At 61.2% G+C, this 57,671-nt stretch carries 42 protein-coding genes and 2 pseudogenes (2 of these 44 cut by a window edge); 15 read left to right on the top strand and 29 right to left on the bottom strand.

What is annotated here, in order from left to right; genetic code table 11:
- The 4 genes from IPM84_17355 to IPM84_17340 form a co-directional block, all read left to right on the top strand.
- Nucleotides 1–918, top strand: partial view of an ABC transporter substrate-binding protein gene (locus IPM84_17355; protein MBK9094494.1) — the 3' portion only. Its footprint begins 18 nt before the window's first position; 918 of the gene's 936 nt are visible here — the last part of the coding sequence; its start codon lies beyond the left edge, outside the window; it ends in the stop codon at nt 916–918.
- A 103-nt stretch (nt 919–1,021) separates the two neighbouring features.
- A complete protein-coding gene (locus IPM84_17350) occupies nt 1,022–2,227 on the top strand; it encodes a glycosyltransferase family 4 protein (GenBank protein ID MBK9094493.1) in 1,206 nt (401 codons plus the stop codon).
- A 15-nt stretch (nt 2,228–2,242) separates the two neighbouring features.
- Complete coding sequence (locus tag IPM84_17345; protein ID MBK9094492.1) at nt 2,243–3,001, top strand: ParA family protein; 759 nt, start codon at nt 2,243–2,245, stop codon at nt 2,999–3,001.
- Between the two features lie 52 nt (nt 3,002–3,053).
- Nucleotides 3,054–3,836, top strand: coding sequence for a ParA family protein (locus IPM84_17340; GenBank protein MBK9094491.1), 783 nt, complete (start codon nt 3,054–3,056; stop codon nt 3,834–3,836).
- Between the two features lie 52 nt (nt 3,837–3,888).
- Here the strand turns inward: IPM84_17340 and IPM84_17335 are convergent, their stop codons facing one another.
- The 4 genes from IPM84_17335 to IPM84_17320 form a co-directional block, all read right to left on the bottom strand.
- On the bottom strand, nt 3,889–5,202 hold the full coding sequence (locus IPM84_17335) for a thymidine phosphorylase (GenBank protein ID MBK9094490.1): 1,314 nt from the start codon (nt 5,200–5,202) through the stop codon (nt 3,889–3,891).
- Nucleotides 5,203–5,629: 427 nt separating this feature from the next.
- Nucleotides 5,630–6,841 (bottom strand): DUF262 domain-containing protein, encoded by a 1,212-nt coding sequence (locus IPM84_17330; protein MBK9094489.1) that lies wholly within the window; start codon nt 6,839–6,841, stop codon nt 5,630–5,632.
- An 80-nt stretch (nt 6,842–6,921) separates the two neighbouring features.
- Nucleotides 6,922–7,527, bottom strand: a complete 606-nt coding sequence (locus tag IPM84_17325; GenBank protein MBK9094488.1) for a DUF262 domain-containing protein — start codon at nt 7,525–7,527, stop codon at nt 6,922–6,924.
- A gap of 321 nt (nt 7,528–7,848) precedes the next feature.
- Nucleotides 7,849–8,775 (bottom strand): LLM class F420-dependent oxidoreductase, encoded by a 927-nt coding sequence (locus tag IPM84_17320; GenBank protein MBK9094487.1) that lies wholly within the window; start codon nt 8,773–8,775, stop codon nt 7,849–7,851.
- 422 nt (nt 8,776–9,197) lie between these two features.
- On the opposite strand from IPM84_17320, the gene IPM84_17315 reads away from it, so the two are divergent.
- The 3 genes from IPM84_17315 to IPM84_17305 all read left to right on the top strand — a co-directional run bounded on the left by IPM84_17315 (nt 9,198) and on the right by IPM84_17305 (nt 12,725).
- Entirely contained in the window at nt 9,198–9,392 is a 195-nt protein-coding gene (locus IPM84_17315) for a DUF2442 domain-containing protein (GenBank protein MBK9094486.1), read from the top strand.
- Nucleotides 9,310–10,749 (top strand): methylenetetrahydrofolate--tRNA-(uracil(54)-C(5))-methyltransferase (FADH(2)-oxidizing) TrmFO, encoded by a 1,440-nt coding sequence (trmFO, locus tag IPM84_17310; GenBank protein MBK9094485.1) that lies wholly within the window; start codon nt 9,310–9,312, stop codon nt 10,747–10,749. The genes IPM84_17315 and trmFO overlap by 83 nt, the downstream gene beginning before the upstream one ends.
- A 257-nt stretch (nt 10,750–11,006) precedes the next feature.
- Nucleotides 11,007–12,725 carry a LysM peptidoglycan-binding domain-containing protein gene (locus IPM84_17305; GenBank protein ID MBK9094484.1) on the top strand — a complete coding sequence of 573 codons (1,719 nt, stop codon included), beginning with the start codon at nt 11,007–11,009 and terminating at the stop codon, nt 12,723–12,725.
- A 189-nt stretch (nt 12,726–12,914) separates the two neighbouring features.
- Here IPM84_17305 and IPM84_17300 read toward each other — a convergent pair.
- From IPM84_17300 to IPM84_17260, 9 genes and pseudogenes are all read right to left on the bottom strand, one after another.
- Nucleotides 12,915–13,019 (bottom strand): annotated as a pseudogene (locus tag IPM84_17300) (addiction module antidote protein, HigA family).
- 24 nt (nt 13,020–13,043) lie between these two features.
- Nucleotides 13,044–13,472: a hypothetical protein gene (locus tag IPM84_17295; protein ID MBK9094483.1), complete on the bottom strand. Its 429-nt coding sequence runs from the start codon at nt 13,470–13,472 to the stop codon at nt 13,044–13,046.
- A gap of 105 nt (nt 13,473–13,577) precedes the next feature.
- Nucleotides 13,578–13,880 carry a DUF2442 domain-containing protein gene (locus IPM84_17290; protein ID MBK9094482.1) on the bottom strand — a complete coding sequence of 101 codons (303 nt, stop codon included), beginning with the start codon at nt 13,878–13,880 and terminating at the stop codon, nt 13,578–13,580.
- A gap of 8 nt (nt 13,881–13,888) precedes the next feature.
- Complete coding sequence (locus tag IPM84_17285; protein ID MBK9094481.1) at nt 13,889–14,134, bottom strand: DUF4160 domain-containing protein; 246 nt, start codon at nt 14,132–14,134, stop codon at nt 13,889–13,891.
- A 365-nt stretch (nt 14,135–14,499) separates the two neighbouring features.
- Nucleotides 14,500–14,796, bottom strand: coding sequence for a BrnT family toxin (locus IPM84_17280; protein MBK9094480.1), 297 nt, complete (start codon nt 14,794–14,796; stop codon nt 14,500–14,502).
- A gap of 343 nt (nt 14,797–15,139) precedes the next feature.
- Nucleotides 15,140–16,033, bottom strand: a complete 894-nt coding sequence (locus IPM84_17275; protein MBK9094479.1) for a site-specific DNA-methyltransferase — start codon at nt 16,031–16,033, stop codon at nt 15,140–15,142.
- Nucleotides 16,026–16,802: a restriction endonuclease gene (locus IPM84_17270; protein ID MBK9094478.1), complete on the bottom strand. Its 777-nt coding sequence runs from the start codon at nt 16,800–16,802 to the stop codon at nt 16,026–16,028. The genes IPM84_17275 and IPM84_17270 overlap by 8 nt, the downstream gene beginning before the upstream one ends.
- 188 nt (nt 16,803–16,990) lie before the next feature.
- The gene (locus IPM84_17265) at nt 16,991–19,852 is read right to left on the bottom strand and encodes a DEAD/DEAH box helicase (GenBank protein MBK9094477.1); all 2,862 of its coding nucleotides are present in this window, start codon (nt 19,850–19,852) and stop codon (nt 16,991–16,993) included.
- 207 nt (nt 19,853–20,059) lie between these two features.
- Nucleotides 20,060–20,866, bottom strand: coding sequence for a hypothetical protein (locus tag IPM84_17260; GenBank protein ID MBK9094476.1), 807 nt, complete (start codon nt 20,864–20,866; stop codon nt 20,060–20,062).
- A gap of 586 nt (nt 20,867–21,452) precedes the next feature.
- Between IPM84_17260 and IPM84_17255 the strand changes: the two genes are divergently transcribed.
- The 7 genes from IPM84_17255 (at nt 21,453) to IPM84_17225 (ending at nt 29,600) form a co-directional block, all read left to right on the top strand.
- Complete coding sequence (locus tag IPM84_17255; protein MBK9094475.1) at nt 21,453–22,094, top strand: 4Fe-4S dicluster domain-containing protein; 642 nt, start codon at nt 21,453–21,455, stop codon at nt 22,092–22,094.
- Nucleotides 22,091–23,023, top strand: a complete 933-nt coding sequence (locus IPM84_17250; GenBank protein MBK9094474.1) for a CoB--CoM heterodisulfide reductase iron-sulfur subunit B family protein — start codon at nt 22,091–22,093, stop codon at nt 23,021–23,023. Before IPM84_17255 ends, IPM84_17250 begins: the two co-directional genes overlap by 4 nt.
- The gene (locus IPM84_17245) at nt 23,016–25,217 is read left to right on the top strand and encodes a CoB--CoM heterodisulfide reductase iron-sulfur subunit A family protein (protein ID MBK9094473.1); all 2,202 of its coding nucleotides are present in this window, start codon (nt 23,016–23,018) and stop codon (nt 25,215–25,217) included. Before IPM84_17250 ends, IPM84_17245 begins: the two co-directional genes overlap by 8 nt.
- Complete coding sequence (locus IPM84_17240; protein MBK9094472.1) at nt 25,217–26,599, top strand: hydrogenase iron-sulfur subunit; 1,383 nt, start codon at nt 25,217–25,219, stop codon at nt 26,597–26,599. The genes IPM84_17245 and IPM84_17240 overlap by 1 nt, the downstream gene beginning before the upstream one ends.
- The gene (locus IPM84_17235) at nt 26,596–27,618 is read left to right on the top strand and encodes a 4Fe-4S dicluster domain-containing protein (protein MBK9094471.1); all 1,023 of its coding nucleotides are present in this window, start codon (nt 26,596–26,598) and stop codon (nt 27,616–27,618) included. The genes IPM84_17240 and IPM84_17235 overlap by 4 nt, the downstream gene beginning before the upstream one ends.
- Complete coding sequence (locus tag IPM84_17230) at nt 27,615–28,442, top strand: FAD/NAD(P)-binding protein (protein MBK9094470.1); 828 nt, start codon at nt 27,615–27,617, stop codon at nt 28,440–28,442. Before IPM84_17235 ends, IPM84_17230 begins: the two co-directional genes overlap by 4 nt.
- A 240-nt stretch (nt 28,443–28,682) precedes the next feature.
- Nucleotides 28,683–29,600, top strand: a complete 918-nt coding sequence (locus tag IPM84_17225) for a hypothetical protein (GenBank protein ID MBK9094469.1) — start codon at nt 28,683–28,685, stop codon at nt 29,598–29,600.
- A 226-nt stretch (nt 29,601–29,826) separates the two neighbouring features.
- Here the strand turns inward: IPM84_17225 and IPM84_17220 are convergent, their stop codons facing one another.
- From IPM84_17220 to IPM84_17180, 9 genes and pseudogenes are all read right to left on the bottom strand, one after another.
- A complete protein-coding gene (locus IPM84_17220; protein MBK9094468.1) occupies nt 29,827–31,008 on the bottom strand; it encodes a sugar ABC transporter permease in 1,182 nt (393 codons plus the stop codon).
- Between the two features lie 11 nt (nt 31,009–31,019).
- Complete coding sequence (locus tag IPM84_17215; protein MBK9094467.1) at nt 31,020–32,540, bottom strand: sugar ABC transporter ATP-binding protein; 1,521 nt, start codon at nt 32,538–32,540, stop codon at nt 31,020–31,022.
- Between the two features lie 53 nt (nt 32,541–32,593).
- A complete protein-coding gene (locus IPM84_17210) occupies nt 32,594–33,415 on the bottom strand; it encodes a carbohydrate ABC transporter permease (GenBank protein MBK9094466.1) in 822 nt (273 codons plus the stop codon).
- Nucleotides 33,412–34,308, bottom strand: a complete 897-nt coding sequence (locus IPM84_17205; protein ID MBK9094465.1) for a sugar ABC transporter permease — start codon at nt 34,306–34,308, stop codon at nt 33,412–33,414. The genes IPM84_17210 and IPM84_17205 overlap by 4 nt, the downstream gene beginning before the upstream one ends.
- Nucleotides 34,309–34,449: 141 nt before the next feature.
- Entirely contained in the window at nt 34,450–35,664 is a 1,215-nt protein-coding gene (locus IPM84_17200) for a carbohydrate ABC transporter substrate-binding protein (protein ID MBK9094464.1), read from the bottom strand.
- Nucleotides 35,665–36,702: 1,038 nt separating this feature from the next.
- Nucleotides 36,703–37,860: pseudogene (locus IPM84_17195) on the bottom strand (sugar-binding protein).
- 262 nt (nt 37,861–38,122) lie between these two features.
- Nucleotides 38,123–40,933 (bottom strand): hypothetical protein, encoded by a 2,811-nt coding sequence (locus IPM84_17190; protein MBK9094463.1) that lies wholly within the window; start codon nt 40,931–40,933, stop codon nt 38,123–38,125.
- 234 nt (nt 40,934–41,167) lie between these two features.
- Nucleotides 41,168–42,781, bottom strand: coding sequence for a M1 family metallopeptidase (locus IPM84_17185; protein ID MBK9094462.1), 1,614 nt, complete (start codon nt 42,779–42,781; stop codon nt 41,168–41,170).
- Between the two features lie 29 nt (nt 42,782–42,810).
- On the bottom strand, nt 42,811–44,337 hold the full coding sequence (locus IPM84_17180; GenBank protein MBK9094461.1) for a M1 family metallopeptidase: 1,527 nt from the start codon (nt 44,335–44,337) through the stop codon (nt 42,811–42,813).
- 183 nt (nt 44,338–44,520) lie between these two features.
- On the opposite strand from IPM84_17180, the gene IPM84_17175 reads away from it, so the two are divergent.
- Entirely contained in the window at nt 44,521–45,072 is a 552-nt protein-coding gene (locus IPM84_17175) for a DUF4126 domain-containing protein (GenBank protein MBK9094460.1), read from the top strand.
- A 105-nt stretch (nt 45,073–45,177) separates the two neighbouring features.
- Here the strand turns inward: IPM84_17175 and IPM84_17170 are convergent, their stop codons facing one another.
- The 7 genes from IPM84_17170 to IPM84_17140 form a co-directional block, all read right to left on the bottom strand.
- On the bottom strand, nt 45,178–47,706 hold the full coding sequence (locus IPM84_17170; GenBank protein MBK9094459.1) for a hypothetical protein: 2,529 nt from the start codon (nt 47,704–47,706) through the stop codon (nt 45,178–45,180).
- 31 nt (nt 47,707–47,737) lie between these two features.
- Nucleotides 47,738–51,019: an ATP-binding protein gene (locus tag IPM84_17165; protein MBK9094458.1), complete on the bottom strand. Its 3,282-nt coding sequence runs from the start codon at nt 51,017–51,019 to the stop codon at nt 47,738–47,740.
- A gap of 174 nt (nt 51,020–51,193) precedes the next feature.
- Nucleotides 51,194–53,689: a CHAT domain-containing protein gene (locus IPM84_17160; GenBank protein ID MBK9094457.1), complete on the bottom strand. Its 2,496-nt coding sequence runs from the start codon at nt 53,687–53,689 to the stop codon at nt 51,194–51,196.
- 76 nt (nt 53,690–53,765) lie between these two features.
- Nucleotides 53,766–54,101, bottom strand: coding sequence for a DUF2442 domain-containing protein (locus tag IPM84_17155; GenBank protein MBK9094456.1), 336 nt, complete (start codon nt 54,099–54,101; stop codon nt 53,766–53,768).
- Nucleotides 54,102–54,113: 12 nt separating this feature from the next.
- Nucleotides 54,114–54,614: a hypothetical protein gene (locus IPM84_17150; GenBank protein ID MBK9094455.1), complete on the bottom strand. Its 501-nt coding sequence runs from the start codon at nt 54,612–54,614 to the stop codon at nt 54,114–54,116.
- Nucleotides 54,615–55,313: 699 nt separating this feature from the next.
- Complete coding sequence (locus tag IPM84_17145) at nt 55,314–56,393, bottom strand: O-antigen ligase family protein (protein MBK9094454.1); 1,080 nt, start codon at nt 56,391–56,393, stop codon at nt 55,314–55,316.
- A protein-coding gene (locus IPM84_17140; protein ID MBK9094453.1) for a hypothetical protein crosses the window boundary here: on the bottom strand, nt 56,393–57,671 show its 3' portion. Its footprint extends 116 nt past the window's final position; 1,279 of the gene's 1,395 nt are visible here — the last part of the coding sequence; its start codon lies beyond the right edge, outside the window; its stop codon occupies nt 56,393–56,395. Before IPM84_17140 ends, IPM84_17145 begins: the two co-directional genes overlap by 1 nt.

The raw sequence follows: 57,671 nt of genomic DNA, 5'->3' as shown, positions 1-57,671 counted from the left end.
GCGCCCTTCGAGGGGGTCCACCGCTCGCTGGGCTACGAGGTTTTGGGCGCGGTGAGGTTGGCGGTGCAGCAGCAGAACGCGGCCGGCGGCGTGGCGGGCTATGGCATCGAGCTGGCGGCGCTGAATGATGACGGTGTGCCCGCGACGGCTGCGCGTCAGGTGGCCGCGCTGGCGGCTGATCCGGGAGTGGTGGCGATCATCGGGCCGTGGCAGATGGAAACGGCGCAGGCGGCCGCGCCAGCGCTGCAAGCCGCCGGCCTGGCCGCTATCATTCCTGCCCCCTTGCCGGACGCGGACCTGGCGCTGGCGCCGAACGCGTATCGGCTGTTCGCGGGGGATGACGCGCTGGCGCAAGCACTGCTGACTGCGATTCCGACGGGTGCTCGTCTGGAGACCAGGGGCGCGGCTGTGGCCTGGTCGTCTCGCCTGACGATCCTGCTCCCTACGCCGGACCCCGCGGCTACGACCGTGATCGTCTTGACGGGCGATGCTGAAGACGTGGCCCGTCAGTTGACAATTTCCCCCTGCGTGGGTACTATGACGTCCTGTCTTGCGGGGCCGTCCGCGGGAGAACCCCTGGTCGCGGCCCGCACCGGCGACGCCGCAAACGGCCTGCTGTGGGTGACATCGCTGACGCGGCCTGCCTGTGACGGACAAGCGGCTGATTTTTGCCAGGCCTATCAAACGGCTACAGGCGCCGCCCCCGGCGCTTACGCTGCCCTGGCGTACGACGCTGCCGCCGTGCTGTTCGCTGCCATCGAGGCCAGCGCACAGCCGCAGCGGGTTGATGTCCTGGCCACCCTGGGCAGCATCGTCCGTCAAGGCGTCTCAGGGATAATTCGCTTTAGCGCCCAGCGCTCCTGGGAAGCGGCGCCTGCCCGGTTGTACCGTGGGGGGGACCTCCTGGAGTTCCCGTGAAGGCGCCCCTCTGCAGGGGGGCGCGATCTATTGGCCGTCAGGTCGCGGCGTCAGTTTGCTCAATGATGAGTGTTTGTGGGGGAGATGGGAGGTGTAATTGGCCATGCGTGTATTGGTGATCTCATGGGAGTATCCGCCGCATCTGCAAGGGGGCCTTGGCCGACATGTCTCGGAGTTGCTGCCCGCCTTATGCCGGCATCCAGACATGGTCATTCACGTGGTGACGCCGCAGCACAGCGGGGGTGAAGCGTATGAAGCGCATGGGAATTTGATCGTTCATCGCGTGAATACTTCACTGCTGACCCGTGATCATGCCGCGGGAGGCGAGACGACTTTCTTCGAAAACGTCTTGCACGTGAACAAGAGCCTGGAGCAGTTCATCGAGCTGATTTGGCAGCAGGTGGGAGGATTCGATCTGATCCACGCGCACGATTGGCTGGTCAGTTTTGCGGCCTCGGCGGTGCATCGTACCTATGATGTGCCGCTGATCGTGACATTTCATGCCACCGAGCGTGGTCGCAACCGCGGTTGGCTGTCGAGCACCCTGTCGCAGCAGATCCATGATGCGGAGCTGGGGCTGACGCAGACGGCGACCCGCCTGATCACCGTCAGCAATTACATGCGCAACGAGGTGCAGTCCTTTTTTGGCGTAAATCCTGACAAGGTTCGTGTCATTCCGAATGGTGTGAACACAACACCTTTTGATGAGCAACGCGGCCGCGATCATCGTCTGGAGCGTCAGCGTTACGCTCTGCCTGAGGAGCCGATCGTTTTTCACATCGGCCGCCTGGTGCATGAAAAGGGTGTGCGGGTCTTGGTGGAGGCGATCCCGTTCATCCTGAATGCGTTTCCAGAGGCCCGGTTTGTCATTGCCGGACGCGGGCCGCTGCTGGAGACGCTGCAACAACGGGTGGCGGCATTGCAAATCAGCCACAAGGTGTACTTTCCTGGTTTTGTGAGCGATGATGAAGCGGTAGGCCTGTTTTGCATCGCGGATGTGGCGGTCTTTCCTTCGCTGTATGAGCCATTCGGCGTGGTGGCGCTGGAGGCGATGGCGGCGCACACTCCACTGGTGGTGACGAGTGTGGGCGGGCTGGCCGAGGTTGCGGAACATGACAAGACCGCAGTCACTGTCTTTCCTGACGATGCCGGCTCGCTGGCCTGGGGCATCAGCAAGGTGCTGCGTGAACCAGAAACTGCCCGTGTACGCGCTGACGACGCGTACCGCATGGTGCGGGAGATTTACTCCTGGGATGTGATCGCCGGGTCAACCCTGGCGGTCTATCAGGAAGTTGTGCCTGGGGCGTAGTTTACAGGAAATCGTATGCGTAAAATTGCCATTCTGGGACTAAAGGGCGGTATCGGCAAGACAACGACCTGTGTCAATTTGGGGGCTGCGCTGGCGCAGCGCGGGCAGCGGGTGCTGCTGATTGACACCGACACGCAGGCCAATGTCTCCCTGGCCCTGGGCATCATGGACGTGAAAAAGTCGTTGGCCGATGTTCTCATGCGCAAGGTGACGGCCGCCGAGTGCGTGTTGTCTGCGCGACCGAACCTTGACCTGATTCCAAGCGATCTCAGCCTGTTCAAGGCGCAGCAGCGCATGGTGCTTGAGGTGGCGCGCGAGGAGATTTTCAACGAGCTGTTCAGCGAACTGACCGCCTACGACTATCACATTTTGGATTGTGCGCCCTCTGCCTCGCTGATGACCATCAACGCCGTGGCGTACGTGGACGAGGTAATCATTCCGGTCTCGATGGAGATGTTGGCGCTGGCCGGGGCGCGGCAGTTTCTGACCTATCTGCGCACTATCAGTCGCCTGCTCGGCCGCGGCGCGGCCATTCGCCTCATCGTTCCTACTTTTTTCGATGCTCGCCGCCGCGTCAGCGCGGAGGTCATGACTGCGCTGAAGGCTGATTTTGGCGACAAGGTCACGCACCCGATTCGCGTTGACACCTCGCTCTCGGAGGCGCCCGGTAAGGGTAAGACGATTTTTGAGTACGCGCCGCGCAGCCGGGGCGCGGCCGATTATGCCCAACTGGCTGATGTGGTCGAGCAACTGCCGCCTCTGACGCGTGCGTGAAGGTATTGCTTGGTGCAGTTCGGTAATCAAGAATCAAAATCGGAGAGAACGTATGGCTCGAACAATTGCGATTGCCAACCAGAAAGGCGGGGTCGGTAAGACGACCACGGTTATCAACCTGGGCGTTGCACTGGCGCGCCTGAAGAAAAAGGTGCTGTTGATTGATATGGATCCGCAGGGGTCACTGGCCGCAGGGCTGGGGCTGGAACCTGACAGCCTGGACATGACGATCTACAATGCCTTGCTGACGCCGGAGATGCCGATCAGTCGGGTGATTCGCCCCTACCAGGCTTATATTGACCTGATACCGGCAAACATTGATCTGGCGTCCGCAGAGATTGAGTTGGTTGCAGAGATTCGGCGGGAGTTGATTCTGCGCCGCATTTTGGAACCGCTTGGATCGTGGTACGATTTCATTCTGATTGACTGTCCGCCGAGCCTGGGGCTGCTGACAGCCAACTCGTTGTGCGCCAGTCAAGAGGTGTTGATTCCGTTGCAGTGCGAGTACTTCGCGATGCGTGGTATTCGGCTGCTGCTGAGCACGATTGACAAGATCAAGGCGCGGCTGAATCCCGAATTGCGCATTCTGGGTATCCTGCCAACGATGTATGCAACGGGCACGATTCACGCGCGTGAGGTGGTGGAGGAGATGCGCGCGGTGTTTGGCGAGCAGATCTTCGACATTGTCATTCAGAAAAGCATTCGCTTTCCTGAAGCAACCGTCGCCAACCAGGCCATGCTGGATTACGCGTCGAAACACCAGGGAACCCGGGCCTACCAGCTCCTGGCCCAGCGCATCGTCGGCAGCGAACCCGAAACCACTCCAGACGCGTAGGGAGGCCGTGGATCATCGTGCATGCGCAGCCCGCGCCAATCGCGGGCCGGCATCAACCGCGGATGATCTTGTGAACCAGCGGCGGTGCGGAGACTGGCTCAGCCTGGATGTGAATGGCGGCAACCAGGCGTTCCTGTGCCGCGGTTAGCGCCGCTCTCGTCTGCGCATGAACCAGGGCCAGCGGCTGCCCGGCCTCCACCCAATCGCCCAGGCGCGCGGCGAAGATCAGGCCCACGGCCGGGTCAATGGAATCGCCCTTCTTGGCGCGTCCGCCGCCCAGGTCAACCACCGTCAGACCCACCTCTTCAGTGTTGATGGCTGCGACGTAGCCGGCGGTCGGCGCCACGCAGGGAGCCACGATCGCCGCCTGTGCCAGGTGCGACGGATCATCCACTGTGGCTACATCACCCCCTTGTGCGCTAACAAACTCACGGAATTTCTGCCAGGCTGCGCCGCTGTGCAAAGCGGCTTCCAGACGGGCGCGTTCGCCGCCCGCTTCTCGTCCATATCCCGCATCAGCCAGGCGCACCATCTCCGCGGACACCGTCAGCACCAGGTCGGTAAAATCGGCCGGCCCCGCGCCGTGCAGGGTGGCGATCGCTTCTTTGACCTCCAGCGCATTCCCCACGGCGCGGCCCAATGGCTGACTCATGTCGCTGATGACTGCGCTCATGTGGCGTCCCAGTTCCTGGCCGATCTGCACCATGAGGGAGGCCAGCGCCTCGGCGTCGGCCAGCGTCTTCATGAACGCGCCGCTGCCGGTCTTGACATCGAGCACGATGGCATCCGCGCCGCTGGCAATCTTTTTTGACATAATAGAACTGGCGATGAGGGGCAGCGCGGGCACCGTGCCGGTCACATCGCGCAGCGCGTAGAGCTTGCCATCGGCGGGGGCCAGGTCGTGCGTCTGCCCGGCGATGACCATGCCAATGTCGGCGAGTTGGCGCTTGAAGGCATCCAGCGTCAGGCCGGCGCGCCAGCCTGGGATGGACTCCAACTTATCGAGGGTGCCGCCGGAAAAAGACAGGCCGCGGCCGGACATCTTGCCGACCGGGATGCCCAGGCTGGCGACGAGCGGGCCGACCACCAGGCTCGTCTTGTCGCCCACACCGCCGGAGGAGTGCTTGTCCACCACAAACGGCGCTACGTCGTGAATGTCGAGCGTCTGGCCGGAGAAGGCCATGGCCTGGGTCAGCCAGGCCGTTTCGCGCGGGGTCATTCCCCGCCAGTAGACCGCCATGGCCCACGCCGCGGCCTGGTAATCGGGGATGTCGCCGGCCGTATAGCCCTGGATGAAAAACTGCAATTCCTCCGCACTCAGCTCATGCCCGTCGCGCTTGTGTACAATGATGTCCGTTGCTCGCATGGTGTCTTCCTCTCATCTTTGAGATCAGTGCCTGCCAAGATTCACGCACGATGACGCAATCGCCGAAATTTCTCTCCATCCCAAGCAGTTTGGGACTTGAAATTCGTCGCTGTTTCCAGTATAATAGAGTCAATCCGTTTTAACGGAGCTGGATCGCCCGCAGGGGCGAGCATAGAGGAGCCTCGCAAGAGGCTCTTTTATTTTTTGGGATAGATGACAATGCCATAGCCGATACCGTTCCAACGGATCAAACGGACGATTGCCGTACGGATTCTCTTTGCGTTGGTCAGTTTGCATCATTCTTTCCTGTGCATCGCTCGTGGCTACTCAGCTTCTGCACGAAAAACAATACGCCCGCAAATGTCTTGGGCATACTGGAGACTGCGGGCTTGGATGGTTTTGTGTTTGTCGGGTTTGAGCATGACTTTTACTCATTATCAAACTGAAAGAGTTTCACCAACATCTCCACCATAACTTTATTCCGCGCTTCAATATGTGCTTCTTTCCACTCGTCTGTGTTGGCCAGAGTAAGTTGTTCACCATTCAACTCAAACTCTATCTTATTCAAGGCCAAACCATTTCTATAACCAATGTAGATTTGCGTCCCAAAAACATTGGCGACAGATTTGGCTTGCTTCTTGGCAAAGGATTGGTTCGACAATTTGGAGTTGTAACCACTCAGTGTAAGATTGCCTAGACTATGCACACATTCACCCTGAATCTTCTCCGCTGCCTTTTTGCTTCCATTGGCAATCATCTCTACCCATTCGGATGGAATGTTTTTTCCTTGCGGGATAATATGCTCGACAGTCCAGACATACAACCCTTTTTCGTTGCGCTGCCACAGGTTTGGGTCATATTCTCTGGTATGACTGGTTTCATCCAGTTTGGCAAGGGCATATCTTGCCATGTATTCGTTGTTATCGAAAAAGTTATCCCCTAGTATTTGTTTGAGCTTTTCAAGCGCAGCAGGCTGCCCCTTGCCAGTAAGGATTATCTTCGAGATGAAAACATAATTCAGTTGTCGGCCTTCGTTGAGTTCTTTTTGGCATTGTTCGACCAAATCAATGTTGATACTATCCAAATCCCTAGTATTAGGGTAATCGGTAACGTTGCGGCGGAAGTAGTATTTACATAATAGTTCTACTGTTTTTTCCTTCACAGTGGGCTCGGAAAACGCTTCACCATGCAGTGAAAATAGATAAAGCAGAAACGTATAAGCTGGCGCTGCACCAATCCTTTCAAGGTCGAGTAGCGCTGAGGTAAGCGGAGATACAGGATATTTCTCGGGTTCAAGAAATCGATTGTAGATTTCCGCCTTTTCGATGAGCTCTGGAAGGATGAACTTGGCATCCTTTTTGATCAATGTTTCATAGATCGCGATAATGGTGGAACCAGTCGCGCGCGTAATTTTCTCAATCTTGATTCTCGAGTCGAACTTGAAGGCATTATAGTACTGACGCAAGAAACGGTCTTGGTCTCTATCTTCTGGCAGATGCGCCAACAGTTTCATCCATTGCTCGTAAGAGTCTTCAATTGTCACCGCATGTTTTCTTTCGAGTGTGGCAAGCATCTTGTTTTTGATAATGTCAATCGCCGACAGCGGAACACCGCGATAGTTGAGTGTCTCGAACAACATGAAGGCTTTCGATTGACTGGCTTCGATGATATGGATAAAGTCTAACGCGTAGATTCGGTCAAGTAAATCGTATAGCTCAATCAGCTCTGAAGGAATGTGAAGGTGAAAATAGTCAAACGCCTTATGGATTCTTCGGTTTCAAGATATGGTGGGGATTTCACATCAGGCAAAATACCGATTTCTTTGAGTACATATTGATAATCGTGCAGATTGCTATCTTGTGTGGAAGGCTGCACTCTGAGGCAATACGCAAGCGAGCCTGATTTGAAAATTCCCAAGGGGAGTTTGTGGTGCGCTACAGAATCCACTTGCTTGATCAGCCTTTTCTTGATACTGTTGCGTTTGAAAATGAATTCTTCGTCCTCTTTGAGCTTGGGACTTTTATTCGCGAGAGAACTCAATTCTCCGTAAATTGCACAGAGCAAAAGCGACAAGGTGGTCAAACGCTGTTGCCCATCCACCACTTCGTAGATGAGTTCGGTGTTGGGCGAAAACTCCTGTGCATCATGGACACAAATAACTGAACCCATGTAATGCCCGGGGTCGTTGTCATAAATATCTTCCAGTAATTTGCTCCAGTTGTATTTTCCCCACACGTATTCACGTTGGAAGCGAGGAATGTGATAATGCCATTGGTTGCCGTCGATAGCGATTAAGGATGCAAACGTGTTTTCACTCGAGTTCATTGGGCAATTCCTTATGACGAAAATCCTGGCAGGTCAATCTCATTCGGGTGCGTTTGACCTGTCATCAGTCAGTTTAACCACGTGCAGAGAAGTTCTTCGAGCGTCAGTCTTCTACGCTCGTGATTGCGCTCCTTCTTGTCAAGAGTTGCGCAAACGATAAAATCCTTGTGCTTGGTAGTCTCTTTGGCGCCGCGAATGGAGGAAGCGGCGTCCCACAGCCATTGTTCGAGGGATTTGTCGGTGTTTCCGCTATAATTTGCCGTGATTTCTCAGATGAAGAGATGGATGTGAGTGCTCATTGCCCACATCCTCTCCGCGCCTTCAAAACGCGGGGATGACCTCACTGCCTAGGAGATCGAAGGTCTCCGGGTCGTTACGTGGGATGTTGAGGATTATTTCCTGTACGCCCACGGCCTGGAAGGCGGCGATCTGGTCAATGACCTGTTGGACGGCGCCGGCCAGGAAGGGGCGGTCGCCCAGGTGCAGCTTGATGCGCTTCTGCTGCACGTCCTTTTCCTGGCGGCCGAGGAGCACGGTATCAAGTTTGGTGATGTGAATCTCGCTCACATCGCGGCCCACCGTGTCGCAGTGGCGGGCAAGCACCTCCAGCTTGTGCTTGACCACCTCCGGCGATCCGAACCAGTTGACCATGTTGGCCTGCTTCGCGGCTACCTTCAGCGTCAACTGTTCACCGCCGCCGCCCACCAGGATCGGCGGATGCGGCTTTTGCACCGGCTTCGGCTCCAGGATGGCGTCCTTGACCTGGAAATAGTTGCCGGCAAAGGTGGCGCGCGGCTGCGTCCACATGGCCTTGATGACCTGAATGCCCTCATCGAGCTGGCGGATGCGTACGGCCGGCTGTTCGGGGAACTCATAGCCATACTGACGATACTCGGTCTGAAACCAACCGGCGCCGATGCCCAGGATGGCGCGGCCGCCGCTGATGATGTCAACGCCGGCCACCATTTTTGCCAACAGGGCAGGGTTGCGATAACCGACCGAGCTGACCATGGTGCCCAGGCGGATGCGACTGGTGACCGCGGCCAGCGCGGCGAGTGTGGTCCAGCCTTCCAGGAATGGCTCATCTACAGCCCCAACCATGGGCAGTTGGATGAGGTGATCCATCAGCCAGAACGAAACGAAGCCAGACGCCTCGGCCTTCAAGGCGGCGGCGCGTGTGCGCTCAAAGATCGCGTGTGGGTCGCTGCCCGGCCAGGTGAAGGAAGGGTTTTGATATCCGAAAAGCATGGTAGTATCTCCTTTGTGCGCGCAATTGTAGCACGAACTCGAACAATGCGTGAAAATTGGTGTAATACGTAGCAGAGAACGTGAGGAATTTCTTGCCACGAATTACACGAATTCACACGAAAGCAATTAAAAAATCCGTGAAAATTGGTGGAATTCGTGACAAGAAACAAGGCATGGTATAATCTACCAGATGCATTGTATCGTGCATACCATAGGGTTGGAGGTAGCTAATGCCGGAGATCTCCAGTATGTATTGGGAGGCTGGCTTCCCGTGCCAGGTACCGGGCGGCTTTGGGGCCCTCGTCCAACTGGCCGCCCCCCGAAGCCTGGTGAGTGGATCAAGAGAAACTCAAGGAAGACTGGCTTCTTGTTGAGCAGGGCAAGCAGCCGTTCAAGATTCAGAGTCTTATGTAGGAGAAAGTATGCATCATCCGCTGTACGATGTTGTCAATTTTTCGATCGTGGAGCCTTACACGTTGCGCATTGTGTTCGACGATGGAATCGAACGAACCATCAACTTCGAATCTGTCCTTTATGGAGAGATGTTCGGCCCACTGCGTGATCTGCAAATGTTCAACCAGGTGCGCCTGGGCCGACCCCCCCCACCAGCAGAATGAACTGCAACCTGAATTGATCGTGATTGGCGCGGGGCTGGCGGGGAGCGAGGCGGCCTGGCAGGCGGCGCAGCGCGGCATCCGTGTGGCGCTCTACGAAATGCGGCCAGTCAAGCAGACGCCGGCGCATGTCAGCGACCGCTTCGCGGAACTGGTCTGTTCCAACTCGCTTGGCTCCCAGCAAGCCGAACGCGCACCGGGCATCCAGAAGGCCGAACTGACCCGGCTGGGGTCCTTGATCCTGGCCTGTGCGCAGGCTACGGCCGTGCCAGCCGGCGGCTCGCTGGCCGTGGGCCGTGAGGCGTTTGGCGACCTGGTGACCTCCCTGGTCTGCGCACATCCCAACATCAGCGTGGTGCGTGCGGAGATGACCGCCATCCCCACCGACATTCCCACGATTGTCGCCAGCGGCCCGTTGACCAGCGATGCCCTGGCGGCCGACATTGCGCGGCTGACCGGGCAAGAGTACATGTACTTCTACGATGCGCTCAGCCCCATTGTCGCGGCCGATTCGATTGATATGAGCCTGGCCTTCCGCGGGGCGCGCTACGATAACAGCGCCTCCGCGGCCGGCGATTACATCAACTGCCCGTTGGACAAGGCGCAGTACGCTGAATTTGTGGAGGCGTTGGCCGGCGCGCAGACGATCAGCCTGCGCACGTTCGAAGAGGAGAGTTGGAAATCGGCGCATTTCTTCGAGGGCTGTCTGCCGGTGGAGATTCTGGCCCGGCGCGGCGCGGCGGCGCTGGCCTTTGGCCCCATGACGCCCATGGGCCTGACCGATCCGCACAGCGGACGCCGCCCCTGGGCCGTCGTGCAACTGCGTCAGGATAACCTGGCCGGCACGCTCTACAACCTGGTTGGCTTCCAGACCAATCTGACCTGGGGCGAGCAGAAGCGGGTCTTCGGGCTGATTCCCGGCCTGGCCGCGGCTGAATTTTTGCGCTACGGCATGATGCACCGCAACACCTTCATCAATGCGCCGCGGCTGCTGGAACCGACGATGCAGTTCAAGGGCCGGCCTGATCTCTTCTTCGCCGGACAGATCACTGGCGTGGAAGGGTACGTGGGTAACGCCGGCACCGGACTGCTGGCCGGCCTCAACGCGGCGCGTTTGCTGCGGGGCGCGGCGCCGCTTGTTCTACCGCCCGCCACCGTCATGGGGTCGCTCTGCTGGTATGTCACGCATTGTGAGGCGGACGGCTTCCAGCCGATGAAGGCCAATTTCGGTCTGCTGCCGCCCCTCGACCCACCCATACGCCACAAGCAGCAGCGCTACCGGGCCTACGCAGAGCGCGCGCAGCGGGACCTCGAGACGTTCATCGCCGCCCATAGTCTTGAACCGGCTATCGTACCATAAGTACCGCACCCGTTCCGAAATTGACTCTTGTCAATTATACCCAATTGTGGTACAATCTCACTAACATCGCAACTGACATAACCGTCTATACGTCTTGAATATTGGACTGCGCTCACGCTCGCATAGCCGCCACGGCACCTACGGCGCAGCCAAGACGACGACGCAAGACGTTGTCCCACATGAAGTCGTTGCGATCATCATGGTTCCAGGGAGATCTCGGGCTCCCAGGCAGATGTAAGGAAGAGGAGGTTCACCTCATGCGCATCAAGCAGCGTGTGATTGGCGCGGCAATGATTCTGGCCGTCATCCTGAGCGCCGGCCTGGTTTCGTCCAGCCCACTGGCCGCGACCAGCACCGACGCCCTCAAGAACGGCAATTTCGAGGGCGGTTTTACGTCCGCCGGCGGTTGCGGCGCCGTTGGCAAGGGCTGGTCCTGTTTCACCAACGGGGGTCGCGCCGCCTATGGCTTCTACGATGATCAATGGGGCAAGACCGTCTGGGACGGCGGCCATTCCCAGTTGATCGAGATCAACACCAAGCAAAATTCATCCGAACCTGACCGCTATGCCGGTATCTACCAGACCGCAGCCGTCAGCAAGGGCAAGGCCTATGACTTCGCCATCCGTGGCATGATCCGCGCCGATGACGAAGACCCTGACCCGTGGCGTTACCGCGTGCAGGTCGGCTTCGACTATAGCGGCGGCAGCAACTGGGCTGCCGTGACAAATTGGGTTGAGCTGCCCTGGGATACCATCTACTCCCGCACCGGGCCGGGCGCCTTCAGTGAGTATCGCGCCAAGGTGACCGCCACCAGCAGCAAGATCACCGTCTTTGTGCGCACCTGGATGAAGTGGGGCACCCCTTATCGTGAAGTTGACTTCAACCTGGATGGCATCAACCTGTTTGGGGACAGCGCGACATCGAGCGGTGGTTCAAGCTCCGGCTCAACGGGCAGCAGTGGATCGGGCAGCAGCGGATCGGGCAGCACCACAACCTCTCTGACCTGTTCCGGCAGCAGCCTGGTCGCCAATGGCAACTTCGAGGGCGGATTTAGCGCCGCCGGCGTCGCCAAGTCATGGACATCCTTCAGCAACGGCGGACGCGCGGCGTATGGTTTCTATGATGAGACCTGGGCGCCGGTCGTTTATGAGGGCAAGCACGCGCAGTTGATCGAGATCAACACCCTGGGCTTTGCAGCCGCATCTGATCCCAATCGCTACGCGGGCATCTACCAGGTGGTCAAGGGCCTGACTAAGGGCAAGACGTACCAGGTGTCGCTGGCGGGTATGCTGCGCGAACGCACCGATAACTCGGATGAGGACGCGTACCGCTACGAAATCCTGTGGGGATACAACAGCGGGGCCGACGCCGATTGGGCTAATCTCGATTTCAAGGAGTATGTGCCGATCAAGCCGATCTATCTGCGCACCGCGCCCGGCGCCTACAGCACCTACAGCGTGAAGTTCGTGGCCCCGGCCGACACCGTCACCCTGTTCGTGATGGCGCACAAGAAGTGGGCCACCGGCGCGCGTGAGCTGGATGCTGACATAGATGCGATCTCGGTGGCGCCATGCAGCACCGGCAGCAGCGGCGGCTCAACCTCCTGCACCTACGTGGTCAAGCGGGGCGACACCCTCTCGTCCATTGCGGTGAAGTACGGCACCACAGTGGCGAACCTGGCCAGCCTGAACCACATCAAGAACGTGAATGTGATCTTCGTCGGGCAGGTGCTCAAGGTGCCCTGCAGCAGCAGTAGCGGCACGGTGGTCAAGGCGCCGCCGGCGGTAACTCCGAGCGAACCGGTAACGCCCGGTCTTGGCTCTGAGGCACGGCCCACCACCTACACGATCAAGAAGGGCGACACCCTCAGCGGCATTGCGGCCCGCACCGGTGCATCGGTCAACGCGCTGATGCAAGCCAACGGCATCAGCAACGCCAACCGCATCTACGCCGGGCAGACCCTGCGCCTGCCCTAAGCCTCCGCGGCGAAACCAGGTTTCTGGGGGGGACACCCGGCCTATCTTCAGTCAAGTCAAGACATACAGGAGGTGACACACCAAGCGGTGGGTCACCTCCTGTATCATTGCCGGATCACTCGCTTCTCTCCTGAATTGTGCATCATCTTCAGCCGCTGAACTGTGTCAGGCTTCATTGACACAGTGCGATACGCCAATGGCGCGCGCGAACTGTGCCTGGGAAATGCCGAGTTCGTGCAGCGTCTCAACCAGAAATTCACCGGGATGAATGGGCGGCAAACCACTATTGATCATGACAATATCCTCAGTGATAAGTCGTCATGTCCACAGAAAGCCCCTGATTTCGATCAGACGATGCAGATTGCGTTGATCCTCCTCGTGCCATTCCTGTTCGAGCCGGGCATGCTCCTCCAACGCTAAGTAATACCCAGCATACTTCTTCTTATCCGGCATCACCAACTGTCGCATGTCCGATCCGGGGATCTTTTTGAGCTTGAAGGGCGGGTGCCTGAGCTTCTTGTCGTCCAACGGGCTGCGACGCTTGGGGCGAGTCTTCGTCCACCACTTGTACAGGCCCGTGATTTCGTCCCAGGCGCTTTTGTGCAGTTCGTTCGCGTCCCAGTCAACGATTTTCTCGGGATGTTCCTGTTCCACGAAGTCGGCCAGCAACTGGAAGGCGGCGTGGAGCAGTATTTCGTCTTTATCGTGCCAGCCTTTGTCCAGGGTGGCGATTTTCAGGCGTTTCATCGCAGGTTATCTGTTCCTCTTTGATCTGGCATTTGCTGTACACCCTCTCACGTCCGGCGGTTGATGAGTGTTGCGAGGATGGTCCGACAATCGCTGGATCAATTTCTAGGTGCGACCGGTTGCCTCCCAGCCGCCAGCGTCAATGTGTTTCTGGGCAGACGGCTCTGGCGGTTCTCCAGGGAGCATTTCGGCCAGCAGAGTTTCCGGAGCAATGTCCTGTTCGTTTGGCCAGGTCACCGCGCCGAACTGGATGCCAACTTGACCGAAGTAATGCACGTCCCGAAGCTCGCGCAAAACACCATGATCCAGATAGGGCTTTACGTCGAATATCCCTTGGCGCCCATTCTCAAGTTCTACATAGATGCGATAATCGGACAGCGGCTTGACGAACTTGACATCCCAATACATAGCGAGCCTCACAAAGGGGTGATCTTGTAGGGCTGCTCCCCACTCAAGGAGAGTTCCCAATCGGCCAGCAGCTCATCATGGCGAAGCTCGATCCAGGCTTGGACCAACCGCAGTTGCTTGCGAGGCAACTTACCAGCCAAGATCTCGCCGTCTTTGATGCTGATAGAAGCCTCGAACTCAGCATACTTGGCGTGAAGGTGGGGCAAATTGTTCCGTAGTCGTTCGCATTCTCTGCGCCTCGTTTCGCGAGGCACCCTAAAGGGAAAATGGGTTAGGCAGCGGCAAATAGGATGACACCGAATGCAGCATTCAGCCGCTGAACTGCCTCAGTCTTCATTGGCACAGTGGACATCTCTATGATTGTTCCACCAACCGACCGACAACGTATTTGTGCAGAATGCTCGCCATTAGAGTTTGGTAAGGGAGACCCTCCTCCAAAGCCCGCAATTGTAGGCCAACCAAGTCTTTCTCAGTCAACCGGATATTCACCCGCCGGTCTTTCCGAAAAGTCGCACGGGCATACGCCTGATATGTGGTTTGCTCCGCAGGCAAGTTAGCGACGGATTGCCATTCTTCAGTTTCATACGATGCGACTAGAGTTTCCTCTTCGATATCTAATTTACTCGTTGGCATCTGATTTTGTTTCCTTTCCCAAGTATTTACGGGTAGCTTTGCGACTCGGAATAATGGTTTTCAAAAATACTTCGGTGTCCGACTCCACAAAGGGAACCAAGTAAGCATAATTCTCAATCGCTACGATGAAAATACGCTGTCCAGGGTACTTGCTCGGATTTGTGTGTTCGATTATATCGAGCAATCCACCCATTTCAATGTGATGGACAATTTCCTCAAACGAGACATCACGTTCTGTGTGTAGTTGTGTATTTTTCGTAGGATTCCACGCAAAGTATTTCATATCTCTATCTTACTACATCGTGTGCCTTTCGGCAACAAGCTGAGTACCAAAAAAAACACGCGCTGCGTGCGCTGGAAATATGGTTTGATATCAAATATCCGGCGTTCGCCATTTTCAAACACCAGATCAAGCCGTAGTCATCGAATGGATAGGCACGCATCACGCAGGGATTCACGATCACCTCCTACTTCAATGGCTCAATCTTGAACACTTCCTCACCATTGACAGCCAAGTGCCAGTTGGCCTGAATCAGCTCTGAGCATCAATGCTTCCGCGAGCTTCATAGTTGAATTCCTCCGTTGTGATAGCGATGACGGCGTGTGGATGAGCTCAACGTCGCGCCTCATCGGCGCGAAACCCGCCGCGGGTTTCGCGTGCGCGTGGAGGCGATCGTTGGGCTTGCGAATTCACTTTTCCCTTCAAGCAAAAACATCTGCTTGCTAGTGGCGTTCAATGAACCTTCGTCCTGAGGCAAGTCTCTCGGTGTTCGATCAAGCCGTGGGTCAGCAGAGTCGAAACCCTCGAAATGCAGGGCAAGACGTTTCCGCGTACGCTCGACGTAATCCGGATTGATCTCCATGGCGAGACAGCGGCGGTTCAATATTTGGCTCACTCTGGCCGTCGTGCCGCTGCCAGAGAATGGATCGAGCACAAGATCACCTTCGTTCGAAGACGCCAGGATCATCCTGGCGATCAATGCTTCGGGTTTCTGTGTCGGGTGGTCCTCTCGTTCTGGATTTGAGTAGTGAACGTGCGAGAATGACCACACATCGCCGGGATTGGCGCCGGCCATATTGTTCCTCTCTCTGTAGTATTTCTGTGGTATGCGGACTGAGTCAATGTTGAACACGAAGTCTTCCGACTTTGTAAACATGAGTATGTCGTCGTGACGTGGTGAGAATCCTTTTGTCCGGCCCATGCCTTGCGTATAGTGCCAGGTGATCCAACTGTTGAAGTACATGCCCAACCGCTGATCCAGGATGTCGTACAGATAGCTGATGAACCGAAACCCCATGAACACATAGAGCGTGCCACGTGGGGCAAGCACTCGATGAGCCTCCTGCAACCATGCCTCCGAGAACTGCAAGTATTCGCGAAAGCCGCGAATGTCGTGATTGTTCCCGTAGTTCTTGCCTAGATTATAGGGTGGATCAGCAATGACGAGATCAATTGACGCGGAGTCTATGTCACGCATCAGCTCGAGAGAATCGCCCGTCTGAATGACGATATTACTCATCTGTCTTGATCCATTCGTTTTTCTTCGCCATGTCGAGCCATCCAGCGAAGCCCTTTTTCGAATTGATTACTTTTCTGTCAAGTAGTTGGCAGAATTCCCATGTTGTTCGCTTCGTCAGCGTGACGTAATGAATGTCTCTGACCTGCAACTGGCCGCTGCCCAGCGCTGGGTTGTAACTGATGTCGGCAGCAGAGAGGTACTTGAGATCATACGAGTTGTGCGCAACAACTTCCATGACGCCATCCATGAGGCCAGTTTGCGCGTTCTTGGTTGAGTAGACCCTGTGTTTTAGCGAGAGGATGACGAAGAGGTAATCGGGATCGTCAACGTAGGCCGTCCTGATCCTCTGAAACGATGTGATGTTTGGCGATTTGCCGCTCGATTCGATATCCTCGGCGGTCGCCTTTACATCCACCTCGGCTGTCACACCGGATTCAACCTTGCGTTTCTTCTTGAACTGGAGAATCACGTCTGCCATGTAGAGGCGTTCTTTGGCCTCGACGTTTATTAGTGCGTACTTGTTGTTCTGATCTTCAACCACATCCTTGAAGACTTCAACAGCCCACGCTTCGACGAAAGGGCCGGCAATCTTGTTAATGTTCTCCATCGGGAGACCGAGCCTCAGGTTCGTGTTGATAACTATCTTGTTGCTTCCCGCCTTGATGGCGTCATCCACAATGGCCTCGACGGCGGTGATCACGAATCCAGAACACTCGTCGTAGTCGTCGCACTGCTTCGGCTCTTTAAGCGTAAGTTGCTCGTATGTCATTGGTATGCGCATCTCCCGAGTCATGTGTTTATCGTTCAACCGTCCTCTGCCATGCGAAATATGGGCAGCACGGGTGTGGATAATCTGAAAACCCAACGGAATATGGGTTTGCGCCGAACTATGTCAGTCTTCATTGGCACGGTGGGTTGTGCAGCGCTAGCTGCGCGCTGCCTTCCCTGATGATGAAGCTAAATCACTATATGCACCGGTTCTCGTAACTTGATTTTACGAATGTATTGAACCACTTCTTGTCCCACAACTAAATCAGAAAGGTCTTGTTCAGTTAATGCTCTGATGACATTCCATGAGTAAGTCATCATTGACTGATTTATATCGCTTGGCATTTCGTCATCATATGGATAAGATCTAACTCGTTCAATATGCATATCGGCAATTCGAACGGAAGCTTCTCTCGGTATACCTATCTTGACTAAATAACATGCCAGCTTTCCCGGCACACCATATTTAACTAACGACGGTAAGAACTCAAGGTCCTTAGTTAGGTTAAGCCCCTTTTCTTGAGCTGTATCACCTAAAAATCGACAAATTGCACTGATTCCCCATGCTAAGTTACGTTCAAACACTGTCTCACAGTATTCATCAAATTCAAGATTCGTCATTAACTGACGAAATTCTTCGGCCAGATATTGACGGCTTTTACCCATTAGCCAATTCTTAAAAAAAGCTTGTCTGAACAATGACTCTTTCTGTGCTTTTTTTGGAATTAGAGAAAGTTTCATTGCGAAATCCATCAGATCGATTAACGCATCGATTCCATTTTCCAGTTCAAGTGCAAAAATACCAGCACAGTTTTTGTACAACCCAAGCAATCGTAGTTCGTTTTGTCTAATTTGATCGCAGTCTTGGAGTGGCAAGCCAAGAAGGTAGTTTTGATGCCTCTGACGCCTAGGAATAACTTGTGCAATAAACTTTATTCGTGCTTCAACAGCTTCCTTAATAAAGTCAACGTCCTTTTGTTCAATAGTCGTGGCTCCAATAAGTAAGTTTACAATCTCGCTACTTCTAGCTTGTAACCAATCCTCGATCTTTCCCTCTACATTAGACTCTTCGATTAATGCAGTTATATGTTCATCTAGTAATCGTAACAAAGGTGAAAGTTTTTTTCTGTCAGAGGGATTTGTAAGCCACCCCATTTCATTTTGTTCAGCCAGATTAGTGACAAGATCAGACAAAGCGCGTCCGGTAGAATCCAGCCATTTTTTGCTCAACTCAGTCAGAAATTGCAGGAATGGACTAGCAATCCGATATTGTTTTTCATTCTTTAAAAGTTTATCCCTAATGATAATATCACGCTTGTCTGTCTCGCTTGCATGCGCAGCTATATTACTTAAAAATACGACTTGCGGAGGCTGCAGACTTGCATGGAAATGAACACTTGCATAGCTAGGTCTTCCGACTCTACCAACGACATTCCAGAAGGTAGCGTCCTGAATCGGGTTTCCTACCTGATGATGCTGTAATCGATAAACAAGCACTGTATCAAAAGGAATGTTCACACCTTGAGCCAGTGTGGGTGAGGCAAACAATAATCTAATTTGGCCATCATATATTCTTTTCTCAGTTTCTTTCTTTAATTCTTTAGGTAAATCAGCATGATGAATTGCAGCACCAAACTCTAATAGCGTATAGTATTTTTCAAAGGAGGGTCGCCTAGCAAGATCAAGAGGTAAGGGCTTATTGTTCAAAGGCTGTTGAATAAGAAGACATTCCAAAAGTGCAAGTAGGGTAGGACTTGTTATTGCCTTTTTACTTGCCGAGAAAACCATTGTCGGTGAACTGAGAGCACGCGAAATAGCAGCTCGAACGACGATTTCTTCAAATTGATCGGGACTCCTACATCCACTCAAGGCAAACAGAATTGGTGGTAATAATTCACTATTTGATGGTTTGAGTTGTGTGCCATCCCAAGCCCATGTGCCTTTCAAGGGCTCATCTAATGGTCTCCAATCAACGCACACTGCACTTGTTCGATCACCTGATATCAATTCTGCCAACTCAGCGACATTGGGTAGAACTCCAGATACCAACAGTAATCTAGCTGTTCTTGGCTGTATTGAGTTGTCCTTTACTTTCAAAGCATAGATCATCCGCTCTAATATCATTCGATATTTATAGTCCCGGGGCGAACTACCGCCGATCATATGTCCTTCATCAACTATGACTAACCGAATTTCAGAGAGCAAATTTTTGTTACTACGCAACATCCCATCTAGCTTTTCGGGGGTCACGATGAGAATTCGAGCAGATAGTAGTGCATCTTGGTCAATTGGATCAATCTCTTGCCCACCATAAAATGAAGATGCTATTGGAAGATTCGGATCAGTAGAAGCAAAAGCTGTTAAGAGAGTTTGTTCAACCTCATTGGCGAGCTTACGTAACGGAGCAATATATACACATCTCGCTGTTGAATCTCCGTGATAATCTATAAGAAAGCGTAATATTGCAAGCTCCGCTACACGAGTTTTCCCCCCACTTGTTGGAATCGACAGACAGAAACTACGACGTTCTAGATCGTTGATCTTATCCAAAGATTCAACTTGAGTTCGCCAAAGTTCTACAACTGGGTTACTCCGCTCAAAATTAGCAGTAATGTATCTTGAAACGATTTGTTCTGCTTCGCCCTCTAGTCTCATAGATTTTAACTGTGTCCAGAGGCAATATGTAGAATACTCGGTAATAACTAGACGAAGACATTCAATCCACCACCACCAACGCGATTCATTTGCCTTGCAAGCGAGTAGTTTACACAAGGTCAAAATCGAATATACGGTGATCATTTTTGCCTCATCACCACATCTAGCAAATTCAACAAAAATGTTCAATGCGTCAGCGATTCTCCGAGTTAATATTCGATCTACAGCTTCGACATCGGACAATCCGTGATTTGCTACGTCTTCGGCTATCTGTGAGTCTGAATATTTAATATCCTCCATTAAGATATGAATCCGGTTTTCAATCGTGACGAATTGTTTCGCGAAGATCAAAGTAAGCCAGCGTTGTATCGGATGAATATCTTCATCAGTAGTCACTTGAGAAATCAAGCGCGTAGCACGCACATAGTATCCTGCAATATAGTATGCAAATGCAGCATCAATGTATGAACTACTGCCTAAATTTTGCAGACTATCTGCAACGATTTTTATCTTCTCTCTAATCGCATACTGATTAGTTGAAGTAGCTTGTTCCTGGAAGCAGAAGAACTAACTCAAGATGTAGATCGTGCATTCGTTATTCATTCAAAGGTTAAAAATTTTGGGCAGCCAACCGTCTATTTCGTACTGTTTATCTTTACTTATTGCATTCTTAAGGTCAGAAATTTGAATATGAACCGCTGATAAATTCGGAATTTGTCGAGATTTGAAGCATCCTTCGATAGATGCAAAGGGATGTTCTGGTGTGGATTGCGTAATAAATAGAATTAGGTATTGACGTTGGACATCTTTTGCCATATGCTGATCTATATTTGCGAGTTCTTGCCTATCGTTTTGTAAGGTGAAAACCTCTTTCATGAATCGGAGAAATTGAGATGCTTCCTTCGTTTCAAGATCAACAAGATGCTCGTATGCCTCCTCAATAAGACGTTTATCATATTGTTTGGCGGACTTTGCCTCTCCAATGAGTAACTCGGCTGTATGATTTCGGTTGCGCAGCCCAATAATATCCACACCTTTCATTGATTGGTCAATATTAGGGTTGAGTCGCTTGGGAAATGTGCGAGTTGTCTCAAAGCCTAGACATGCTTTAGAAAACTCTGCACCTATCACCTCACCAAGATTGCCCATACGTGTTCGATCATCGTTTGGATTGCCTGAGTTTCGTTGACTCAATGCTTTAGCGGCTAGTGGGTAGCTCAGTTGGATAACCTCTTCAGAAAAATCAAACGAGCTGTGATGATGAAGAATTGTGTTTTTCAGAAGAGTTTCGTGTGCAAGTAGAGAATTCTCCGAAACTACGTAACGATATTCTCTTCCCCAAGCAGAGGGATTGCAGTAAACGGGTTCACCGATGAATTCTAGAAAAGAAATAACATCAAATACTTGCATTGTCAATTGTCTTTAATTGGTTAGGCACAGAAAACGCAGTCAAAATATGTGTGCCTTTGCGCAATACGTGGTACTCGGCCTACCGCAGCCAACGGAACATGGGTTATACAGCGGCAAATACGACAGCATCGCATTTTCCGCAACCGTCGAGCCGCCGCATAAACCCGGCGCCCGCCACTTCCTGACGCTACTCGAACAAAGCCGTCCGCAAGTCATCGTGGCTGGAATTTGAGCGCCCACGTACGTGCTTGCACAGCGAAAAGAGAACCGCATGCAACACCTTCCCCCATTCTATCACGGACTCGCGAAAACGCCAACCATCGTTTTTGGCTGCCGGTATTCCGAGCCACACGTTGCCAATTCAATCTGGCGAGCTTCGGATTTCCTTCTGCCTGACGCAGGTCATACGATTCTACGCCTGCGGGTGGTAGAATGGGGGTGTTGATTGTACCCTGTGGGTGTGGCGGCTGCGTCGGTTGACCAGATAGGTGCCCTCCTCGGCCAGCGGCGCCGCAATCCAGCGGATTGCGGCACAGTGTAGCCCTGTCCACGCCCACCCGGAGCATGTGCTGTCAAGGAGGACCGCATGCCAATTACCCTCCGTCTCACGCCCGCTAACGGCCAGGAAGCGGCCGCCCGGCGTGAGTTGACCGACTTTGTCGAGCGCACCAGCGGTCAGACACTGGCGGCCTGCTACCAATGCGCCAAGTGCGCCGCGGGCTGCCCCCTGGCCGCGGCCATGGACCTGGCGCCGCAGCAGATCATCCGCGCGCTGCAGCTCGGCCAGCCTGACCTGGCTCTGCAAAGTCAGACGCTCTGGTTGTGCGTGGGCTGCCAGACCTGCGCCACCCGCTGCCCCTGCAACGTGGAACTGCCGCGCATCATGGATGCGCTGCGGCTGTGGGCCGAAACCCACGGCCCGCAACCCACGCCACGGGACATCCCCACCTTCCATCATGTTTTCCTCAAATCGGTTGAACTGACCGGCCGCGCCTATGAGATTGGCCTCATCGGCGGCTACAACCTGCTCTCGCGCCACCTGCTCAGCGGCTTCGACCTGGCGCCGCCCATGCTGCGCAGGGGCAAGATCAAGCTGCTGCCGCAGCGCGTGCGGGCGCGACGCGAGATCGCCGGCATCTTCCGCCGCGCCGATGAGGTGCGCTGCCAGCAGACGGTCGCGCCGGCGCAGAAAATCGCCCAACCGGCGGCGGGCGGAGGTGACGCATGAGCGCCTATGCTTATTATCCCGGCTGTTCGCTGCACGGCACCGCCACCGAGTACGCGGACTCCACCGAGCTGGTCTGCCAGACCCTGGGCATCGAACTGCATGAGCTGGACGACTGGAACTGCTGCGGGGCCTCGTCCGCGCACGCGGTCAACCCCTGGCTGGCTCTGGGCCTGGTGGGGCGCAACCTGCACCTGGCTCAGCAAACCGGCCTGCACCAGCTTCTGCTGCCCTGCGCGGCCTGCTTTGCCCGCTTCAAGGAAACGCAGCACACCCTGCGGCATGACCCGGAGACCGCCGCGCAGGTCGCTTACGTGGTGGGCGCGGAGGTGCCGACCGACCTGGACATCGAGCCGTTGTTGGCCGTTTTGAGCCAGCCGGAGCCGCTGGCTGAACTGCGGGCGCACCTGCTGCAGCCGCTGACCGGCCTCAAGCTGGCGCCCTACTACGGCTGCCTGCTGACCCGGCCGCCAGACGTGACGCACTTCGATGATCCTGAAGACCCGCAGACGCTCGACAACCTGCTGCGCCTCATCGGCGCGGAGGTGGTGGACTGGCCGGGCAAGACGGCCTGCTGCGGCGCCAGCCTGGCGCTCAGTCGCCCGGACCTGGTGCACGACCTGAGCGGGCAACTGCTCTCCTGGGCCGAAGCGGCCGGCGCAGACGCCATCGTCACTGTCTGCCCCATGTGTCACAGCAACCTGGACACGCGACAGAATCAGATCAGGCACGCGCACAAAGGCGATTACCATCTGCCCATCTACTACATCACCGAGCTGATCGGGCTGGCCCTGGGCTTTGATTCCGATCGCCTGGGTATCTCGCGTCACGTGACCGAGGCGGCCACGCTGTTGGCGCAAAAACTGACCCCAGTTCCAACCCCAATCTCAGCCCCGGCGCTGACCAGCCTCGCGGAGGTGAGCCATGGCTAGAATCGGCGTTTTTGTCTGCCACTGTGGCACCAACATCGCGGCCAATGTGGATTGCGCAGCCGTGGCCCAGGCCGCGCAGCAAATGCCGCACGTTGTCTTTGCCACCGATTATAAATACATGTGCTCCGAGCCGGGCCAAAAACTGATTCAGGACAGGATCGCCAGCGAGCACCTGGATGGCGTGGTGGTGGCCTCCTGCTCACCGCGCATGCACGAACCGACCTTCCGCCGGGCCGCGGCCGCCGCGGGCGTCAACCCGTACCGCATGGAAATGGCGAACCTGCGCGAGCAGGTTTCCTGGGTGCACAACGACCGCCGCATCGCGACGGCCAAAGCCATTGACATCGTCAGTATGCTGGTGGCGAAAGTGACGCGCGATGAAGCGCTGCGCCCCGGTCGTGCGGAGCTGAGTAAGCGCCTGCTAATTATCGGCGGCGGCATTGCCGGCATCCAGGCCAGCCTCGATGTCGCCAACGCCGGTTACGAGGTCACGCTGGTGGAGCGCACCCCGACCATCGGCGGCAAGATGGCGATGCTGGACAAGACCTTCCCCACGCTCGACTGCTCAGCCTGTATCCTCACCCCCCTGATGGTGGACGTGGCCCAGCATCCCAAGATCACCCTGCGCACCTCCGCGGAAGTGACGCAGGTCAAGGGCTTCGTGGGCAACTTCGATGTCACCATACGCCAGCACGCGCGCTACGTGGATCATCAGATCTGCACCGGCTGCGGCACCTGCTGGACCAAATGCCCGGTCAAAGACATCGTGGCCGAATTCGATCAGGGCATGGGCACCCGCACCGCGATCTACATCCCCTTCCCGCAGGCCATTCCCAACAAGCCGGTCATTGATGCAGACAACTGCCGTTACCTGGCCTTTCGCCGCGCGCAGCAGGAACAGGGCACTGCGCAAGGTTTGTCCGCGGCTGATGCGGCCAAGCTCAAGCCGGTGGGGTCAGATGGCAAGCGCCTGCCGCAATGCCAGATCTGCCAGAAGATGTGCCCGACCGGCGCCATCACCTGGGAGCAGACCGACGAAGTGCTGACTGAACGCTTCGGCGCCATCATCGTCGCCAGCGGCTATGACCTCTTCCCGGTAGGCGGCGATCTGCCGGCTGCAGAAGGCGCAGCAGGTCTCCTGGACGTGACCCCGCGGCGATCCTATGGCGAGTACGGCTACGGAGAACTGCCCGACGTCATCACCGCGCTGCAGTTGGAGCGCTTGATGAACGCGTCCGGCCCCACCAAGGGCGAGGTGGTCCGTCCGTCGGATGGCAAACATCCGCACACCGTCGTCTTCATCGCCTGCGTCGGCTCGCGCGACGAGAAGGTGGGACGGCCCTACTGCTCGAAGATCTGCTGCATGTATACGGCCAAGCAGGCGATCATGCTCAAGGAGCATGACCCCTCACTGCAGAGTTATGTGTTCTACATGGACATCCGGGCGGGCGGCCGCGGCTATGACGAATTCATCCGCCGCGCGCAGGAGGCTTACGGCACGCAATATCTGCGCGGCCGCGTCAGCCGCATTTACCGCCAGGGCGAGCACCTGATCGTGCAAGGCTATGACGGGCTGATCGGCCGGCCGGTGGAGATCGAGGCCGATCTGGTGGTGCTGGCAACCGGCGTCACCGCGGCCAGCGGCGCGGTGGAATTGATGCAGACCCTGGGCATTTCATACGATCAGTACGGTTTCATCAACGAGGCGCACGTCAAGCTGCGGCCGGTCGAGACCAATACGGCCGGCATCTACCTGGCCGGGTGCGCGGCCGGCCCCAAGGACATCCCAGAGACCGTGGCGCAGGCCAGCGCGGCCGCGGTGAAGGTGGCGGGCCTCTTCGCCCGTCCGTTCATCGAGACCGAACCGACGATTGCCGAAGCGGACGCGCGGCGCTGCGTGGCCTGTCACTTGTGCGAGGAAGTGTGCCCGTTTGGGGCGATCAGCTTCGTGGCGCTGCGTGACGGCCGCCAGGTGGCGCAGGTCAACGCGGCCGTGTGCAAAGGCTGCGGGCTGTGCGTGGCCGGCTGCCGCGGGCACGCCATGTTCCTGCACGGCTTCAGCGATCAGCAGATTCTGGCCGAGGTGGATGCCTTGTTTGCCCGGCCCTTGTGGCTCAATGTGCGGGAGATGGCGCCCCAGGGGGTCGGCGGCGTGGCGGAATGCGGTTTATCCGCAGGCCGCGGAGGAGCATGATGAGCGAGCTATTCGAACCGAAGATTGTCGGTTTTCTGTGTAACTGGTGCAGCTATGCCGGCGCCGACCTGGCAGGCACCAGCCGTTTGAGCTATCCCCCCAACATCCGCATCGTGCGCGTGCCCTGCTCCGGCCGGGTGGATCCGCTGTTCGTGGCGCGCGCGCTCAAGGAGGGCGCGGATGGCGTTCTTGTTCTCGGCTGCCATCCCGGCGATTGTCACTACAGCGATGGTAACTTCGTGGCCCGTCGCCGCTTTGCCATCATGCAGGAACTGCTCTTCTTCCTGGGTTTCGAACGCGAACGGGTGCGCCTGGACTGGGTCAGCGCCAGCGAAGGCGCGCGCTTTGCTCGGGTCGTCACCCAGTTCACCGAGCAGGTGCGGCAGTTGGGCGCGCGTAGCCCCACGCGTTGGGTTGTGCAGAAGAGCGCCGACGGCATGAAAAAGAAGACGCCCCGCCCGACCGCGCCAGCGGTGGCGGATGCTGAGGCCAATCCGGCGTTTGCGCAGCAAATCGCCCAGGCGCTGCGCGAGCTGGCTGCGCGTTTGCTGAACGAACAGCAGGTGCAGATGGTGTTGGGTTGGGAACAGGGCAGCGTGCGCCGCCGGCCGCTCTTCGCCCGCACGCCGGAGCAGGCGCAGCGTCTGGCGGTCAACATCGAGGAGCCGCTGAACCTGGTCAACTACCTGCGCAACCTGACCGGCGCGGTCAATCGCCCCGGCGTTTCCACAGAAAATCGCCCCGCCCAACGCGTCGCGGTGCTGGTCAGCCCCAACGACCTGCGCACGCTCAACGTCCTGATCGCCGAAGGACAGCTCAGGCGTGACGATCTCTTCCTGATCGGCTTGGGCGAGCAGCCGGCCGGTCGTTACGACGCCACGCTGCCGCTGCCGGCGCGGCCCCTGGAAAGCGCCGGCCCGCCGCGGCTGTCCCTGGCCGAGGTGGAGGCATGGCCCACCGCGCAGCGCTTTGCCTTCTGGCAGGGGCAGTTCAGCCAGTGCCAGCGCTGCTACGCCTGCCGCCAGGCCTGCCCGCTCTGCTATTGCAGCGAATGTGTGGCCGAGCAGCTCGACCCGGCCTGGCAGAGCATTGCCATTGACAGCAACGAGAAGATGTTTTTCCATACCCTGCGCGCCTTTCACCTGGCCGGCCGCTGCGGCGACTGTCAGGCGTGCAGCCAGGCCTGCCCGGTGGGGGTGCCGCTCTATCTGCTCAACCAGAAAGTGGCGCAAGAGGTAGCCCGCCTGTTTGACGGCTACCAAGCCGGGGTTGATCCCGGCGCCGTTCTGCCGTTGACCACTTTCCGCCGCGATGAAGTCCTGACGCAATCTGGCGTTTGCGCAGCAAATCGCCAGGGATTGCAGGAGGTGAGGCTATCATGAACGCACCGATCATGACCCAAGCGGCCCTTGAAATCTGGTTGACCAACCTCCTGCCTGACCACACGGTCATCGCGCCGCAGCCGCAGGGACAGCAAATCGTCTTTGCGCCCCTCGCCCAGGTCAGCGACATCGCCTGGGACGCCGGGCGAACCGATTTATCGGCCAAAGAGTTCTTCCTCCCGGCCAGCGAAGCCATCATCACCCTGCGTCCAAGCACCGGCGGCTTGCAGGTGGAAACTACGCACCTGACCCGACCACAGGTGATCTTCGGCGCGCGCCCGTGCGACGGTCACGCGCTGGAGGTGCTCGACCGCCTGTTCCTGGATGACCCCGTGGATGTCTACTACGCGGAGCGCCGCGCCATGACCACGATGGTGGGCCTGGCGTGCAGCGATGGCCCCTGGACCGGCTGTTTTTGCACCGCGCTGGGCGGCGGGCCAAGCGACCGCACGCATCTCGACATCCTGTTGACCGCCTGCGACGGCGGTTTTGCCGTGGATGTGGTGACAGACAAGGGCCGCGCCCTGCTGGAGGCCGGCGCGGCGGTGTTGGCAAGCGCCGATGTCGCCCTGCCTGAACCGCCCGCGGTCACGGACTTGCACCTGCCGGACATGACGGCCTGGCGCGCGGCGTTCAACGCGCCGTACTGGGCCGAGCTGGCCGAGCGCTGCCTGGGCTGCCGCACCTGTACCTATGACTGCCCGGTCTGCTACTGCTTCGACGTGCGCGACCGGGTGATGGGCGATGGCAGCATCGAGCGCCTGCGCTGCTGGGATTCGTGCCAGGGCGCGCTCTGCTTTGCCATTGCCGGCGGTCACAATCCGCGCCCCACCCAAGCCGCCCGCCAACGCCAGCGCTACATGCACAAGTTCCTCTACTACCCGGAGCGCGAGGGCGCCGCGCTGTGCGTCGGCTGCGGCCGCTGCGTGGAGCAGTGCCCCGTCAACATTGACATTCGTGAGGTGATCGGCTTTGTGGCCGCCAACAACCGGGCTGCGGCCGCGGAGGTGCAATCATGAACAATCCGTATCTGCCTTACCTGGCTGAGATTACGGCCGCGCGTGACCTGGCGAGCGGCATCAAGCTCTTCCGCTGTCGCTTTGTCGAAGAAACGCCGCCCGCTTTTCATTATGCACCGGGCCAGTTCGGCTTTCTGTCTGCCTTCGGTGTCGGTGAAGCGCCCTTTGGCCTGGCGGTGAGTGAGGCGCGCAGTCACGGGCAGGTGGAGTTTGCCGTCCAGCGCATCGGCAGCGTCACCAACGCGCTGCATGACATGTTGCCCGGCGACCTGGTGGGCGTGCGCGGGCCGATGGGGCACGGGTTCCCGTTGGAAGAACTGAAAGGGCCGCGCCTCATCATCCTGGGCGGCGGCATCGGCCTGGCGCCTCTGCGGCCCCTGATCCAGGAAATCCTCGATCAGCGCGCCGCGTATGGCGACCTGGAGATCTTTTGCGCCGCGCGCGGGCCTGATCTGCTCTGTTTCCGCGAGGAGTACGACGAATGGGCCGCCGCGCCGCGCACCACGGTGCATGTTACCGTGGATCGGGGCGACGCGACCTGGCAGGGCAACGTGGGGCTGATCACCGAGGCGCTGACGCGTGTGGCGCCCAGCCCGGATGGAGCGCTCGCCATTACCTGTGGCCCCCCAATTATGATAAAATTCGTGCTCAAGGAGCTGACGCGTCTGGGCTTTCGACCGGAGCAGATCATCACGACGCTGGAGGGCAAGATGAAATGCGGCCTGGGCAAGTGTGGGCGCTGTAACGTCGGCGATCAGTATATCTGCCAGGACGGTCCGGTCTTCCGCTTCGACCAGATCCAGCGGTTCCTGGAGACGTTCTGAAAGGAGAGAGATTAGAGATCAGAGATCGGAGATCAGGTGTGTGGAAGAAGGGAGTTGTGTGAGTTGAAGTTTCAGGTCTCTGGTCTGGGGGAGATCAGAAATCAGAGATCAGAGATCAGAGATCAGAGATCGGGTTTCGTGGAAGAAGGGAGCTTTCCCGGTCTCCGGTCTCCGGCCTTTGCACTTTGCACTTTGTTTGTATTTTCATCCGCCATGGGAAAGGATTGAAGGAGGTAGGTGATGGATTACGGGAAGATTTTTAGTCGCGCTTGGCAGATTACCTGGCGCTGGAAGGTGTTGTGGATTTTTGGCTTCCTGGCTTCGCTGGGGAGCGGCGGGGGTAGTGGGGGCGGCGGCAGCAGCGGTATGGACAACAGCCGCGGCCCCGGCGGTTTTCCCGATTTCGATATCTCGCCGGAGATCGGCGGGCTGATTATCGCCCTGGTCTGCGTGGCGTTGATCATTGCCCTGGTGTTCTGGGTGCTCTCGATCATCAGCCGCGGCGCGCTGATTGCCGGGGTGCAGCAGGTGGAAGACGAGGGGCGCACCACCTTCGGCAGCGCCTGGCGCGTGGGCCTCAGCCGTTTCTGGACGATCTTCGGCGTTGGGTTCCTGGCCGGCTTACCGATCATCATCACCCTCGTGGCGCTGATTGGTCTGGGGATCGCGGTCATTGCGGGCGCGGGCTTCAACTTCGATTTCGACGCGCCAGAACGAGCACTGGCCGTCATCCTCCCCGCGCTGGCCTGTCTGATTCCCCTGGCCTGCGTCGTCCTTGTGCTGGCGGTGGTTCTGAGTCAGATTCAGATCTACGCCGAGCGCGCAGCCATCCTGGAAGGCAAGGGCTGGATCGATGCGTTCAAGCGCGGCTGGCAGGTGCTCAAGACCAACCTCGGCCCCACCATTGTCTTCTGGTTGATCTTCCTGGTGATTGGAGGCATCTTCGCCGCCATCATCATCGGCGGCATCCTGGCGATGGCGCTGCCGGTGATGGCCCTCGTTGGCAATAACGACCCCGGCGCCCTCGCCATCATCACGATGTGCGGTGGCCTGCTGGTCGGTGTCGTCATCTTCAGTGTGGTGGGCGCCATCGTCCAAACCTTCACCTCGGCCACGTGGACGCTGGCCTACCGGCAGATCACGCGGGTGAGTGAGTAAGACCGGAGACCGGAGATTGGAGACCGGAGATCTACGTGGAGGGCGGTTGATTTGTGGTTGGAAGTGAGGCGTTAGGCCAGAGACCGGAGATCAGAGACCGCAGACCTACGTGGAGGGCGGTTGATTTGTGGTTGAAAGTGAGATTGGAGACTGGAGACCAGAAATCTCCCTTCTTCCACGAACCCCGATCTCCGATCTCCGATCCCCGATCTCCGATCTCCGATCTCTACCCCCTATTCCGCGTGGTCACGTCGAAGATTACGGCGGCTACCAGCACGAGGCCGCGGACGATGTACTGCGGCGCGATGCCGATGCCCATCAGGTTCATGCCGCTGGTCAGCGAGAGCATCACCAACGCGCCGACGATCGAGCCGATGACCTTGCCAACGCCGCCGGCCGCGGAGACGCCGCCGACGTAGGCCGCGGCAATGGCGTCCAGTTCGAACAGGGTGCCGGCCGTTGTGGTGGCCGACTGCAAGCGGGAGGTGAACAGGATGCCCGATAAGGCCGACATCAGGCCCATCGAGCCGAAGACGATGTAGGTGATCCGCTGGACGCTGATGCCGCTGAGTTCGGCCGCCTCGGGGTTGCCGCCGACCGCGTAGATGTGCCGGCCCAGCACCGTCTGCGTCGTGACGAAGTGATAGATCGCCACCACGAGCAGCATCACCACCACCGTCCACGAAATGCCGTTGTAGTTTGCCAGCACCCAGACGACGCCAGCCAGCAGCGCCGATATGGAGACCATCTGCAGGACGAAAATATCCGGCGGCAGGACTTCGAAGTTGTAGGCTTGCTTCTTCTTACGATCGTTCAGTGAGCTGATGACATAGAAGACGACGCCCACCACGCCCAGGAGCAGCGTCAGCTTGTGCATGCCGGGCAAGACGTTGGTGAGACCGGGGATGTCGGGGATGAAGCCGTTGCCGATAGCGTTGAAGGCCTTGTCCGGCACGATGATCGTGCCTGTGCTCTGGGTGACCAGCAGCAGCAGGCCGCGGTAGATCAACCAGCCGGCCAACGAGGCTACGAAGGAGGGGATACCCAGCTTAGCCACCGGATAGGCGGTGATCAGTCCGCCCACGATGCCGAGCGCCAACACGAGCGGGATGACGGCAATGACCGGCAGCTTCCAGGACACCAGGGCAATCGCCGCGATCGCGCCGAGGAAGCCCGCCAGGAAACCGACCGAAAGATCAATGTGCCGGATGACGATGACCAGCGTCATGCCGACCGCCAGGACGGCGATGTAGCCGGTCTGGTTCAACAGGTTGCTCAAGTTCCGTGACGAGACGAAGGTGCCTTTGGTCGTGACGGCGAAGATCGCCATGATCAGGAACAAGGCAATATACATGCCATATTCACGGATATTCTGCTTCAGTGTCTTCTGTAGATTCTGCAGGAACATGGATAATCTCCTTAGTTGGTTGCCAGGTGCATGATCTTTTCCTGGGTCGCCTCTTCGGTCGGCATCTCACCGGCAATTCGGCCGGAAGCGACGACATACACGCGATCGCTCATCCCCAGCACTTCGGGTAGCTCGGACGAGATCATGATGATGCTCATGCCCTGCTCCACCAGCCGGTTCATGAGGGTGTAGATCTCATACTTCGCGCCGACGTCAATCCCGCGCGTCGGCTCGTCCAGGATCATCACGTCGGGCTTGACAAACAGCCACTTGCCCAACGAGACCTTCTGCTGGTTGCCTCCGCTCAGATTGCTGACTTTCTGCTCGATGCTCGGCGTCTTGATGTTGAGCGAGGTCTTGTACTCGGTTGCCACCTTGATTTCGGCCTGGTTGTCAACAACGCCCCGGTTAGCGATCTCTTCCAGGTTGGCGAGGGTGATATTCTGCTTCACGTCCTGGATCAGGATCAGCCCATCGCCCTTGCGATCTTCGGAGACGTAGGCGATGCCCGCGTTGATGGCATCCCGGGGGTTGGCAATGTGCCGCTTCCTGCCCTTGATGGAGAGGTCGCCACTGAGCCGGTAGCCGTCCGGGTTGCCGAAGATGCTCAGGGCCAGTTCGGTGCGTCCTGCGCCCATCAGCCCGGCAAACCCAATGATCTCGCCTCTTTTTACGTTGAAACTGACATCCCTGAGGATATTTCGGCCGAGCGCCGGGCTGTAGGCGTTCCAACCCTTGACTTCGAGCACGACATCTTCCGAGCGCACGTGTTTGCGTTTGGGATAAATGTTGTCAATTTCACGGCCCACCATGTGCTTGATCAGCACATTCTCACTTACTTCGCCCTTGTGGGCATCCAACGAGCAGACGGTCTGACCGTCCCGCAACACCGTGACCGAATCCGCGATGGCGATGACCTCTTTTAGTTTGTGCGAGATCATGATGCAGGTGACGCCCTGCTCCCGCAGGCCGCGCAGCAGATTGAGCAGGTTGTCGCTGTCATTCTCGTTCAAGGCTGCGGTCGGCTCGTCCAAGATCAGGATCTTGACGTCACGGCTCAGCGCCTTGGCGATTTCGATCAACTGCTGCTTGCCGACCCCCAGGTCCTTGACCTTTGCGGCCGGGTTGACATCGAGCTTCACCTTCTTCAACATCTCGCCGGCGCGCTTGATGGTCTCATTCCAGTCAACCGTGAAGCCGTTGCGGATCTCATGGCCGATGAAGATGTTTTCGTAGACGGTCAGTTCGGGGATCAGCGCCAGTTCCTGATAAATAATTGCAATGCCGGCCTTTTCGCTGTCGTTGATGTGTTTGTAACGCTGCGGCTGCCCGTTGATGAAGATCTCGCCGGTGTAGGACCCATAGGGCCACACACCGCTCAGGACTTTCATCAGGGTTGATTTGCCGGCGCCGTTTTCGCCGACAAGACAGTGGATTTCCCCCTGGGCGACGCGAAAGCTGACGTTGCTGAGCGCCTTCACGCCGGGGAACTCCTTGGTGATGTTTTTCATCTCGAGGATTGGTATACTCATAGCACCTCCGGCTCAATAGAAATGTTGGGACAACTGATCAACTGATGAGAAGACTAACCCTTGAGCGAACCGGCAAGCAGCCCGCGCAAGAAGTAGCGTCCCAGGAAAATATAGATGAGCAGCGGCGGCAGCGCCGTCAGAAGCGATCCCGCCATCTGCACGTTCCAGGCGATGATCTGACTGCCAGCCATGTTGTTGAGCGCGACCGTGATCGGCCAGTTCTTGTTGCCGGTTAGGATCACCGCAAAGAGAAAGTCATTCCAGGCCGATGTGAACTGCCAGATCAGGACCACCACAAAGCTTGGCAGTGAAATGGGCAACAGGATGTGCCGATAGATGCCTAACATGGTCGAGCCATCAATCTGGGCAGCTTCGAGGAGTTCTTGCGGCAGCGCGGCGTAGTAGTTGCGGAAGGTCAGTGTGGTGATGGGAATGCCGTAGATGATGTGCGCCAACGCCAGGCCCGGCAACCCCTTGATCCCGGCTGCGCTCATGAACTGGACCAGGGGGATCAAAATGGACTGGTAGGGGATGAACATGCCGAACAGGATGAACGGAAAAATGAAATCGGCGCCGCGAAACTTCCACTTGGCGAGGATGAACCCGTTGAGTGAGCCAAGCATCGAGGAGATGACCGCGGCCGGGATGACCATCATGAAGCTGTTCCAGAGCGATGGGGAGAGCTTGGCAAAGGCCTCGCGGAAGTTGTCGAAATGGATGCCGTTGGGCAGATTCCACATCGTCTTCAGGTCAATTTCGGCGAAGCTCTTGAACCCGGTCACCAACATGACGTACATGGGGATCAGGTAGAAGATCGCCATGAGGATCAGGGGCACGTACAACCAGTTCTTGCCGAGGCGGAAGCGGCTGGTCATCGGTCCGTCTCCGTCTTCAGGGTGTAGCGGATATAGGGAATGATCAGAACCGCCACGCTGAGCAGCAGCATGATACCGATCGCGGCGCCGCGGCTGTAGAACAGCCCATCGAACGTTGTTTGCCACATGTAGATCGCGGGCACATCGAGCGGTAATTGCTTCCCGGCGATAGCGATGATCAGATCAAAGACCTTGAGCGACATATGGCCGAGGATGATGAGCGCACTCAATGTGACCGGCGCCAGTAACGGCAACATGACATAACGGTAGATCTGAACCTCGTTGGCGCCGTCAATCTGGGCCGCCTCGCGCAGTTCTTGTGGAATGGCGCGCAGACCGGCCAGGTACAAGGCCATGGTGTAACCGGACATTTGCCAGATGGCAGCCAGCGCGATGGCAGCCATGCCCCACTCAGGCGTGGTGTGCCAGGCATTCTTGAGAAAACCGAGATTCAGAGTGTCGAACAGCAGGTTGAAACCGCTGGTGCGTGAACCGGTCGCGGGATTCATCAACCAACGCCAGACCACGCCGGTCACGATGTAGGAAATAGCCATCGGGAAGAGGAAAAGGCTACGGAAGAATCCTTCCCCTTTCAGGCCCTGGTCCAACAGGATGGCTAACACGAAGCCCAGGAGGATGCTCCCGATGACGAAGACACCCGTGAAGATGAGAGTGTTCCGAATGTCAACATGAAAACGCGGATCGGAGAAGAGCTTGATGTAGTTATCCAGCCCGACCCAGGTGAAATCTGGATTCAGGCCTTTCCATTTGCTCAGTGAAACGCGTACCGACCAGGCGATGAAGCCATAGACAAAAATGAGCAGCGCCAAGATTGACGGCGAGATGAGGAGCACCGAAAGATAGCGGTCTCGGTTCTTCAATGCACGGAGCATGTCGGACCTCGTTTCAGTGGGTCAGATGTTGCTGGTTGCACTGCCGCGGAGGTTTTGGGCGAGATGGTGCGACCTCGCCGGGGCGAAGCCGCACCATCTCATTTCACTGCATTTTACTGCATTTTACTGCATTTTACTGCATTACTTGCAGGTGCCGGAGCTCTTGCAGGCGGCAGCCAGAGCGGCCTGGAAGACATCGGCCTTGCTGTCGGCGATGTACAGGCCGAGCGCGGTGTCAATTTCTGACTTCCAGGAGTCGTTGGCCACCACACCATGCGTCAGCGAGCCGACCACGGTATTGCTGGCCCAATCGGCCATAGCCGACTGCAGGTACTCACCGAAGAGGGTCTTGTCACAGTCGGTGCGGGCGCAGATCGAGCCCTTCACAGGGTTGAACGCTTCCTGACCCGACTTGGAGCCGGCGATCTTCAGCCAGGCCGTCGCGGCATTGGCGTCGGGCGCGCCCACAGCCAGGACGAAGGAGTCAGACAGGAACTGGAAGGTGCCCACAGTGCCAGGAACCGGCGCCCAGCCGTAATCGGCCTGCGGCTTCTTGCCCAGTTCGCGGAAGTAGCCTTCGGCCCAGTCGCCCATGACGTTGAAGGCGGCGTCGCCGTTGACGACGAGCTGCGAGGCATCCTGCCAGGAGAGCGACGCCGAATCGGTGTTGGCGTAGGTGAGGACCTTGGCATAGTTGGCCAGGGCCGCGGTCACGTCAGCGCCGGTCCAATCGGTCGCGCCGCTCCAGAGTCCGTTGTACTTCTCCGGCCCAAGTGAGCCGAGCAGAACGGTTTCGAACAGGTGCATCTTGGTCCATTGTTCGCCCAGGGCCAGCGGTTGCACACCGGCGGCCTTCAGGGTGTCCATGGCCGTGATCCACTCTTCGACGGTGGTCGGCACCGTGATCTTGTTGTCGGTCAGGACCTTGGGGTTGTACCACAGCACGTTGGCGCGGTGGATGTTGACCGGGACGGAGTAGATGCTGTCAGCCTTAGAGATCAGCGGGATCAGGGTCTTGGGCATGACAGCGAGCCAGCCCTCGGCCGTGTAGAGATCGTTCAACGGCTGGATCTGCTTGCCATCAACATAGGTGCCGATGAGTTCCTGACCCGCGTGACCTTGCCAGCTATCCGGCGGATCGCCAGCTTGCAGGCGTGAGGCCAGCACGGCACGGGCATTGGTGCCAGCGCCGCCGGCGACAGCGGCATTCACGAACTCAATGTTCGGATACTGCGCCTTGAAGATCTTGATCATGGCGTCGAGGCCAGCAGCTTCACCGCCGCCTGTCCACCAGGAGAAGACTTCCACCTTGCCCTTGTCTGATGCCGGTGGGGGGGCAGCGCCGCCTGCATCCAGGCCGGTGAAGTCGCCGGCCTGGTAGTAGCCGGAGTCAATCAGGGCGGTCTTGACGTTGGCCTTGTCAACCGTGACCACGGCGGACTGGATAGCCGGCACGTCTGCCTTGCCGTTGTTGTAGGAACCCTTGGACGTTGGTGTCTTGCCTTCGAGCAGGGCCACGGCCGCGCCGATGGCGTCCTTGACCAGGGTGCGGACATCCTTGAAGACGGTCATGGACTGCTTGCCGTCAATGATGTACTGGACAGACGCCTTTTCAGCGTCCTGACCGGTGACCAGATAGCTCTTGACGTCCTTGTCAATGCCGAAGACGTCAGCGATGGCACGGGCGGTGCCGTCGTTGGGAGCGAGGACGAAGACGTTGCCCTTGTCCGCAGCCTTGGCGACGGTCAGGTTGGCTTCGGCCAGGTTCTTGGCGGTGTTGAAGTCCCAGTTGGTGGTGACCTGGCCGATGATCTTGGCCTGTTCGTCGCGGGTCAGCTTGGCCTTGGCCTGCAGGCCGACAGCCTCGGAGGAGTTCTTGATGACGAAGGTGCCATCGGCGATCTTGGGCTGCAGGACACCCCAGGCGCCTTCGAAGAAGATGAAGGCGTTGTTGTCAGAGGCGGCGCCCGCATAGAGGTAGAGCGGGTTGCCGGCGCCCTTAGCGTTATCAACCAGGTACTGCGCCTGCTGCGCGCCCACGGCAATGCTATCGAAGGTAACGTAGTAGTCTACCGCGTCGGTCTCGCGGATCAGGCGGTCATAGGAGATGACCTTGATGCCGGCGGCGCGGGCGGCGTCAGCCGCGGCGGCCGCGGCCGTACCGTCTTGCGGGCAGATCACGATGACCTTGACGCCCTTGGTGATCAGCGCCTCGACGTTGGCCTTTTCTTTGGCCGAATCGCCCTGGCTGAAGAGGATCTCAGCGTCGTAGCCGGCCGCGGTCAGCGCTTCCTTGAAGCGGGTCTCGTCCTGCACCCAGCGCGGCTCATCCTTGGTCGGCAGCACGATGCCGACTGCCAGCTTGCCGGTCGGCGCCGGGGCAACGCCGCCTGCCAGGCCGGTGAAGTCGGCGGCCTGGTAGTAGCCGGAGTCTATCAGGGCGGCCTTGACGTTGGCCTTGTCAACCGTGACCACGGCGGACTGGATGGCCGGCACGTCTGTCTTGCCATTGTTGTAGGAACCCTTGGCGCCCGGTGTCTTGCCTTCGAGCAGGGCCACGGCCGCGCCGATGGCGTCCTTGACCAGGGTGCGGACATCCTTGAAGACGGTCATGGACTGCTTGCCGTCAATGATGTACTGGACAGACGCCTTTTCAGCATCCTGACCGGTGACCAGATAGCTCTTGACGTCCTTGTCAATGCCGAAGACGTCGGCGATGGCACGGGCGGTGCCGTCATTGGGAGCGAGGATGAAGACGTTGCCCTTGTCGGCCGTCTTGGCAGAGGTCAGGTTGGCCTCGGCCAGGTTCTTGGCGGTGTTGAAGTCCCAGTTCGTGGTGACCTGACCGATGATCTTGGCCTGTTCGTCGCGGGTCAGCTTGGCCTTGGCCTGCAGGCCGACAGCCTCGGAGGAGTTCTTGATGACGAAGGTGCCATCGGCGATCTTGGGCTGCAGGACGCCCCAGGCGCCTTCGAAGAAGACGAAGGCATTGTTGTCAGATGCGGCGCCCGCATAGAGGTAGAGCGGGTTGCCGGCGCCTTTGGCGTTATCAACCAGGTACTGCGCCTGCTGCGCGCCCACGGCGATGCTGTCAAAGGTGACGTAGTAGTCTACCGCGTCGGTGTCGCGGATCAGGCGGTCATAGGAAATGACCTTGATGCCGGCGGCGCGGGCGGCGTCAGCCGCGGCGGCCGCGGCCGTGCCGTCTTGCGGGCAGATCACGATGACCTTGACGCCCTTGGTAATCAGCGCTTCGACGTTGGCCTTTTCTTTGGCCGAATCGCCCTGGCTGAAGAGGATTTCAGCGTCGTAGCCGGCCGCGGTCAGCGCTTCCTTGAAGCGGGTCTCGTCCTGCACCCAGCGCGGCTCATCCTTGGTCGGCAGCACGATGCCGACTGCCAGCTTGCTTGCTGGCTTCACCGCTGTCGGCGCGACCGTGGGCGCTACCGTGGCGCCCCCACAGGCTGACAGCAGAGTCGCTGTCAGAACCAACAGCGTGATCACAACAAAAAGCGAACTCTTCTTAGACACAGTTTCTTCTCCTTCAAGCATATCATACAATCTGATAGACTGACCGTCCTGCGGAAGCCCTCCGCGCGGACCGGTTCTCTATCACTTTCATCGAACGGCTGACGGCCTTATTTGCGCCTGTATTCCCTCCTTCTTGGGGTAGAATTGATGATCGTCAGAAACTCAATCAACCCTGTTCGTTGTCGAACCAGAGTCGCACAGCCGAGTTGATTAGAATGCGTACACCTTATTTTAGCACGATTCACGTTTTGCGACAACTAGCGAGGGCCAGACTGGGTCCGTTTCACAGGCGGGGCAAATACAGCCTGTCAGGCAGTGCGGGCGTTTCCCGCACGCGCAGCACCAGCAGCCCGGCCTCGCCGTCAGCCACATAGGCCAGGGCGCCCGCGGCGTCCGCTGGCCGGCCCCGCACCGTGATGCCGCTGGCCTGGCCGGGCGTGGCGAAGGCGCCCGCTGCGGTTGGCTGTCTGGGATCGCGCACATCCAAGATTTGCAGCCCGCCGTAATAGCCGTCTGCCACAAAGAGCAGATCATCCACCAGGGCCAGGCCGCTCGCCCAGCCGGGGGTGTCGAACGCGGCCAGCCGCTGCGGATGCGCCGGGTCGCTGAGATCCAGGATGGCGAGGCCGGCCGCGCCGCGCGCCACATAGGCCAGGCTGCCGTGCAGCAGGACGCTCAACGCCGGCGCGGCGTCGCTGCTGCTGCTGAGCAGAAGCGGCTGCGTCGGCACGGTGATGTCGAACAGGTGCAGCCCGCCGCTTCCGGCTGCCACCAGCGCCAGGGTGCCTGTGATCCAAACGCCATTGGCCCAGCCCGGCGCCTGACCCGCGCCGATCAGCGCCGGCGCCGCCGGGTCGCTGACATCCACGATCTGCAAACCGCTGCTGCCGCCGGCAACGCCCAGCAGGTCGCCGGCCAGGTGCAGGGCGCGGGTGCTGCCGGGCAAATCGAGCGCACTCAGACGCCGCGGCGCGGCGGCGTCGCCCACGTCAAAAATGGTCAGACCGCCAAAGCGAGTGTCGGCAACGAAGGCCAGGGGTGCGGCTGCCGCGACAAAAGCGGCCCAGCCAGGGGAGATCGTGTGCGCGCCGCGCCAGGTCAACCGCGCTGGATCGTGCGCGTCCACCACCTGCAGGCCGCCAGCCTCCGCCGCCAGGTAGATGGCGGGAGCCGGCGCCTGCGCCACAGCCGTCTGCCAGACCACCCCTGGCGTGGGCAGCGCGTGGCGCAGACTGACGGGCCGGCGCACATCGAGCAACTGCAGGCCGGCCGAGTCGGCCGCGACCAGCGCCAGGTCGCCCAGTAACTGGACACGCCAGGCGCTGCCGTCTGTGGCAAACGCGCCGATCAGGATAGGCGCGGCTGGGTTGCTGACATCGGCCACCTGCAGGCCGCCACGACCGTCGGCGATATAGGCCAGGCTGCCCTGCACGCGCACGCTGTTGGCGCGGCCAGGGGTGGCGAGGGCGCCCAGCAGGCGGGGCGCGGCCGGATTGCCGACATCGAGCACGAAAAGTCCGCGGTCGGCGACGGTGAGATAGGCCAGGCTGCCTTGCAGCGCGACATCGGTCGCAGCAACGCCCAGGTATTCGCCGGCGACGGCGGGGTGGCCGGGGTCGCTGAGGTCAATGATCTGCAGACCGCCCGGAAATTCCTCGTTGTCGCCGGCTGTGACGAAGGCCAGCGCGCCCGCCATCACCACCCGGTTGGCGCCGCCGCGGATCGGTTGATTGGCGACGCGCCAGGGCCGCGCCGGATCGCTGACATCCACCAATTGCAGGCCGCCGATCCAATCGGCCACCAGGGCCAGGGTGCCGCTGATGGTCACCCCATCCGCGCGGCCCGGCGTGTCGAAGCTGCCCAGCAGGGTTGGATTGGCCGGGTCGTGGACATCCACCAGGTGCAGGCCGCTGTCGCCGGCCGCCAGCAGGGCCAGGGCGTCGGTCAGGACGATGCCAGACGCCACCCCTGGCAGCGTCAGGCCGCCGACGGTGAACGGAAAGGTGGGGTCATGCACGTTGACGATCTGCAGACCGCCCGCGCCGTCCGCCACGTAAGCCAGATCATTCGCCACAGTCAGGTCGAGCGCGGGGCCGGGGGTGGCGAGGGTCAGGTTGAGCGCGAACGGGTCGCCGGTGTCGAGGATGAGCAGGCCGTTGCGGCCGGCCGCGACGAAGGCCAGGCCGTCGGTCAGGGCCAGGCCGTAGAGCGGCGTGCCCGCGGCGAACGCGCCGCGCGGGGTTGGTCGGCTCGGATCGCTGATGTCGAGCACACGAAAGCCATCGAAGGAATCGGTGAGGAAGGCGCGCTGGTTCATCACGGCGATGGCGTAGACGCCGTTGCCGTCGTCGAAGTGGCCGATGAACCGCGGCGCGGCCGGATTGTCAACGGCAAGCACGCTCAGCCCGGCCGCGCCGAGCGCGACGAAGGCGAGATCACCGGCCAGGGCGATGTCCTGTGCGCCGGCCAGGGGAACAACAGCCAGGCGGCGGGGCGCGACCGGGTCCTGTACATCGAAGATGTGCAGGCCGCTGTCGGCCGCGGCCACGAAGGCGCGGCCGTTCGCCAGACTGACCTGCCGCGCTTCGGGCAGGCGCCAGGCGCTCAGCAGCCGCGGCGCGTCCGGCCGGCTGATCTCGATGATCTTGAAGCCGCCGAAAAAAGGCCCGCTTTCGGCCAGATAGACGAAAGGCCCGGCCGTCGCCACGCCCAGGCTGCGGCCGTTGGTATCGAGTCCGCCGCGCCAGATCGGCGCGGCAGGCGTGCTGACATCAAGCAGATGCAGGCCGCTGTCACCTGCGGCCACGGCAAGCAGGCTGCCGGCCAGGGCCAGGTCTTGAATGACCGCGGGCAGCGGTTCGCTCTGCCCGATGACGACGGGCGCGGCCGGCTGGCGCATGTCCAGCACCCACACCTGGCGTCCGACGCCCAGGTAGGCGAAATCGCCGGCCAGGGCAATGGCCAGGCTGGGGCCGCCAAGTTGGCCCACGGGGTCGAGCGTCAGGCGGGTGAGCGGCGCCGGCGCCTGGCCGCGGGCTGCGGGCGCCGCGGTCAGGAGGCAGACGAAGATCAAGAACGAACGGAAGCGCGTCATGGGGAACCACCATCGAGATACGGGCGCAGGGTCATGTGACACTAGCACCGGTCATCCGTGATCGCACAACCCGTCTCCGCCCCAGGGGGACGGTTGAATTCATCCTCCGCAGTCGTGGCAGGAGTAGCCTCATCCAATCGTCCCTACGGGACGACTCCTCTGCGCTCTCTGCGACCTCTGCGGTGAAAAATGTGACTGCGTTCGGAATGGCTGGACGCCAGACATCAAAGGCGCTCAGGGCGGGAACACCCATTCGGCAAGGAGACCGTCGAGTTGGCAGGCGCAGGATGTTTCGGCTGTGGCGAGGAAATCATCCGCGGTCGCGGTGCGCCAGCGGTAGGCGGCGCTGAAGTCTTTGAGAAATTGGACGAAGACCGCGTCGCCCATCTGTTCCCGCAGCGCCAGCAGGAAGAGCGGGCCTTTGCCGTAGACGATGGCGCCGTAGGCGCGGCCCTCGTAGCTGGCGACGGGCAGCCCAATCGGCTGGTCGTTGGTGGCCTTGACGCGGTTCCAGCGTTCGGTGAAAGATTCGAGCACGCCGGCGCGGCCGTCGGCGCCGTAGCGATCTTCGAAAAAGAGCACCGTGGCATACTGGGTGATGGCCTCGTCCAGCCACGGCTCGCGCACCTGGTCGTTGCCGAGCAGGTTGTACCACCACTGGTGGGCCACTTCATGCACGACGGCGATCTGGAAGAAGGAGCCGACTTCATCGAACTGGTCGTAGAGGCGGTCGGCAATGACGACAAGACCGGGGTATTCCACTCCGCCAGCGTCGGTGGGCGTGGCGACAACGTCTAGCTCGGTGTAGGGATAGGCGCCAAAGGCCTGCTGGTAAATACTGAAAGCCTGGCTGGCCCAGTCGAGAGCCGCCGCGCCGCCTTTGGCATGTTCTGAAGGGAAGTAGGCGTTGATGGTGACATCGCCGACGTGACGGCTGGCGAGGGTGAAGGTGTTACTGGCTACCAGGTTGAACTCGCGCTGCGGGCCGCCCACGAGATACCAGGTTTTGGTGTCATCTGGATTGGCTTTGGTTTCAACGGTGATGCCGGTCGCCACCACGGTCAGCGCGGCCGGGGCCGTGACCCAGACATCGTACAGGCCAGGGTCGGCCGTGGTCATGTCGCCAAAGAGGGGCGGCGTCTGCAATTCCCAGCCGGCCGAGCCGATGCGGGGCACGGTGGGGTAGAACTGCGCCAGGGCCAGGACGCCAGCCGCATAGCCGAATGTGCTGTAGTTGCCGCCGCCTTCGTTGGGCAGTGTTGCCTCGAATTCCAGGAAAAGTTCGGTCGTGGCTTGCGGGGCCAGCGGTTGCGGCAGGGAGACCACGGCGGCTGAATTCTCGGCCAGCAGGCGCGGCGACGCGGGCGCGCCGGCGATGGTCAGGGCGACGATGCGCAGGACGGTGTCGGCGCGCCCCAGGTTGGGGTAGAGGCGCAGGGGAATTTCGGTCAGGGGTGCAGGGCTGTTATTAGTGAAGCGTATCCAGGCACGGCCGCTGATCTGGCGCTGCTCCAGATCGAGGCGAATGTCCATTTGATAGTGCAGTGGAGGCTGCGCGGCGGCCAGGTCGGCCTGCGTGGTGGGACGCAGCGCCTGCGCAAAGCGGGTCAGGTCGGTCCAGGAGGCGGGTGCGAGCGGCGCGCTTGCCGGCGGCAGCGACGTTGGGGATGGCATGACGGTCGGCGCGGGGGAAGCGGCGTCGGTGGGCGTCGCCGCGACGCGCGTCGGCTCAACCGGCGTTGCCGCGGGCGTTGGCGTTGGGGTGCGCCGCAGGCCGGCGCAGGCGCTCAGGAGCAGCGCCGCGGTCAGCAGCAGGCACGAGAGGCGGAATATTCTGGTGCGCCCCAAATTTATTCGGCGGCTTGATATGTGTAATTTCATGGCGTGACGTAGCTCAGGACCCACTCATTGTAAATGGCGGCCAGCGACTTGCCACTCAGGCGTTCGGCCAGGCTGACGAAATCGGCCGGTTGCACTTCACGAAAACGGTAGCGCTGTACGTAGGCCTTCAGGATGCGAAAGAACATGTCGTCGCCTACCTCCTGGCGCACCGCGTGGAAGAACAGTGCGGCTTTGGCGTAGACGATGGTCTCGTAGCGACCGGCGCCGAACGCGCTGGCCGGCTGATTGACGACGGCATCCAGGCCATTGTTGCGCGCGTAAGTGACCGGCGTCTGCCAGCGGTTAGCCAACAAATTGTCGGCCGCCGCCTGGCCGCGTACCGCCTCCAAGTAGACATAAGTCGAATACTCCGCCAGCCCCTCATCCAGCCAGGGTGTGCGCACCGGGTCATTGCCGACCATGTTGTACCACCACTGATGGGCCACCTCATGCACGATGAGAAACTCCAGGTCTTGCGTCCGTTGGCGATAGAGGCCCAGTCCGATCAAATCGAGGCCTGGGAATTCCATCCCCCGGTATTGCAGAGGTGAGGCGACGATGTCCATCGCGGGGTAGGGATAGCGGCCGTAGTGATCCTGGTAGACGCGCAGGGCCGCGGCGGCTATCTGCAGGGCTTCGTTTCCAGTGGCCTCATCGCCTGACAGGAAATACGAATTGACCGTGGTGCTGTACGCGCTGGTAGATACGACGTGAAAATCGGGGCTGAGGGTCATCATCCATTCACGAATGGGGCCGCTGGTCCAACGCCAGGTATCCTGACCGTCGGCGGATGATGTGCGGCCAAGCAGCACACCGGTGGCGACGACGGTGAACGTGCTGGGGAGAGTCGCGGTCACCTGGTAGAGCGCGGCCTGGGTGAAGGCCGTGTCGCCGTAGGTCGCGGGCATGTCCAGGCGCCAGGGAATGGGTTCACTGGCGGCCGCGGCCGCCTGGTCGAATACGGCCAGGACCGGATAGGCCAGCGGCAGATTGAGGATGCCCTGACTGGCGCCAAACAGAACGTACGACTCAGTGGGCGCGGGCGCTTCCACGGAAAAAATCAGGTCGAGCGTCAGTGAAGCGCCCGGCGCTACCGGCTGCGGCGGCGCCACGCGAATGGCTGTGCGGTCGGCCGCGTAGCTGAATGGCAGCGGCCGGCCCGCCCGCTGCACGCTGGCAATTTCCATTTCGCCATCGAAATGCGGCAGGTTCGGGAAGAGGCGGAAGTAGAGGTCGCCCCAGGTGAACTGCGTGTCATTGGTGATGATGACCTCCTGGCTACCCTGGATCGTGCGCGTTTCAGGGTCAATCTGCAGATCAAGGCTATAGCGGGGCCAATCACTACGGCTGTCCAGGATGTTTTGGCTGAGGGGCGCGAGGCCAGCCCGGTAAGCCGCCCAGGGGTCCGGCTTGGGGCGATTGAAGAGCGTGCAGCCGGCCAGGAGCAGCAGCAGGCTGGCGAACATCAGCCCGGCAGCCAGCCTGGCGCCGCGTTCTTTCCAGGTTTGGTTCGAGGTTGTCATGGTGGCGAAAGGCTCCAGTTGCGTGCGATCATTCTGCTCGGTCTGTCAGAAGCCCTGATGCGATCAGTATATCATGGCTGACTTGTGAAGGCAAGGGCGATGGGGCGGAACGATGAACAGATTGTTGAGCGGATGCCAATTTGCACTTATAATGCGGCCAGGAGGTGAAATATGATCGAGGCGATTTCTAATATCTTGACGGCGTTCGGGCTGTCTACGTCGGCCGGGTTGAATGCGTATGTGCCGCTGTTGACGGTGGCGCTGCTGGCGCGCTTCACCGATTTGATTGCGTTGAGTTCACCGTGGGACACGCTGGAGAATCCGTGGATTATCGGGCTGCTTGTGGTGCTGTTGGCGATCGAGGTGCTGGCGGACAAGATCGTGGGCATTGACCACATCAACGACGCCATCCAGACCTTCGTGCGGCCCGCGGCCGGGGCTGTCCTGTTCGCGGCCAGCAGTCACACCATCAGCGATGTGCATCCGGTGCTGGCGCTGGCCTGCGGGCTGCTCCTGGCCGGCGGTGTGCATGCGGTCAAGGCGACGGTGCGGCCGGTGGTTAGCGCCACCACGGCCGGGCTGGGCAACCCGATCATCAGCACGGCCGAAGATGTCATCGCCGTGACCGTCTCGCTCACCGCGATCATCGTGCCCGCGCTGATGCTCCTGATCGTGCTGGCGGTGGCCTGGCTGGTCTGGCGCCTGCTCCGCCGCCGGGCGCCGTCTGCGCTCTGAGCCACACGCTCTCGCGATTCATTTGCGCCGCTGTCCGACCTGATCATGGCTGAGCGAGATGCTCGATGAGCTTGGTTTTACCACAGGCGGATGGAAACCTCTTTTTCAATGACCTCCCGCGTACAAGCACAGATCCCATGCTGCTTCGAATCCTGCTGCGGCATTTTGTCCGAAGGCGGCGGCGACATCCTGACGGGCCTGGCGCACGGCGGCCAGCATGGCCTCTGACAGCCGTTCTGCGTCCAGCCCGCCCGCCTTGTGCAGGCGGATGAGCGCGGCGGTCAGGCCGGCCAGCGCCGCGGGGGCGACTTCCGCCGGCAGCGGCGGGATGGTCACGATGCAGGGCACGCCCTTGAGAAACAGCACCGCGGCCAGCTCGCGCAGCAGCGCCGCTTCTTCGTAATCGGCCTCGCTGCGCGCATCGGTCTGCCCCAGGGCCGGCGCTTGCAGGATGACCAAGCGCAGGCGCTCGAAGCGTGCGGGCAGGTCCTCCACCGCCAGCGTGCGGCCGCGCTCCGCCTGGTAGAAGCTGCTCTGCGCCATCAGCTGCTGCGCGGCGCTCAGCTTCAGGCGCACGCCGGCCGTCGCCCGCATCGGCGCCGCCTGCAAGTGCAGCACGGTCGGCGCAGGCTCCGGCGGCCGCTCGATTCCTTCCCCCAGGCCGCCGACCATCAGCGCAATCCCGGCCTTCTGGCTGGCCTCCCAGGCCCGCTGCGCCATCTCCTGCTGCTCGAAGCCGTCGGCCAGGCTTGCCACGACGACGGGCAGCGGCTGCTCATCCTGCGGGGCCGGCTGAGCGCCGGGCAGCACGCGGCGCAGACGCAGCGGCGCTTCCCGCGGCTGCTTGACATCCTTCAGCGCGGCGACTACCAGGCCCTCCCAGCCGAACTGCGCCAGGCCCGGCTCCACGTCCACAGTCATGTCGCAGGCGCGGCGCTGCAGCAGGGCCTGATCTTCGTGTAGTCTCTGCTGGATTTCGGTCGGCAGCAGCGGTTCGGCGCCGCCGCCATACGCGGTGAACGCGGCCGCCGGGCTGGCTGCCTGCGCCAACTGCGTGCGTTGAGCCATGATGAACGGCCAGCGCCAGACCCAGCGCCAGGTCAGGCGGGAGTAGGTCATCTCCACGGGCGGCAGACTGCGCCAGGTCGGCGCCGACGCAGCGTCGGTCGGCCCGGTCAGGCGCAGGGTCAACTGCGGCCGGCTGCGGACGCGGAACTGACGGCGCAGGAGAGCCGGGATTTGCGCTGCGAGTCCGATGACGAACAGCGTGGCGAGGGTCAGGCCGATGCGCGCCGGCGTGCCGATTTCCTGGTCGGACGGCATGCCGAGGGTCCGGGCGGCCCAGGTGAGGCCCTGGTTGAACAGCCAGTAAATCCCGCCCCCGACTGCGACGACAATGGCCATGCCCAGGATCATGACCAGGTTGTTGGCGCTGAAGATTTTGCCGAGCCAGGCGCGCAGGGGAGAGGGCGCCGGTTCGTCCGCGGCTTTGCCCGGCAGCGACCGCAGCGCCTCCAGCTCCGGCGGCAGCCTGACGGTCTTGTCGTCGGCGGTGACGCCGAACGATCTGGCCGCCCATTCCAGGATGCCGCTCAGGCCTGACGGCCGCTCCTGCAGGGCCAGCAGCGCCGCCTGCGCCGCGATGGCGCGCACCAGCCAGGGCTGCCAGCCCAGCGGCCAACGCGGCGCCTTGTTCATCAGGCCGCCCACGCGCACGATGTCGCCGTCCTGGGCAGCCACGGTCAGGTCGTCCCAGTTGAGGAGTGACAGGTTGACGAACGGCAGCCGCGGGAAAAGCGCCTTTGCCCCCTGCAGGGCCTGCTCCAGCGTTTTCTGCTGCCCGGCGCAGGCCGCGGCCAGGGCCAGGGTGATCTGCACCCGGAAGCCGAGCGCCGCATCGCCGGCCTGTTCGGCCCAGGCGGCCGCCTGCTGCAGGATGCCGATGGCGCGCTCCGGCAGCCGCAGCGCCAGCAGCTCGCCCTCGTCCCAGGCAACCTGGGCGGCGCGGCGAATGCCCACGCGACCGGCCAGGTCGGCGGGCGCACCGGCTGCGGCGGGCGTCAGGGCCAGGCTGCGCAGGTGCAGGATGAGCGCCTGCACCGGTTCGTGCGGATGGGCCTTTTGCCAGGCAGCCGCAGCGCGCCAGGGCGCCGAATCGCCGCGCCGCGGGGCAGGCGACGGCCACTGCTGATCGAGGTAGATGCGTTCCTGCTCGTCGAACAGCCGCGAGGCCTCGTCGAAGGTGGGGTTGGCGAGCGTGTCGGGGCCGGGCGTCCAGGCCGGCAGCAGGGCCAGCGCGGCCTGCAGATCGTCTGCGCTGCGCACGGGCCGGCTGCGCCACCAGGCATGGGCCGCGTCAGCCAGGATGGCGACGGGCTGAGCACCGGGCGCGGCCAGGCCCGCAGTCGCCAGGAGCTGCGGCTGAATTTCCGGGTAAACGGTCTGCGACACCAGCCCTGATCCGATGTCCGCGCCGAGACCCACATCACGCAGGCGGAACTGGCGCACGATGGCGAGCCGCGCCGCCAGGATGGCCCGCTGCCCGGCCAGGTTGACCGCGCTTTCCGCGGTGGTTTGCGCCTGGCGCAGGGCTTCGATGGCCTCGTCCACCGCGCCAGTCTCGGCGCGCGCCACGGCCAGCGCGGCGAAGAGCGGAGGCGTCGCGTCATGAATGGCCGCGGCGTGCGGCGTTGGCGGCGACGGGCAGGGCCAGGGCCGCGTAGGCGTCTGGATTGGCCGCGGCGCTGGCCGCGTGCAGTTCCAGCAGCTTTGCGCCCAGGCGGTCTGCGTCCAGCGTGCCGGGGTTGGGCGGCTGCGCGCCGATCTCGGCCAGCGCGTCGGCGGGCGAGAGCAGGGCCGGATGGGCCAACTGACTGAATTCCAGCCGGACCCGTGCGTTGAGGTCGGCGGGCGGCAGCCAATCGAGCCAGGTGAAATCGGACCCCATGGGAACCGGAAGGCGCGCCAGCTCCAGGGCCTGGCGGGCAGTCGCCAGCGCGGCGGTCAGCTGATCGCGGCCGGCCAGCTCACGCGCGGTGAGCAGGGCGGCCCAGGTGCGCAGTTCCAGCGGCAGCGCCTGCGACAACGCGCCGGCCGCGGCCAGCAGGTCGGCCAGGGGCGCCTGGCCCGTTTCGGCGGCGGCCAGGAGTGCGGCGATGGCCTGGGGATCGGTGGGTTGATCGGGCCTGATGAGGCCGGCCAGCCGTTCCAGCCAGGCGGCGCGCGGTTCGGCGGGCAGATCGGCCGGCGCGGTGGCAAGGCAGCCGGCCGCGGCGCGCAGGGTGAGGAGGCGCCGCGGCGCGTCCTCGTCCACAGCCGTTGGCGGCGCGGCGGCTGCGGTCAGGATCGCCAGGGCTTCTTGCCAGCGCTCGTGCAGGTCCCGCGGCCGGCGCAGATGCAGGAGGGCGGCGTTGTAAGTTGCCAGCACCGCGGCGCGCAGCGGGGTGTCGCTGCCGTCCAGGCGACCTTCCGCGGCCAGGCGGCGGCGGTCCCCCTCCCATTCGGCCTGGGCATCGGCCGAGAGCGGCTGTCCGCGCCACCAGCCGCTGGGCCGGAACGCGCCGACCGCGCCGCCGCGGGCCAGGATGCGGTCGCACACCGTTTCCAGCCAGGGCCAATCCCTGGGGTTGGCAAAGCGCTCTTCGATCTGCGCCCACCAGGCCGGCGCAGCGGCCGGGTTGTCGGACAGGAGCAGACGCAGGGCGTTGTCCAGGTGCGTGGTGCTGAGCGCGTCGGTCGGCGCGGCGAGGGTCAGAGCGCGCAGGTACGCGGCGCCGCGGTGGCCGGCCAGGTCGAGCGCTTCTTCGTCGCGGCGCATGAAGTAGGCGCGCAGTTTGGGCAGGAGCAGCCGGTCCACTTCCAGGAACGGGTCCTGGTGGTCCATCCACTCCTGCCGCGCCAGGGCGTCGAAAAGGTCTTGCCAGCGGCTGCGGACTGCGTCCCCTGGGGTGGGCTGCGGCACGGCCAGTTCGGTCCCCGGCGGCGGTGCGGCAGCCTGGGAGGCAGCCGGGTCGCCGGCTGCTGCGGCCAGCATGGGGAGGTCGAAGCGGCCCAGGAGCGCGACGGTCGGCATGAGGTCGCGCAGGGCGCGAGGCTGCAGGCGGCCCATGATGCGCAGGTCAATGTACTGATCCGCGTCCGCGCTGCGAATCGTCTGCGCGTCCAGGCCGGGCGCCTCACGCACCCAGGCCGCGATCAGATCGAGGTCGAAGGGGCTGCAGCGCGGCACATCGGCCGGCGCGCGGCCGGGATCGGTGAAGATCAGGCCCTCCAGGCGGCCGTACTCCGGGCTGCGCTCGATGATGGCGGCGATGCGATCAGCCGGCTCCGCGGGCACACCGGCGCGGGCGGTGAGAAAAGTGAGCGCTTCATCGTGGGTGAAGCCGCGGATGGCATGGAGGCGCAGGTAGGGCCGCGGGGGCAGGGGCTGCGCGGTGGGCCACTGCCAGCCCGCGCCGGCCGAGGCCAGTGGCCGCCGGCCGCAGAAGATGACCCGCACCTGCACGCCGGCGCGCTGCGCCAGGGCCTGCATCTGCTCCAGGATGGCAAAGGTGGCGCGCACGTTGAGGGGAACTTCGCCGCCCGCGCTGATGCGCGCCAGCTCCTCGCAGGTGTCGAGGATGAGCACCACCGGCTGCGGCAGGGTGCGCAGCGCCTCGATGAACACGGCCAGCACATCCAGGAACTTGGGATCGTCCGTGGGCAGGGGCAGCGGCGCGCCGAACACGGGCGGCAGCATGCCCTCGTGCAGGGTTTTGACGCGGTCGCGGAAACGCTCGAACGCGCGGCTGCTGGCGCGGGTCTGCCCGTACAGGGCCAGTTCGGCTGACAGGCGCTCCAGGAGCAGCCCGGGAGCGGCCGTGGGGTATTCGGGCCTGAGGTGATCGAAGTCCACGCGGGCGCAGGCGGCCCGGCCCTTGAAGCGCTCGTCGTCGGTCAAGAGCAGGGTCAGATGGCGCACGAGCATGGTTTTGCCCACGCCGCCCAGGCCGACGTAGTGCAGCGCCCACTCGTCAGGCGGGCTGACCAGCAGATCATCGAAGGCTTGCATTTGCTCGGCGCGCTCCAGGAAGCGCCCCAGGTGGCGGCGGTCGAAGTCGCGGCGGTGGAAAAGCTCCAGTCGAGCGCCGGCGCGCTGCACCGCGGCCAGCATTTCACCGCCGAACAGCTCTGCCAACGGCGCGGCGGCTTCGATCCAGCGCAGGGCTTCATTAGTATCCCCCCCGGTATCCCCCTTAGTATCCCCCCCGGTATCCCCCTTGATATCTCCCCCGGTATCCCCCTTGCCTGGAATCAGCAGGGCCTCCAGCCGCCGGTCGAGTGCTGCGGCCGCGTTGCCAAGCTGTTTGGCCGCGTCGCCGGGCTGTTTGGCCAGCGGCGCGGCCAGTTCGGCCCAGCGCCGGGTGGCCGGGGGAACCGTGGCAGGTTCAGGGAAGCGCCGGATGCGTTCGCCGATCAGGCCCGCGGACCTGCGCAGCGCGGCCTGTCCGGCCGAACGATCGGCCAGGGTGCGGGTCAAGATGTCGCTGCGCATGCCGGGCGCGGCCCAGAAAGTCACGACTGCGGCAGAGGTCGGCGGCGCCAGGCCCAGGTCAGCCAGCATCTCGGGGTCGTAGCCGCTGAGGTCAGGGGATTTTGGGGGAGGATGGAGATTGGAGTCCGGAGATTGGAGTCCGGAGACCGGGGAACTCTCGTCCCCCACGAACCCGATCTCTGGTCTCTGATCTCTGATCTCTGATCGAGCAGGGGCGTCACTCAGGGCGAGTCCGGTGCGCACGGCGTTTGCGAAGATGGTTGGCAGCGGCTGTTTGCCGGCCGGGAATTCGCACCAGGCGGCCAGCGGCAGGGTCCAGACCGGCGGCAGGGCCAGCCAGAGCAGCGCTTCGTCGCTGAAATCGCCCAGGCGCCGCGCGCGGATGGTGGCGAGCGGTGTGGATGGGGCGCTCATCGGCCGCCGCCGAATGAATTCGGGGCGAAGGGGCGTGCCGCCGCAAGGTCGCCGCCGAATGAATTCGGGGCGAAGGGGCGTGCCGCCGCAAGGTCGGCCTGCGCCGACCGGCCGAGCGTCCACCTGCGTGGACGCCCGGCGGTGCGCCCATCAGGCGCGATTTCAATCGCTCTCCTAGATTCGTCCGAGCAGTAGGTCATCCTGCACCTCTTCCAGGATTTGTGCGGCCTGCGCTTCTTCGATGACTTGTAGGAATGGGTCGTTGTTGAACAGCCGCGAGGGCGCGCCGCCGACGGTCGCGGCCAGGCGCTCGAAGAAGGTCTGCACGTCGGCCGGGCTGGCCTGGTGACTGACGACCAGCGGCAGTTGGTCAGGGTCGGGGTAAAGGCTGCGCCAGAAAAGGAACTGGGTGTAGGCGAGCCGCGCTTCGATGTCGGTGAACGATTTGAGTTCCTGGTGCATGACGTAGACGCGGCCCAGGAAACTACGGATGACGCCATCGGTGGCCTCGTTGGCGACGCCTGCCTTCGAGAAGGTCAGCACGACGGGCAGCGGTTCCGGGTCTTCGGCCAGCGCCAGGCCGCGGTTGGTGATGAGGGTGTTGAGCAGATCGCGCACGATCGGTTCGTCGAAGCGATGCAGATCATCGAGCAGCAGCAGGAGACGGCGCTGAGCGCTGTTGCCGGCCAGGCGGCTGGCCGCGGCCAGCGCGGCCAGGTCCAGGCGCAGGGCCGCGGCCACCAGGCCCGGCGCGTTGTAGGCCGGCGCGCTGAGCAGGTTGAACTGTTCCTGGATCGAAGGATGCAGACCCGGCCCGGCCTTGATCGCCGCGCCAAGCAGCGGTTCGAACTGGGCAAACCGGGCCGGGTTGATGGTCGCGATCTGGCCGAAAAGCCGGCCAAATTCAAGACGCGTGTCGCAGAATTCGATCAGCCGCTGCACGCGGTCCGCGGCTGGCTGCGCGATCAGGGCGTCATGCACCTCACGAAAATGATCGAAGATCAGGGTGTCGAGATCATCTTTGGTCAGCGCGGCGAGGATCAGTTGGCGGATCAAGCCGGTCTGGTAGGTGGAGGTGGCGACCGGCAGTTGTTGGCCGCGGTGCAACAGGTTGAGCTTGACCACCTCGCTGTCGCGCGGCAATTCCAGGCGGGGCAGGCCAAACCAGGCGCGCACTTCGATGATCTTGCCGACCAGTTTGAGCGCCAGGTCGAGCAGCGTCTTGGGCACGTCCGCGCCCGGCGGCAGGGAGAAGACGATGGGCACGTAGTTGTCCTGCAAGGCGTGGCGCGCCAGCTCTTCCAGGAAACGGGTCTTGCCGAAGCGGGGCGCGACCAAGCCCTGGTCCGGTTCGGTGACTTCGACGGCCAGGACGGTGCGCCGATCGGGACGCGCGGCGATGCGTGCGCCGCCGCGCCCCAGGAAGGCCGCGGTGGCGCTGTCCCAAAGCTGGAAGCGGTCGCAGAAGATGCTGTTGGACTGGCGGTACTGCAGGTCGAGATCGGCGAGCTGCCGTGCCAGGCTGGCGTCAGCAAAGACCGGGGTCAGCGACGAGGCGGCGTTGGCGACGAGCAGGGGGCCGGCCCAGGCTTGCGGGCTGATGCCCATCTGCCGAAAGGCGCGGCGGCCGTCTGCGCAAGCCACGGCTAACGATTGGCCGCTCAACAGGGCTTCGTATGCGCCACGGGCAAAGAGCCGGGCCGCGTAGTTGCTCAAATCGCCGGCGAGAACGGCCACCAGGGGCACGCCCTCTGCCACCAGGCGCGTGGCGAGCAGGGGCGCCACCTCGGCGCGCGCCGCGCCCAGGTGCAGCGAGAGCAGCGGCAGGCTGGCGCCAGGGCAGGCTTCGCGCAGCGTCCTGACCAGGTCGAGCGCGCTATGCTGCTGAACCGCGGCCCGGTTGAAGCGATCCGGCAGGGAAATCCGAGGCTGGCCCGCGCCGTCCAGCGTGGCCGAGGCGATCAGGTGAATGACACTCGGCTGAAAACTCTGCACCCCGTCCTTGAGCGCGGTCAGGCTGGCCTTGACCAGCACGCGCGAGTTGATGCTCAGGTTGTCCGGCGTGCGCAGGTGACGCAGCAGCGCCAGGAAACCGGCGCCCTCCTGCAAGGCGGCATCGCCGAAATCTCCGCCCAGAACGAACAGGACGCGCACCGGCACCGGCAAGGGCGTCATGACACCGCCGCCGGCGGGCAAACGCAGCGTGCGCAGCAGGTTGGTGGGTTGTTGGGTGTCCAGGCAGAGGAACTCCTGGCCGTTGTGCAGTAGTTCCCAGGGCAGGCGGTGCAGCTCAGGGGCGGCGGTCGGCAGGGCCAGGTGCAGATCGAGCGCCGCGCCGGCTGCCTGTTGGCGGACGCTTTGCCACACGGCATCGCCGAGCAGCCCGGCAAAAAGGGCGCGGCCCAGGGTTTGTTCGTCGGCTGCGCTGGCTTGGCGAGTCGCGACCCGTTCGACGATCGCCTGCCAGGGCTCGGGGGTGATGGCCTGGACGAGCGCGGCGTGCGCTTCTGTCGCAACGGCTGCCTGGGCTTCGGTCGCAGGCGGCAGGGGAAAGGCCGCCTGCCGCGGCAGCTCGCGCGGCGGCAGGACGATCGCGCCCGGTGCGCCGGTCAGGTCATAGGTCGCCCGCCAGGCCGCGGCCGTGGCGGTCAGCTCAATCTCAAGTCGCACGGAGAGAACCTCGAATAGATAAATTCATTCGGGTAACAAAACGTCATATTCGTCAATGGGGCGACGAACTTGCCTGTCATTGTTCATCCAGATGATTGTTGCCGTTGGCGCGTTTGACTTCACGGCTCTTGAGCCAACGCTGAAGTGGCTGCACACTCTCGGATGATGGCCGGCCCAGGATCAACCCTTCGATGCTCAGATCCTCATCCAGTTCCGGCCAATGGATGCCCGCACCCTGACCGATCAGCCGCCAATGTCTGCGCTCTTCCGCCGTACCGTGCAGCAGCCGAGGATACCAGGCCAGCGGCACGGTAATCGTGCGACCATCCCTCAAGTCAACGAACAGCGAGTCATCCGTTGTTTCGACATCTTGAATCGCAATATCCTGAAGCTCAAGTACCACAGTATTCATTCCAGCCTCGAATCAGTTCATCCCAATGATCTTCCACCAACCGCAAAATACTTCTCTGGGAATAGATTGCCTGCTCATGGGAACGCGATTAACCCAGCGAGTGAAACGCGGTCGGGTCCGAGACGTCATAGCCGCGCTGCTGGAGCAGTGCAACTGCCTGTGCTCGCACCACAGCAGGGTTTCGCGATAGAGTCTGACCAGCGCCTGCTCTTGTGCCCGTTCTGCGGCTGCCAGAGCGACTCGCTGTTGTTTGTCATGCAGTGACTCAAGCCTCTCCTGTTGATCTTTGAAGAGAGTGGACCGGGCTGCCTTCCACAAGGCGGCATCATTGAGGTAGGCCATCTGCGCCAGTTCGGCTCGCAGGCTCGAAGCAGGTGTGTCCATTACCGGCGCGGCGGCTGCCACTGCCTCGGCAACGATTTCGTCAATGGGGCGACGAACAGCATCGGCGGCGCGTTTGATCTGCCGATACACTGTTTCGGGTAGACTAATTGTCACAGGATACACAGCCATACCAGGTTCTCCTTGAAATCACGTTCTGTTCTTGTGAGCGCGTCTGCCCTGGATTGTAGCACAACCAGTCGTACTTGACACCATCCATGAGCGGCAGGTTTTTTTACCGCGGAGGGCGCAGAGGGCGAGGAGGAATCGCACCTGGCGTCGGGCTTTGTGGATGCGATGCCGGCCGGCGGGTGTTGGTGCAGTAGCCCGTGAATTCCTTCTGCCACGAATTGCACGAATTGACACGAATTGAGTCGTCGCACCCAATACTAACCTGCCTCGGCAGGTTTTGGTGTATCAGCCCGTGAATTCATTCATGGGGCGATTTCGGCTTGCCCGGCGATGTGTGGGGCAGCCAGCCTGCGCAAGGGGATTTCACGTCCCCCTCGCAGGGCTGCGGCAAGATGACGACCTCAGAGGCGGGCGACGTCGTGACAAGTCAACGCTGCGATGTCCATTGGCCCCTGCGAGGGTTGTTGGCCGGACAATCGCCCAACCTTGCGCAGGCCCGCCGGGTAAGGGGCGCTCGTGGGCGAGGGCGCTGTCGGCTTGCCCGGCGATGTGTGGGGCAGCCAGCCTGCGCAAGGGGAGGATGGCGGCCAACCTTGCGCAGGCCCGCCGGGTAAGGGGCGCTCGTGGGTGAGGGCGCTGTCGGCTTGCCCGGCGATGTGTGGTGCAGCCAGCCTGCGCAAGGGGAGGATGGCGGCGCGGTTACGCCGGTGGTGTGTCCCACGATCGGGCGGCGGTCAGCGATCCGGCCAGTCCGAGGACGATCCAGGCGATGAAGCCGCCCTGGCTGCCCCAAACGCCGATGTCGAGCAGGCCATCGAGAACCAGGGCCAGCAGGCTGAGCAGGACGGCGCCGGCGGTGAGCCGCACGAGGGGCGCGGGGCGGTGACGCCAGGCGGACGAGGCGAGCGCGGCGGCCGTCGCCAGGAGGGCCAGGTAGGCCGTCAGCCCGGCAATGCCCAGGTCAATGCCGACTTGCAAGAAGAGGTTGTGGGCATGAGGCGCGACGAAGCTGAGATCGCCCATCCAGAAATCGGCGTAGAGCTGCGGGCCGAGCGCGCCGAAACTGCCAGGCCCGATGCCGGTCAGACCGAAGTCTTGCAGCATCGCCAGGCCCTGCGCCCACACCATCTGGCGGTTGAGCCAGTCCGCGGCCAGGGCAGCGCGGGCCAGCCAGAGCAGCAGGCCGGCCGCCGCGGCGCTCAGCACAATCAGCAGCCAGCGCAGCCAGGCGCGTTGAACCTGGTGGAAGGCCGCCGCCAGGGCCATGCCGGCCAACGCCAGCCATGCGGCGCGCGATTGCGTCAGCAGAAGCACGAACAGAGTCAGCAGGCTGACGGCCAGGCTCAACCCGCGCGCCCAGGGGGAGCGGGGGCGCCGGAGGTCGTCCAGGAACAGCACGCAGGGGATGGGAAGAAGCAGCAGCAGGCCGGCCGCGGCGACGTTGGGATGCAGCGTGTCGGTCAGCAAGGTGGGCAGGCGTTGATAGATGGCGTCCAGGGGCAGGAGGAATTTCGCCGCGGGCCAGCGCGTGCCGATCAGGGTCAGGACGAGCAGGCCGGCCAGCGCCGCGGTCAGCGCCCACAGGGTTCGGCGCAGTCTCCCGTCCGTAAACGCCGTGGTGAGGTAGAAATACACGGCTTGAAAGGCAAGCAATCCCAGGGCCAGGCGGCCAACGAAGGCCGTGGCCTGGGCGCGCTCGTCGCTGAGCAGCCAACCGCCGGCGACCGTCAGCAGGAGGAGGAGCAGGGGCCAACGCAAGGGCTGCCGCCAGGGGGACATCAGCCGCCCTCGCCAGCCTCTGTCGTGTCTCCTGTCGTCAAAAGCGGTGCGGGCACTGTGACTTGCGCCCGCAGGAGCACCAGGGCGAGGGCCAACACTGCGCCGACCACCAGGGCCAGCGCGACGTTGAGCAATGTGTGCGGCTGTGAGTTTTCGGAGGGCGGCAGCGCGGTAGAAGCCAGGCGCACCTCGATGCTGGCTGTTTCACTGGCAATGGCGACCTCCGCGGCGCGGCGGGCCAGAGCGGTGAAGCTCTCCCAGGCTACATCGCGCGTATCGGTCAGCCGGCGCTGCGTGTCGGTCTGAGTTTCCAGTTGGCTCTGCAGCGCGTTGATTTGCGCCTGCATGGCCTGTACTGCCACCAACAGGTCCTGGCCGGCCACTTCGGCGCTCAGCAGGTCGGGCGCGTGCAGCACCTGCGCCTGCAAGGTTTGTACTTCCGCACGCCAGGTGCGCTGCAGGCCGGTCAGGGCGCCGGCCAGGCTCTGCAAACTGGCCACACGCTGCGCACCAGAGGCGGCGTCACGCAGTTGCTCGATGGGAATCTGTAACTGCACCGGGATGCCGGCGCCGGTGGAAAAGGCGCTCACCTGCAGCAGCAAGTCGCTCAGGGCCGTGGCGCTGACCGCGGCGGTCCCATCGGCGACGGCCTGTGTCCCCATCGCCTCGATGTTCGCCAGCAGGAGGTCGAGACGGTTGAGATTGTCCAGACGGCTTTGCAAGCGCGTCTCCAGCGCCTTGAGCTGCTGGCGCTGCAGGGTATCGAGCACTTCTTTCTTCTGTGCGATCTGGCGCTGCAGCTCATCCACCGGACTGTCCTGCAGGAAGACGATCAGGATCTGCTCCGCGTCCAGGTAGGTTTGACGCGCGTTCTCGGCCTGCGCCGCGGCCTCCGCTGGCGGCTGTGCCACCTGGCTGTACAACTGATTGATCTGCCGCTCGGCAATCTGCGCCCACAGGTTGGCCAGGTGTGCAGCCTGGGCGGGAGTGTCCCCGCGCACGGTCAGGTCGAGCACGGTGGCGCGGGCGCTCGGCAGCAGACGCTGTTTCAGGTCGGTGATGTTTTCCACGCGGGCAGGCCGATTGTCGCCAGCCTCCTGCCACAGTTGCCCCACCACGTCGTCGCTGAGCACCAGCGCCAGCAGCGTTTCGCGGCGGCCGCGGTCATCGGTGGAGGCGGTGCGCACCAGGTCTTCATCCGACACCGTCTGCAGGCGGGGGTCCAGCGAGAGGCTCGGTTTGAGGCGCGCCATCAGCAGGCTGGCCGTGGCATCCCAG

Source organism: Candidatus Amarolinea dominans, assembly GCA_016719785.1.
In the GTDB taxonomy this organism is placed as follows: Bacteria; Chloroflexota; Anaerolineae; order SSC4; family Amarolineaceae; genus Amarolinea; species Amarolinea dominans.
Note: the sequence above shows the minus strand (reverse complement) of the source record. Positions and strands in the feature narration are given on the sequence as shown.

Coding starts and splice junctions, on each gene's coding strand:
- IPM84_17215 (MBK9094467.1), bottom strand. CDS start 32,540: ATGAGTATACCAATCCTCGAGATGAAAAACATCACCAAGGAGTTCCCC.
- IPM84_17345 (MBK9094492.1), top strand. CDS start 2,243: ATGCGTAAAATTGCCATTCTGGGACTAAAGGGCGGTATCGGCAAGACA.
- IPM84_17210 (MBK9094466.1), bottom strand. CDS start 33,415: ATGACCAGCCGCTTCCGCCTCGGCAAGAACTGGTTGTACGTGCCCCTG.
- IPM84_17180 (MBK9094461.1), bottom strand. CDS start 44,337: ATGACAACCTCGAACCAAACCTGGAAAGAACGCGGCGCCAGGCTGGCT.
- IPM84_17250 (MBK9094474.1), top strand. CDS start 22,091: ATGAGCGCCTATGCTTATTATCCCGGCTGTTCGCTGCACGGCACCGCC.
- IPM84_17350 (MBK9094493.1), top strand. CDS start 1,022: ATGCGTGTATTGGTGATCTCATGGGAGTATCCGCCGCATCTGCAAGGG.
- IPM84_17220 (MBK9094468.1), bottom strand. CDS start 31,008: ATGTTCCTGCAGAATCTACAGAAGACACTGAAGCAGAATATCCGTGAA.
- IPM84_17315 (MBK9094486.1), top strand. CDS start 9,198: ATGCATCATCCGCTGTACGATGTTGTCAATTTTTCGATCGTGGAGCCT.
- IPM84_17295 (MBK9094483.1), bottom strand. CDS start 13,472: ATGAAACGCCTGAAAATCGCCACCCTGGACAAAGGCTGGCACGATAAA.
- IPM84_17320 (MBK9094487.1), bottom strand. CDS start 8,775: ATGCTTTTCGGATATCAAAACCCTTCCTTCACCTGGCCGGGCAGCGAC.
- IPM84_17190 (MBK9094463.1), bottom strand. CDS start 40,933: ATGACGCGCTTCCGTTCGTTCTTGATCTTCGTCTGCCTCCTGACCGCG.
- IPM84_17230 (MBK9094470.1), top strand. CDS start 27,615: ATGAACAATCCGTATCTGCCTTACCTGGCTGAGATTACGGCCGCGCGT.
- IPM84_17335 (MBK9094490.1), bottom strand. CDS start 5,202: ATGCGAGCAACGGACATCATTGTACACAAGCGCGACGGGCATGAGCTG.
- IPM84_17245 (MBK9094473.1), top strand. CDS start 23,016: ATGGCTAGAATCGGCGTTTTTGTCTGCCACTGTGGCACCAACATCGCG.
- IPM84_17155 (MBK9094456.1), bottom strand. CDS start 54,101: ATGAATACTGTGGTACTTGAGCTTCAGGATATTGCGATTCAAGATGTC.
- IPM84_17280 (MBK9094480.1), bottom strand. CDS start 14,796: ATGAAATACTTTGCGTGGAATCCTACGAAAAATACACAACTACACACA.
- IPM84_17150 (MBK9094455.1), bottom strand. CDS start 54,614: ATGGCTGTGTATCCTGTGACAATTAGTCTACCCGAAACAGTGTATCGG.
- IPM84_17260 (MBK9094476.1), bottom strand. CDS start 20,866: ATGCAAGTATTTGATGTTATTTCTTTTCTAGAATTCATCGGTGAACCC.
- IPM84_17205 (MBK9094465.1), bottom strand. CDS start 34,308: ATGCTCCGTGCATTGAAGAACCGAGACCGCTATCTTTCGGTGCTCCTC.
- IPM84_17275 (MBK9094479.1), bottom strand. CDS start 16,033: ATGAGTAATATCGTCATTCAGACGGGCGATTCTCTCGAGCTGATGCGT.
- IPM84_17290 (MBK9094482.1), bottom strand. CDS start 13,880: ATGTATTGGGATGTCAAGTTCGTCAAGCCGCTGTCCGATTATCGCATC.
- IPM84_17165 (MBK9094458.1), bottom strand. CDS start 51,019: ATGAGCGCCCCATCCACACCGCTCGCCACCATCCGCGCGCGGCGCCTG.
- IPM84_17240 (MBK9094472.1), top strand. CDS start 25,217: ATGAGCGAGCTATTCGAACCGAAGATTGTCGGTTTTCTGTGTAACTGG.
- IPM84_17235 (MBK9094471.1), top strand. CDS start 26,596: ATGAACGCACCGATCATGACCCAAGCGGCCCTTGAAATCTGGTTGACC.
- IPM84_17145 (MBK9094454.1), bottom strand. CDS start 56,393: ATGTCCCCCTGGCGGCAGCCCTTGCGTTGGCCCCTGCTCCTCCTCCTG.
- trmFO (MBK9094485.1), top strand. CDS start 9,310: ATGGAGAGATGTTCGGCCCACTGCGTGATCTGCAAATGTTCAACCAGG.
- IPM84_17225 (MBK9094469.1), top strand. CDS start 28,683: ATGGATTACGGGAAGATTTTTAGTCGCGCTTGGCAGATTACCTGGCGC.
- IPM84_17340 (MBK9094491.1), top strand. CDS start 3,054: ATGGCTCGAACAATTGCGATTGCCAACCAGAAAGGCGGGGTCGGTAAG.
- IPM84_17325 (MBK9094488.1), bottom strand. CDS start 7,527: ATGAACTCGAGTGAAAACACGTTTGCATCCTTAATCGCTATCGACGGC.
- IPM84_17270 (MBK9094478.1), bottom strand. CDS start 16,802: ATGACATACGAGCAACTTACGCTTAAAGAGCCGAAGCAGTGCGACGAC.
- IPM84_17330 (MBK9094489.1), bottom strand. CDS start 6,841: ATGTTGTTCGAGACACTCAACTATCGCGGTGTTCCGCTGTCGGCGATT.
- IPM84_17305 (MBK9094484.1), top strand. CDS start 11,007: ATGCGCATCAAGCAGCGTGTGATTGGCGCGGCAATGATTCTGGCCGTC.
- IPM84_17255 (MBK9094475.1), top strand. CDS start 21,453: ATGCCAATTACCCTCCGTCTCACGCCCGCTAACGGCCAGGAAGCGGCC.